55 protein-coding genes (2 of these 55 only partly in view) are annotated in these 56,071 nt (G+C 60.8%); 36 read left to right on the top strand and 19 right to left on the bottom strand.

Annotated features, from left to right (window positions below; all coding sequences use genetic code 11):
• Both ACWNZ1_RS17620 and ACWNZ1_RS17615 read left to right on the top strand, forming a co-directional pair.
• Nucleotides 1-168, top strand: the final stretch of a protein-coding gene (locus ACWNZ1_RS17620) for a sigma-54-dependent transcriptional regulator (RefSeq protein ID WP_265072587.1). It extends 1,224 nt beyond the left edge of the window; the window shows 168 of its 1,392 coding nt (coding positions 1,225-1,392); the start codon falls outside the window, past its left edge; it ends in the stop codon at nt 166-168.
• A gap of 37 nt (nt 169-205) precedes the next feature.
• Nucleotides 206-661: a thioesterase domain-containing protein gene (locus ACWNZ1_RS17615; RefSeq protein ID WP_256454062.1), complete on the top strand. Its 456-nt coding sequence runs from the start codon at nt 206-208 to the stop codon at nt 659-661.
• 168 nt (nt 662-829) lie between these two features.
• Here the strand turns inward: ACWNZ1_RS17615 and cysQ are convergent, their stop codons facing one another.
• Both cysQ and nudE read right to left on the bottom strand, forming a co-directional pair.
• A complete protein-coding gene (cysQ, locus tag ACWNZ1_RS17610) occupies nt 830-1,657 on the bottom strand; it encodes a 3'(2'),5'-bisphosphate nucleotidase CysQ (protein WP_135843195.1) in 828 nt (275 codons plus the stop codon).
• Nucleotides 1,654-2,220 carry an ADP compounds hydrolase NudE gene (nudE, locus tag ACWNZ1_RS17605; protein ID WP_135843194.1) on the bottom strand — a complete coding sequence of 189 codons (567 nt, stop codon included), beginning with the start codon at nt 2,218-2,220 and terminating at the stop codon, nt 1,654-1,656. Before nudE ends, cysQ begins: the two co-directional genes overlap by 4 nt.
• Nucleotides 2,221-2,308: 88 nt before the next feature.
• Between nudE and yrfG the strand changes: the two genes are divergently transcribed.
• On the top strand, nt 2,309-2,971 hold the full coding sequence (gene yrfG, locus ACWNZ1_RS17600) for a GMP/IMP nucleotidase (RefSeq protein WP_135843193.1): 663 nt from the start codon (nt 2,309-2,311) through the stop codon (nt 2,969-2,971).
• A gap of 113 nt (nt 2,972-3,084) precedes the next feature.
• Here the strand turns inward: yrfG and lysM are convergent, their stop codons facing one another.
• Complete coding sequence (gene lysM, locus ACWNZ1_RS17595; RefSeq protein WP_135843192.1) at nt 3,085-3,525, bottom strand: peptidoglycan-binding protein LysM; 441 nt, start codon at nt 3,523-3,525, stop codon at nt 3,085-3,087.
• Between the two features lie 135 nt (nt 3,526-3,660).
• Here lysM and ACWNZ1_RS17590 point away from each other — a divergent pair, with 135 nt between their 5' ends.
• The 4 genes from ACWNZ1_RS17590 to ACWNZ1_RS17575 all read left to right on the top strand — a co-directional run bounded on the left by ACWNZ1_RS17590 (nt 3,661) and on the right by ACWNZ1_RS17575 (nt 8,570).
• A complete protein-coding gene (locus tag ACWNZ1_RS17590; RefSeq protein ID WP_135843191.1) occupies nt 3,661-4,548 on the top strand; it encodes a LysR family transcriptional regulator in 888 nt (295 codons plus the stop codon).
• A gap of 93 nt (nt 4,549-4,641) precedes the next feature.
• Entirely contained in the window at nt 4,642-5,481 is an 840-nt protein-coding gene (fdhD, locus tag ACWNZ1_RS17585; protein ID WP_256454061.1) for a formate dehydrogenase accessory sulfurtransferase FdhD, read from the top strand.
• Nucleotides 5,478-7,826, top strand: a complete 2,349-nt coding sequence (locus ACWNZ1_RS17580; protein WP_135843189.1) for an FdhF/YdeP family oxidoreductase — start codon at nt 5,478-5,480, stop codon at nt 7,824-7,826. Before fdhD ends, ACWNZ1_RS17580 begins: the two co-directional genes overlap by 4 nt.
• 267 nt (nt 7,827-8,093) lie before the next feature.
• A complete protein-coding gene (locus tag ACWNZ1_RS17575) occupies nt 8,094-8,570 on the top strand; it encodes a glycine zipper domain-containing protein (RefSeq protein WP_456027773.1) in 477 nt (158 codons plus the stop codon).
• Between the two features lie 86 nt (nt 8,571-8,656).
• On the opposite strand, the gene ACWNZ1_RS17570 is transcribed toward ACWNZ1_RS17575, so the two are convergent.
• The 3 genes from ACWNZ1_RS17570 to ACWNZ1_RS17560 form a co-directional block, all read right to left on the bottom strand.
• Nucleotides 8,657-9,076 carry an acyl-CoA thioesterase gene (locus ACWNZ1_RS17570; protein ID WP_135843187.1) on the bottom strand — a complete coding sequence of 140 codons (420 nt, stop codon included), beginning with the start codon at nt 9,074-9,076 and terminating at the stop codon, nt 8,657-8,659.
• A 46-nt stretch (nt 9,077-9,122) separates the two neighbouring features.
• Nucleotides 9,123-10,349, bottom strand: a complete 1,227-nt coding sequence (locus ACWNZ1_RS17565; RefSeq protein WP_135843186.1) for a 3-hydroxyacyl-CoA dehydrogenase — start codon at nt 10,347-10,349, stop codon at nt 9,123-9,125.
• A gap of 107 nt (nt 10,350-10,456) precedes the next feature.
• A complete protein-coding gene (locus ACWNZ1_RS17560) occupies nt 10,457-12,385 on the bottom strand; it encodes a RecQ family ATP-dependent DNA helicase (RefSeq protein ID WP_456027772.1) in 1,929 nt (642 codons plus the stop codon).
• Nucleotides 12,386-12,641: 256 nt separating this feature from the next.
• Between ACWNZ1_RS17560 and ACWNZ1_RS17555 the strand changes: the two genes are divergently transcribed.
• A complete protein-coding gene (locus ACWNZ1_RS17555; protein ID WP_135843184.1) occupies nt 12,642-13,712 on the top strand; it encodes a S8 family peptidase in 1,071 nt (356 codons plus the stop codon).
• A gap of 43 nt (nt 13,713-13,755) precedes the next feature.
• Nucleotides 13,756-14,109, top strand: coding sequence for a DUF1493 family protein (locus ACWNZ1_RS17550; RefSeq protein ID WP_135843183.1), 354 nt, complete (start codon nt 13,756-13,758; stop codon nt 14,107-14,109).
• Nucleotides 14,110-14,256: 147 nt separating this feature from the next.
• Here the strand turns inward: ACWNZ1_RS17550 and ACWNZ1_RS17545 are convergent, their stop codons facing one another.
• From ACWNZ1_RS17545 to ACWNZ1_RS17535, 3 genes are all read right to left on the bottom strand, one after another.
• Nucleotides 14,257-15,801, bottom strand: a complete 1,545-nt coding sequence (locus ACWNZ1_RS17545) for a phosphoenolpyruvate carboxykinase (RefSeq protein WP_135843182.1) — start codon at nt 15,799-15,801, stop codon at nt 14,257-14,259.
• A gap of 178 nt (nt 15,802-15,979) precedes the next feature.
• Entirely contained in the window at nt 15,980-16,882 is a 903-nt protein-coding gene (gene hslO, locus ACWNZ1_RS17540; RefSeq protein ID WP_456027771.1) for an Hsp33 family molecular chaperone HslO, read from the bottom strand.
• Between the two features lie 158 nt (nt 16,883-17,040).
• Nucleotides 17,041-17,445 carry an RNA-binding S4 domain-containing protein gene (locus ACWNZ1_RS17535; protein ID WP_135843180.1) on the bottom strand — a complete coding sequence of 135 codons (405 nt, stop codon included), beginning with the start codon at nt 17,443-17,445 and terminating at the stop codon, nt 17,041-17,043.
• 233 nt (nt 17,446-17,678) lie between these two features.
• On the opposite strand from ACWNZ1_RS17535, the gene rimB reads away from it, so the two are divergent.
• Both rimB and rimK read left to right on the top strand, forming a co-directional pair.
• A complete protein-coding gene (rimB, locus tag ACWNZ1_RS17530; protein WP_025211286.1) occupies nt 17,679-18,161 on the top strand; it encodes a retropepsin-like aspartic endopeptidase RimB in 483 nt (160 codons plus the stop codon).
• A complete protein-coding gene (rimK, locus tag ACWNZ1_RS17525) occupies nt 18,158-19,063 on the top strand; it encodes a 30S ribosomal protein S6--L-glutamate ligase (protein ID WP_003196697.1) in 906 nt (301 codons plus the stop codon). The genes rimB and rimK overlap by 4 nt, the downstream gene beginning before the upstream one ends.
• 182 nt (nt 19,064-19,245) lie before the next feature.
• Here rimK and ACWNZ1_RS17520 read toward each other — a convergent pair whose 3' ends face one another.
• Both ACWNZ1_RS17520 and ompR read right to left on the bottom strand, forming a co-directional pair.
• The gene (locus tag ACWNZ1_RS17520) at nt 19,246-20,559 is read right to left on the bottom strand and encodes an ATP-binding protein (protein WP_135843179.1); all 1,314 of its coding nucleotides are present in this window, start codon (nt 20,557-20,559) and stop codon (nt 19,246-19,248) included.
• Between the two features lie 113 nt (nt 20,560-20,672).
• Nucleotides 20,673-21,413, bottom strand: coding sequence for an osmolarity response regulator transcription factor OmpR (gene ompR, locus ACWNZ1_RS17515; RefSeq protein WP_003186825.1), 741 nt, complete (start codon nt 21,411-21,413; stop codon nt 20,673-20,675).
• 357 nt (nt 21,414-21,770) lie between these two features.
• Between ompR and ACWNZ1_RS17510 the strand changes: the two genes are divergently transcribed.
• The 7 genes from ACWNZ1_RS17510 to tauD all read left to right on the top strand — a co-directional run bounded on the left by ACWNZ1_RS17510 (nt 21,771) and on the right by tauD (nt 30,075).
• Nucleotides 21,771-24,095, top strand: a complete 2,325-nt coding sequence (locus ACWNZ1_RS17510; protein WP_135843178.1) for a Tex family protein — start codon at nt 21,771-21,773, stop codon at nt 24,093-24,095.
• Nucleotides 24,095-24,478: a PaaI family thioesterase gene (locus tag ACWNZ1_RS17505; protein ID WP_256454058.1), complete on the top strand. Its 384-nt coding sequence runs from the start codon at nt 24,095-24,097 to the stop codon at nt 24,476-24,478. Before ACWNZ1_RS17510 ends, ACWNZ1_RS17505 begins: the two co-directional genes overlap by 1 nt.
• A gap of 271 nt (nt 24,479-24,749) precedes the next feature.
• A complete protein-coding gene (gshA, locus tag ACWNZ1_RS17500) occupies nt 24,750-26,333 on the top strand; it encodes a glutamate--cysteine ligase (protein ID WP_135843176.1) in 1,584 nt (527 codons plus the stop codon).
• 215 nt (nt 26,334-26,548) lie between these two features.
• On the top strand, nt 26,549-27,526 hold the full coding sequence (tauA, locus tag ACWNZ1_RS17495; protein WP_135843175.1) for a taurine ABC transporter substrate-binding protein: 978 nt from the start codon (nt 26,549-26,551) through the stop codon (nt 27,524-27,526).
• 25 nt (nt 27,527-27,551) lie between these two features.
• The gene (gene tauB, locus ACWNZ1_RS17490; RefSeq protein WP_265072583.1) at nt 27,552-28,346 is read left to right on the top strand and encodes a taurine ABC transporter ATP-binding subunit; all 795 of its coding nucleotides are present in this window, start codon (nt 27,552-27,554) and stop codon (nt 28,344-28,346) included.
• On the top strand, nt 28,343-29,182 hold the full coding sequence (tauC, locus tag ACWNZ1_RS17485) for a taurine ABC transporter permease TauC (RefSeq protein WP_265072582.1): 840 nt from the start codon (nt 28,343-28,345) through the stop codon (nt 29,180-29,182). The genes tauB and tauC overlap by 4 nt, the downstream gene beginning before the upstream one ends.
• A gap of 50 nt (nt 29,183-29,232) precedes the next feature.
• The gene (tauD, locus tag ACWNZ1_RS17480; RefSeq protein ID WP_265072581.1) at nt 29,233-30,075 is read left to right on the top strand and encodes a taurine dioxygenase; all 843 of its coding nucleotides are present in this window, start codon (nt 29,233-29,235) and stop codon (nt 30,073-30,075) included.
• A gap of 56 nt (nt 30,076-30,131) precedes the next feature.
• On the opposite strand, the gene mgrA is transcribed toward tauD, so the two are convergent.
• From mgrA to ACWNZ1_RS17460, 4 genes are all read right to left on the bottom strand, one after another.
• Complete coding sequence (gene mgrA, locus ACWNZ1_RS17475; protein ID WP_135843171.1) at nt 30,132-31,169, bottom strand: L-glyceraldehyde 3-phosphate reductase; 1,038 nt, start codon at nt 31,167-31,169, stop codon at nt 30,132-30,134.
• 65 nt (nt 31,170-31,234) lie between these two features.
• On the bottom strand, nt 31,235-31,636 hold the full coding sequence (locus ACWNZ1_RS17470; RefSeq protein WP_135847931.1) for a type II toxin-antitoxin system HicB family antitoxin: 402 nt from the start codon (nt 31,634-31,636) through the stop codon (nt 31,235-31,237).
• Nucleotides 31,637-31,728: 92 nt separating this feature from the next.
• A complete protein-coding gene (locus ACWNZ1_RS17465) occupies nt 31,729-31,911 on the bottom strand; it encodes a type II toxin-antitoxin system HicA family toxin (RefSeq protein WP_135843170.1) in 183 nt (60 codons plus the stop codon).
• 129 nt (nt 31,912-32,040) lie between these two features.
• The gene (locus tag ACWNZ1_RS17460) at nt 32,041-32,931 is read right to left on the bottom strand and encodes a LysR family transcriptional regulator (protein ID WP_135843169.1); all 891 of its coding nucleotides are present in this window, start codon (nt 32,929-32,931) and stop codon (nt 32,041-32,043) included.
• 117 nt (nt 32,932-33,048) lie between these two features.
• On the opposite strand from ACWNZ1_RS17460, the gene ACWNZ1_RS17455 reads away from it, so the two are divergent.
• On the top strand, nt 33,049-33,789 hold the full coding sequence (locus ACWNZ1_RS17455) for an SDR family oxidoreductase (protein ID WP_135843168.1): 741 nt from the start codon (nt 33,049-33,051) through the stop codon (nt 33,787-33,789).
• Between the two features lie 123 nt (nt 33,790-33,912).
• On the opposite strand, the gene betT is transcribed toward ACWNZ1_RS17455, so the two are convergent.
• Nucleotides 33,913-35,874 (bottom strand): choline transporter BetT, encoded by a 1,962-nt coding sequence (gene betT / locus ACWNZ1_RS17450; RefSeq protein WP_265073083.1) that lies wholly within the window; start codon nt 35,872-35,874, stop codon nt 33,913-33,915.
• A 504-nt stretch (nt 35,875-36,378) separates the two neighbouring features.
• On the opposite strand from betT, the gene ACWNZ1_RS17445 reads away from it, so the two are divergent.
• The 12 genes from ACWNZ1_RS17445 (at nt 36,379) to ACWNZ1_RS17390 (ending at nt 48,615) form a co-directional block, all read left to right on the top strand.
• Nucleotides 36,379-37,377 (top strand): D-cysteine desulfhydrase, encoded by a 999-nt coding sequence (locus ACWNZ1_RS17445; RefSeq protein ID WP_456027770.1) that lies wholly within the window; start codon nt 36,379-36,381, stop codon nt 37,375-37,377.
• Between the two features lie 303 nt (nt 37,378-37,680).
• A complete protein-coding gene (gene tcyJ, locus ACWNZ1_RS17440; protein ID WP_135843165.1) occupies nt 37,681-38,475 on the top strand; it encodes a cystine ABC transporter substrate-binding protein in 795 nt (264 codons plus the stop codon).
• Entirely contained in the window at nt 38,475-39,140 is a 666-nt protein-coding gene (gene tcyL / locus ACWNZ1_RS17435; protein ID WP_135843164.1) for a cystine ABC transporter permease, read from the top strand. Before tcyJ ends, tcyL begins: the two co-directional genes overlap by 1 nt.
• Nucleotides 39,141-39,143: 3 nt before the next feature.
• Nucleotides 39,144-39,905, top strand: a complete 762-nt coding sequence (gene tcyN, locus ACWNZ1_RS17430; RefSeq protein ID WP_135843163.1) for an L-cystine ABC transporter ATP-binding protein TcyN — start codon at nt 39,144-39,146, stop codon at nt 39,903-39,905.
• A 478-nt stretch (nt 39,906-40,383) separates the two neighbouring features.
• Entirely contained in the window at nt 40,384-41,154 is a 771-nt protein-coding gene (locus ACWNZ1_RS17425) for a hypothetical protein (protein ID WP_135843162.1), read from the top strand.
• A gap of 290 nt (nt 41,155-41,444) precedes the next feature.
• The gene (locus ACWNZ1_RS17420) at nt 41,445-42,686 is read left to right on the top strand and encodes an SfnB family sulfur acquisition oxidoreductase (RefSeq protein WP_256454052.1); all 1,242 of its coding nucleotides are present in this window, start codon (nt 41,445-41,447) and stop codon (nt 42,684-42,686) included.
• A 23-nt stretch (nt 42,687-42,709) separates the two neighbouring features.
• Entirely contained in the window at nt 42,710-43,903 is a 1,194-nt protein-coding gene (locus ACWNZ1_RS17415; protein WP_135843160.1) for an SfnB family sulfur acquisition oxidoreductase, read from the top strand.
• The gene (locus ACWNZ1_RS17410) at nt 43,903-45,300 is read left to right on the top strand and encodes an LLM class flavin-dependent oxidoreductase (protein WP_256454051.1); all 1,398 of its coding nucleotides are present in this window, start codon (nt 43,903-43,905) and stop codon (nt 45,298-45,300) included. The genes ACWNZ1_RS17415 and ACWNZ1_RS17410 overlap by 1 nt, the downstream gene beginning before the upstream one ends.
• 14 nt (nt 45,301-45,314) lie before the next feature.
• Nucleotides 45,315-46,124 carry a MetQ/NlpA family ABC transporter substrate-binding protein gene (locus ACWNZ1_RS17405; RefSeq protein ID WP_135843158.1) on the top strand — a complete coding sequence of 270 codons (810 nt, stop codon included), beginning with the start codon at nt 45,315-45,317 and terminating at the stop codon, nt 46,122-46,124.
• A 2-nt stretch (nt 46,125-46,126) separates the two neighbouring features.
• Complete coding sequence (locus tag ACWNZ1_RS17400) at nt 46,127-47,251, top strand: methionine ABC transporter ATP-binding protein (protein ID WP_280944951.1); 1,125 nt, start codon at nt 46,127-46,129, stop codon at nt 47,249-47,251.
• Nucleotides 47,241-47,885: a methionine ABC transporter permease gene (locus ACWNZ1_RS17395; RefSeq protein WP_135843157.1), complete on the top strand. Its 645-nt coding sequence runs from the start codon at nt 47,241-47,243 to the stop codon at nt 47,883-47,885. Before ACWNZ1_RS17400 ends, ACWNZ1_RS17395 begins: the two co-directional genes overlap by 11 nt.
• 103 nt (nt 47,886-47,988) lie before the next feature.
• Nucleotides 47,989-48,615 (top strand): class I SAM-dependent methyltransferase, encoded by a 627-nt coding sequence (locus ACWNZ1_RS17390; protein ID WP_135843156.1) that lies wholly within the window; start codon nt 47,989-47,991, stop codon nt 48,613-48,615.
• Between the two features lie 91 nt (nt 48,616-48,706).
• On the opposite strand, the gene ACWNZ1_RS17385 is transcribed toward ACWNZ1_RS17390, so the two are convergent.
• Nucleotides 48,707-49,285 (bottom strand): transporter substrate-binding domain-containing protein, encoded by a 579-nt coding sequence (locus tag ACWNZ1_RS17385; RefSeq protein ID WP_135843155.1) that lies wholly within the window; start codon nt 49,283-49,285, stop codon nt 48,707-48,709.
• Nucleotides 49,286-49,419: 134 nt separating this feature from the next.
• Between ACWNZ1_RS17385 and ACWNZ1_RS17380 the strand changes: the two genes are divergently transcribed.
• The gene (locus ACWNZ1_RS17380; protein WP_135843154.1) at nt 49,420-49,845 is read left to right on the top strand and encodes a DUF4399 domain-containing protein; all 426 of its coding nucleotides are present in this window, start codon (nt 49,420-49,422) and stop codon (nt 49,843-49,845) included.
• Between the two features lie 91 nt (nt 49,846-49,936).
• On the opposite strand, the gene serA is transcribed toward ACWNZ1_RS17380, so the two are convergent.
• Nucleotides 49,937-51,166: a phosphoglycerate dehydrogenase gene (serA, locus tag ACWNZ1_RS17375; RefSeq protein ID WP_030140520.1), complete on the bottom strand. Its 1,230-nt coding sequence runs from the start codon at nt 51,164-51,166 to the stop codon at nt 49,937-49,939.
• 205 nt (nt 51,167-51,371) lie between these two features.
• On the opposite strand from serA, the gene ACWNZ1_RS17370 reads away from it, so the two are divergent.
• The 4 genes from ACWNZ1_RS17370 (at nt 51,372) to ACWNZ1_RS17355 (ending at nt 55,646) form a co-directional block, all read left to right on the top strand.
• A complete protein-coding gene (locus ACWNZ1_RS17370) occupies nt 51,372-52,766 on the top strand; it encodes an FAD-binding oxidoreductase (protein WP_135843153.1) in 1,395 nt (464 codons plus the stop codon).
• Between the two features lie 36 nt (nt 52,767-52,802).
• Complete coding sequence (locus tag ACWNZ1_RS17365; RefSeq protein WP_135843152.1) at nt 52,803-53,468, top strand: fumarylacetoacetate hydrolase family protein; 666 nt, start codon at nt 52,803-52,805, stop codon at nt 53,466-53,468.
• A 215-nt stretch (nt 53,469-53,683) separates the two neighbouring features.
• The gene (locus ACWNZ1_RS17360; protein ID WP_135843150.1) at nt 53,684-54,613 is read left to right on the top strand and encodes an SdiA-regulated domain-containing protein; all 930 of its coding nucleotides are present in this window, start codon (nt 53,684-53,686) and stop codon (nt 54,611-54,613) included.
• A gap of 118 nt (nt 54,614-54,731) precedes the next feature.
• Nucleotides 54,732-55,646 (top strand): SdiA-regulated domain-containing protein, encoded by a 915-nt coding sequence (locus ACWNZ1_RS17355; protein ID WP_135843149.1) that lies wholly within the window; start codon nt 54,732-54,734, stop codon nt 55,644-55,646.
• 147 nt (nt 55,647-55,793) lie between these two features.
• Here the strand turns inward: ACWNZ1_RS17355 and rpiA are convergent, their stop codons facing one another.
• Nucleotides 55,794-56,071 carry the 3' end of a ribose-5-phosphate isomerase RpiA gene (gene rpiA / locus ACWNZ1_RS17350; RefSeq protein WP_135843148.1) on the bottom strand. Its footprint extends 397 nt past the window's final position, so the window shows 278 of its 675 coding nt (coding positions 398-675); the start codon falls outside the window, past its right edge; it ends in the stop codon at nt 55,794-55,796.

Genomic DNA, 56,071 nt, shown 5'->3' with positions numbered 1-56,071 from the left:
AACTTCGAGAAAACCCTGATCGCCGCCGAACTGGCCCGCCCCCACAGCTCGGTACGCAGCCTCGCCGAGGCCTTGGGCATTCCGCGCAAGACCTTGCACGATAAACTGCGCAAGCATGGGCTGAATTTCGGCGACAGCAGCCAGGGCCCGGCCGATGAATCCGATTGAGTTATCGTCATTTCCCTTGCAAGCAAAAGGCCCCGCAATGAACCGCGACAGTCGTTACCTGGAATCGATCCTGCACCACGACATCCCCCTGACGCGGGACATGGGCCTCAAGGTGCTCGATTGGCAGGCCCGACAGCTGCGCCTGTTCTTGCCGCTTGCGGCCAACGTCAATCACAAGAGCACCATGTTCGGCGGCAGCCTGTACTGCGGCGCGGTATTGGGGGGCTGGGGCTGGCTGCACCTGGCCTTGCGCGAGGAAGGCATTGAAGACGGGCATATCGTGATTCAGGAAGGGCAAATCAGCTACCCGCTGCCGGTCACCCGCGACGCGACAGTCGTCTGCGATGCGCCAGAGGAAAAGGTGTGGAAACGCTTCCTGGCCACCTACCGGCGCTACGGACGGGCACGGCTGGCCTTGCAGACTCGGGTGTTGAATAACGGGAGCGAGGAGCCGGCGGTGGAGTTTGTGGGGCAGTACGTGTTGCACCGCTGACTCTGGAAACGCCACGAAACCTCTGTGGCGAGGGGATTTATCCCCGCTGGGTTGCGAAGCAACCCCAAGATCAGTCACCTCGATGTACCAGACAAAACGCGTCCAGCCACTGGGCTGCTGCGCAGCCAGCGGGGATAAATCCCCTCGCCACAAGGGATCGAGCCGGACTTAAGAGCGGGCAAGCTCCAACAGCTTTGCGCGCCACGCCGCTTTCGCCGGCAACGCCAGGAACGACGTGTTCAACAGAGACTCACGGGCCGGATAACAGAACGGCTCGCCGCTCAAGTCCAACACCTCGCCACCCGCCCCTTCCAGCACACCTTGGGCGGCGGCGGTGTCCCACTGGGACGTCGGCGCCAGCCGTGGATAGCAATCGGCCGCACCTTCGGCCAGCAGGCAGAACTTCAACGAACTGCCGATACTGGTCAGTTGCAACTCGCCCAGGCTCGCGCTCAAACCGCCCAAGAGGCGTTCCTGCTCGGGGCTGGTGTGACGGCGACTGGCGACCACGGTGAAGGTTTCACCCGGTGCCAGTACGTTACGTACCGCGATGGCCGCGGGCTCACCGCCCTGGTCGCCGCGCCAGGCACCCAGCCCCGCGCCGCCAACGTAGAAGCGACCGTTGGTGGGCATCGACACCACGCCAAACACCACCCGGCCCTGTTCCACCAAGGCGATGTTGACCGTGAACTCCTCACTGCCGGAAATGAACTCTTTGGTCCCATCCAGCGGATCCACCAGCCACCAGCGTTGCCAGCCGGCGCGCACGCCCTGGGCGATATTGGCGTCTTCTTCGGAGAGAATCGGAATATCCGGTGCCAGCGCCGTCAACCCCGCCACGATCACATCATGAGCGGCCATGTCCGCGGCGGTCACCGGCGACTCGTCCGCCTTGTGGTTGACCTGCACATTCGCACGCCAGAACGGCAGGATCGCCTCGCCAGCCTTGAGCGCCAGCTCAATCACAGGGGCCATCAGAGGATGGGGGAAATTCATGACAGGAACGCTCCGCGCTGGGTCAGCAGGTCACGGGCCAGGTACAACGCCGCCAAGGCCCGCCCCTCGGTGAACTGAGGGTTTTGCGCCAGGGCAGACAATTCGCGCAGATTGACCTTGTCCACACGCATCGGCTCGGGCTCATCGCCTTCCAGCCGTTCTTCATACAAATCAGTCGCCAGCACCACCTGGATCTTCTGGCTCATGTAGCCGGGGGACAGCGACAGCTCTGTCAGGTGCTCCAATTGTCGCGCGCCGAAACCGGCCTCTTCCTTGAGCTCGCGTTCAGCCGCCGCCAGCACATCTTCACCCGGCTCGATCAAACCCTTGGGCAGGGACAGTTCGTAGGCCTCAGTGCCGCCGCAATACTCTTCCACCAGCACCGCGTGGTCGGCGTCGAGCATCGCCACGATCATCACTGCGCCGTAACCCGCGCCCTTGCTCGCCAGACGTTCATAGGTGCGCTCCACACCGTTGGAAAAACGCAGTTTCAGTTCTTCCACACAAAACAGGCGGCTGGTGGCGACGATCTGGCGATCGAGTATGGTGGGTTTCTGGCGCATAAACGGCTCCCTGGGCGATAGCGGGCTACTATACCCGGCCTATTCTGATTGTTTGTGTCGGATATCCGATTACCGCTGGAGAAGTTTTATGGTTTTGCTGCCCTGGCATGAGATCGATACGGTTCTGCTGGACATGGACGGCACCTTGCTGGACCTGCATTACGACAACCATTTCTGGATGGAACACCTGCCCCAGCGCTACGCCGAACTGCACGGGGTAAGCCGGACGATGGCCGAGATGGAGCTGCAGCCGTTGTTCGAACGCAACGCCGGCCAGTTGCAATGGTATTGCCTGGATTTCTGGAGCACTGAGCTGAAGCTGCCGGTGCGCGAACTGAAGCTGGAGACCGCGCACCTGATTGCCTTGCGCCCCGACGCCGACACCTTCCTGGCGGCGATCCAGCGGGCCGGTAAACGCGTGGTGATGATCACCAACGCCCACCGCGATTCGCTGTCCCTGAAGCTGGAACGTATCGAACTGGCCCCCTATTTCGAGCGTTTGATCAGCTCCCACGACTACGGTTTCCCCAAGGAAAACCGGCAATTCTGGGACGCCCTGCAAGCCGACTTGAACTTCGACCCGGCTCGCAGCCTGTTTATCGACGATACCCTGCCGGTGTTACGCAGCGCCCGGGATTTCGGTGTAGCGCACCTGCTGGCGGTCAGCGAGCCGGACAGCCGCAAAGGGCCGAAGGACACCGGGGAGTTCGAAGCGTTGGGGGATTATCGAACGCTGATCGAAGGGCTCTGACACGACCAATGTGGCGAGGGAGCTTGCTCCCGTTGGGGCGCGAAGCGGCCCCTCTCACAGACCAGTGCTGCGCACTTGAGCGGGAGCAAGCTCCCTCGCCACAGAGGAACGGGTTACTCGGGAATACGCAACACCTGCCCCGGATAGATCTTGTCCGGGTGCGACAGCATCGGTTTGTTGGCCTCGAAGATCTTGTTGTACTTGTTCGCGTCGCCGTACTCGGCCTTGGAAATGGCACTGAGGGTGTCGCCTTTTTTCACAGTTACGAAACGCGCGGCTTGGGCCACCGGCCCGGTCACCGTGATCTGATCGTCAACACTGCCGACACCTGCAATATTGCCCACCGCCAGCAGGATTTTTTCCTTCTCTTCCTGGCTTGCGACTTCACCAGTGACGGTGACTTGATCGCCTTCGATAGTCGCTTGAACATTCGGATTACCCAGGCCCACCTTGCTGATGTGTTCCTTCAACTGCTCACTGGCATTGGCGTTGCCGGGGGTCAGCAGGTCGATCAGTTTTTCGCCTGCTTCCTTCACAAAGCTAAAAAGACTCATGGTGCACGCTCCTTGGGTTAAGTGTCCTGACGCAAAAGACTAGACCAGGCCAGGTGAAGCCGGTTCCCAGCCGACCAATGACCCCACCCCGCGCAAAGCGCTAGAATCCGAACCTTCCCGCGCCCTGGAGCGAAGATGGACATCAAGCAGCTGAAATTTCTCATCGCGCTGGACGAAACCCGCCACTTCGGCCAGGCCGCCGCTCGCTGCCACATCACCCAGCCGACCCTGTCGATGCGCCTGCGCAGCCTGGAAGAAGAACTCGACCTGCCGCTGGTCAACCGCGGCCAGCGTTTTGAGGGCTTCACCGCGCCAGGGGAACGGGTGCTGGCCTGGGCGCGCACGGTGCTGGCGGCCTATGACGGCCTACAGGCCGAAGCGGCGGCCTGTCGTGGCAACCTGGTGGGTACGCTGCGCCTGGGCGTGGTGCCGCTGTCGGACTTCGACCCCTTGTCGATCATGCAGCGCTTGCACATCGAACACCCTAATCTGCGTTTCGAATTGTCCTCCCTGAGTTCCGAACACATCCTCGAACAGTTGGCGAACAACCGCATCGACCTGGGCATTTCCTACCTCGAGCGTCTGGACAACGAGCGCTTCGAAGCCCTGCCTTTCAGCCATACCCGCATGGGCCTGCTGTACGACCAGCGGTTTTTCTTTTTCGGTGAACAACCGTTGAGTTGGGAAGCGCTGATCGAATTACCCCTGGGCATGCTCACCAGCGGCATGCATTTTCGTCAGTCCATTGATCACAGCTTCCACAGTCGGGGCCTGACACCTCGGCCGCTGTTGCAAACCGACGCGGTGCATCAATTGCTACAAGCCGTGCACGGTGGCTTGTGTTGCGCAGTGATGCCCCTGAACAGCGGCCTGGACATCTTGACCGAAGACCTGCGCATGCAACCCATTGAAGACGCACAGACGCTGGTTCCATTGGGCCTGATCATGCGGCGCGGGGCTCCACGCTCGGCGTTGGCCGAGGCTTGCTTCGCCCTCTATCAGAAATCAACAACAGCATCTTGATCGACGTCATCTATTGATAGATCAGTAATAGCGATTAGACGTGGCAGATTGCCGCATTTAGTCTTACTACTATTCCTACTTTCAGTGATGCCCATGAACGACAAGCCCCCTGTCTGTCCAGCGCCTTCGGTGGAAACACCCGCGCCGGCTGCCAGCCAGAGCTATCGCTACTGCAATCTGGACCACTCCCAATCGGACAGCACCGCGCTGGCCGAGGAAGTGGCGCTGGCGATTGCCTATAACGGCATCAGCCAGGCCGTCATGCTGGTCACCCCCTCTGACCTGGAAGACTTCATCGTCGGTTTCAGCCTCGGCAGTGGCATCATCGAAGACTCATCGGACATCTATGACCTGCAACTGAGCGGCGCGGGCTCTGCGCATTACGCCCAGGTGACCATCGCCAACCGCGCCTTCTGGAACCTCAAGCAGCAACGCCGACAGCTGGCCGGCACCAGTGGCTGCGGCCTCTGCGGCGTGGAGGCGGTGGAGCAGGCGCTGCCGGAGCTCAAGGTGCTGCCCGGCGCACCGCTGCCACCGGCGCAATGGCTCGATGGCCTGCGTCAACGCATCGGCCAGTTCCAACCCTTGGGCCAGCACTGCGGCGCGGTACACGCGGCACTGTTCATGAACGCCCAGGGCGAGTTACTGCTGGGTCGCGAAGACATCGGTCGGCACAACGCCCTCGACAAACTGATCGGCGCATTGATCCGACAACAGATCCCGGCGGCCGGTGGTGTGGCGATCGTCACCAGTCGTTGCAGCCTCGAACTGATCCAGAAAGTCTTGCGCGCCGGTATCCAGACCCTGGTCAGCCTGTCGTCGCCCACGGGCCTTGCCGTGCAGTGGGCCCGCCAACACAACCTCAATCTCATCCACCTGCCGCAAAAAAGTGCGCCGCGGGTCTACAGCCCTGCGATGGAGAATCAAGCGTGAGCAATCATCAACAAGCCGACCAGAAACCCGTACCGCGCTACAAGCCCTACAAGGGCCCGGCCGGTGGTTGGGGTGCGCTGATCAGCGTCGCTCAGGCCTGGCTGACCAGCGACAACGCGCTGAAAAACATCCGCATGATGCTCAAGACCAATCAGAACGGTGGTTTCGACTGCCCAGGCTGTGCCTGGGGGGATTCACCGGAAAGCGGCATGGTCAAGTTCTGCGAGAACGGCGCCAAGGCGGTGAACTGGGAAGCGACCAAGCGCCGGGTCGACAGTGCATTTTTCGCCAAGCACAGTGTCACCTCGCTGCTGGAGCAGAGCGACTACTGGCTCGAATACCAGGGTCGCCTGACCGAGCCGATGAGCTACGACGCCGAGAGCGACCGCTACAAACCCATCAGTTGGGAAGCGGCGTTTGCCCTGATCGGCAAGCACTTGCAAGGGCTTTCCAGCCCGAACCAGGCCGAGTTCTACACCTCGGGCCGGGCCAGCAACGAAGCAGCCTACTTGTATCAGCTGTTCGTGCGCACCTACGGCACCAACAACTTCCCCGACTGCTCGAACATGTGCCACGAGGCCAGCGGTGTGGCACTGTCCCAGAGTGTCGGCGTGGGTAAAGGCACGGTGACCTTCGATGATTTCGAGCACTCGGACGCGATTTTCGTCTGGGGCCAGAACCCAGGCACCAACCATCCACGGATGCTCGAGCCGCTGCGCGAGGCGGTGAAGCGTGGCGCCCAGGTGGTGTGCATCAATCCGCTCAAGGAGCGTGGCCTGGAGCGTTTCCAGCATCCGCAGCACCCGCTCGAAATGCTCACCAACGGTGATAAACCGACCAACACCGCGTATTTCCGTCCGGCCCTGGGGGGCGATATGGCGATATTGCGCGGCATGGCGAAGTTCCTGCTGCAATGGGAGCGTGATGCGCAAAACACTGGCGCTCCTGCGGTGTTCGACCATGCGTTCCTCAATGAACACAGCGCTAACGTGCTGGATTACCTGGCCGTGGTCGACGACACCTCTTGGGAGCAGGTCGTCGAGCAATCGGGCCTGACCCTGGTCGAGATCGAACAAGCGGCACGCATGTACGCCAAAAGCAAGAACGTGATCATGTGCTGGGCGATGGGCATCACCCAGCATCGCCACTCGGTGGCGACTATCCAGGAAATCGCCAACCTGATGATGCTGCGTGGCAATATCGGCCGGCCAGGTGCAGGCCTGTGCCCGGTGCGCGGCCACAGCAACGTGCAGGGCGACCGGACCATGGGCATCAACGAGCGACCGCCGGCGGTGTTCCTTGACGCGCTGGAACGGCGTTTCCAGTTCAAGGTACCGCGCGAGAACGGCCACAACGTGGTCGAGGCGATCCACGCCATGGCCGACGGCCGGGCGAAGGTGTTCATCGGTCTGGGCGGCAACTTCGCCCAAGCCACACCGGATAGCCATCGGACCTTCCAGGCCTTGTCCAATTGCGACCTGACCGTGCAGATCAGCACCAAACTCAACCGCAGCCACCTGGCCCACGGCAAAGAAGCGCTGATCCTGCCATGCCTGGGCCGTACCGACATCGACCTGCAAACCGAAGGCGCACAAGCGGTAACGGTTGAAGACTCCTTCAGCATGGTCCACGCCTCCAAAGGCCAGTTGCAACCGCTGTCGAACCAGATGCGCTCCGAGCCGTGGATCATCGCCGGGATCGCCGCCGCCACGCTGGGCAGCCGCCCGGTGGACTGGAACTGGTTGGTCGCCGACTACAGTCGCATCCGCGACCTGATCGCCGACACGGTTCCCGGCTTCAAGGACTTCAACCAAAAGCTCCAGAACCCCGGCGGCTTCTACCTGGGCAACAGTGCCGGTGCGCGTCGCTGGAGTACCGCTTCAGGTCGCGCCAACTTCAAGCCCAACCTGTTGCCGGTTGACCTGGTGCACGAACGCACCCGCGCTACCGGCCAGTTGCCTGACCTGATCATGCAGTCGATGCGCTCCCACGATCAGTACAACACCACCATCTATGGCCTCGATGACCGGTATCGCGGTGTGAAGGGCCAGCGGGATGTATTGTTCGTCAACGAAGCGGACATCATTCGCCTGGGCTTCAAGCCGGGACAGAAGGCCGACATCGTCTCGCTCTGGGATGACGGACGCGAGCGACGGGTCAAGGGCTTTACTCTGTTGGCGTTTGACATTCCAGGCGGGCAGGCTGCCGCCTACTACCCAGAGGTGAACCCGTTGGTGCCGCTGGAAAGCACCGGTGACGGCAGCCACACTCCGACCTCGAAATTCGTCGCGATCCGCCTGGAAGCGGCGAGCGAGAATGGGTTGATCCTGGCCAAGTCGGCCTGATACGACCTTGCTTGGATCATGGTGGACCTGTGGCGAGGGGATTTATCCCCTCACCGCAAAGCACTTTTCAAACGCCCACAAAAAAGGCCGTTTTCTATAAAAAACGGCCTGTCCGAAGTAGCTAGAGACCCGCGAAAACACCTTAAGTTCCGCCCTAAAAACAATAACTTAGAGAATTGTGCACAAGTCGTGTTACTCGTCGGATTTCGATTGTAACCAAGCGAAGCGAGCCTCAGGATCGCGCCGTCATCCCTTTGAGGCTCCTCTATGAAGTTCTCCTCCATTCTCTTGTTGTCCCTTGGCCTGGTCAGTGGTATCGCTTCTGCCGGAGGCACCGCCGAAGCAGGCGTGGGCGGCGCATTGGGCGGGGTTTTGGGTTCAGTCGTCGGCCAATCCCTGGGCGGCAACACCGGCTCCACTATCGGCGCGGCCCTGGGCGGTGCAGGTGGTAGCGCAGTCGGTGCAGACAAACACAGCCGCGGCGAAGCGGCGATCGGCGGCGCACTGGGCGCAGCCGGCGGTAACGTGGTCGGCCGCAGCATGGGCGGCAGCACCGGCAGCCTGATCGGCGCAGCCGCCGGCGGTGGCGCTGGTGGCGCGCTGGGTAACTACATGGGCAAGGACGATGACGACGACCGTCGTTATGAAGGTCGCCGTGGTGACCGCCGCTACTACCGTGACGGCCATCCGGGTCGCGGCCATGCCTATGGGCACCGCAAGCATAAACATCGCTACCGCGACTAATCGCTGGTTTTAAATATCAGCGATTAAAAAATCGCAGCGTGCGGCAGCTCTTCCCAGAGCCTGACCGCAGGCTGCGATTTTTCGTTTCAGACGACCAACCGCTCCAAAGCCCCACGTAAGCGGTCCGGAATCGCCACCGGCCGATTCGACGCCCGGTCCACGAAGACATGGACAAAGCGCCCCGCAGCACAAGCCTCCTCCTCACCCGCCTTGAACACTGCCAGTTCGTATTGCACCGAACTGCTGCCCAACTTCCCGACCCGCAGGCCGATTTCAATCCGATCTGGAAAGGCGATCGACGCAAAGTAGTCGCAAGCCGAACTCACCACGAACCCCACCACCTCCCCACCATGAATATCCAGCCCGCCGACTTCGATCAGGTAGGTATTCACCGCACTATCGAAAAAGCTGTAGTAGGTAACGTTGTTGACGTGACCGTACACATCGTTGTCATGCCAGCGCGTGGTGATGGGTTGCAGGTGTGGGTACTCGATACGTTGGGGCATCAGAAGTCCTTGCGGTCGTTCAATGTTCTTGATATGGCACGGAGGCTCAGGCCTGCGCGAACCCCTTGCCTTGCGCCGCCAACTCCCCGATCAGACGCGCAGGCTTCCATTGGTCCCCTTGCTTGGTTTCGAGCTCCAGCAGGCGAGTATGGATATCCTCAAGCCCCTGCCCGTCGGCCCAGGCCATCGGGCCGCCCTTGTCCGCAGGGAACCCGTAGCCGTTGAGGTAGACCAGGTCGATATCGTGAGCCGACTCGGCAATGCCTTCCTGCAGGATCTTCGCGCCTTCGTTGACCAGCGCCAGCAAGCAACGTTCGAGAATTTCCTCAGGCCCGATCTCCCGGCGCTGAAAGCCCAGCGCTTCGCTGACCTGCTGCACCAGCGCATCGACCTCGACATCATGCTCAGCTTGCCGACTGCCGGGCGCATAGTGGTAGTAGCCGCTGCCACTTTTCTGCCCGAACCGTCCCAGTTCGCACAGCCGGTTATCCACTTGCACCTCTGGCGCATCCTGGCCTTTGCCCGCCAGCTCACGGGCACGCCACTCCAGGTCGATCCCGACCACGTCGTACATGCGAAACGGCCCCATGGCAAAACCGAAGCCTTGCAACGCCGCATCCACCTGATGGGGAAACGCCCCCTCCAGCAGCATCTTGCGAGCCTCCAACACATAAGGGTGGAGCATTCGGTTGCCGATAAAGCCATGGCAATTGCCCGAGACCACGCTGACCTTACCCATGCGCTTGCCCAACACTAGGGCCGCGTCCAGCACCGCTTTGGAAGTTTGTGCACCGCGAACGATCTCCAGCAGCTTCATGATGTGCGCCGGGCTGAAGAAATGCAGGCCCAGCACCTGGGTTGGCCGGCGGGTGGCAGCGGCGATGGCATCGATGTCCAGCGCCGACGTGTTGCTCGCCAGGATGGCCTCGGGCTTGAGCAGGCCGTCCAATTCGCGAAAGATTTTCTGCTTGAGTTCAAGGTTCTCGTAGACCGCTTCGATCACCAGGTCCACATTGCGGATCGCCGCGTAATTATCTGCTCGCGTCACCCGTGCGATCCGAGTATCGGCTTCACGTTGATCGATCCGCCCCTGGCGCACGCTGTGGGCATAGGTCTCGGCCACGGCCGCCAGCGCCTGTTCGAGCATCTGCGGGTTGTTGTCGACCCACTGCACCGTCACTCCGGCATTGGCCAGGCACATCACGATGCCTCGCCCCATGGTGCCTGCACCGACCACGGCGGCGCGCTGAATATCGAAGGGTGTCTGGCTCATGTTTGCTCTCTTGTTGGCGATCCAAAGACAGCCTTCACCTTAGTCAGCACCCGGCTATTTTTGAAATTTATTCGTGTGATGCCGGGCATTCAGCGGATGGATGCAACTCACAAATGCGCCTGGGTCCACTGGCGAACTTCAGCGTACGGATACTCCTCCAAAGCGGCGTATCCCCGGATCGTCCGCGCCTTCAGTTTGGTAAACAGCGGCACACTGATCCCGCACAGAAACCGGGTCAGCCGCTCTGCAGACGGCACGCTGCCGGTATGCTGCTCATGCCTGTGGATAAAATCGCCACACAGCGCCTCGAAGCCTTTATCCACAAGTGCCGGCAACGAAGGTGGCTCCGGCAGGCGTGTGACATGTCCATGGCACACCGAACAATGGCCACACTGCCGAGGCGCATTCTCGTCGCCGAAATACTGCGCCAAGCGATAGCCGAGACAACGATCGCTGGCGAACAACTCGAGCATGGCGTGGATCCGCGCGATCTCACCGTGCTCGTGACGGCTGAAATAAGCGTACAGCTCGGCACCCAGGACCTGTGGATCAAGGTCCGTCTCCAGCACGTTGTACACCTCGGTCATCTGTTTGCTTTCCAGCTCGATCCAGCCCTTTTCCTGGAAATAATCCAGCGCCTTGACCACCCGATTTCGCTCGGCGCGATACTGCTGGTACATCCCGTCGAAATTCACCGTGGCCCAGCTCCGGGCACGACTGGAGGTCTGGATGATGGCCGAGACGAAATCCCGGCGCTCACCTTCGAAGCGTTCCAGCAGCGCTTGTGGCTCGACCAGGAACTTGAAGCGGTACTCGGCGAAATAGGCATAACGCGGCGCGATCAGCCGGCGCAGTTCCAGCTGAACCAGCAGCGTCTTGAGCGGCAGTTGCCGGATGTTGCTCTGATCCGCCAGCGGCCCCAGCAAGAACTCCCATTGCCCATCGGGGGCGGCGGCCTTCAGCTCATCGAGCACACACCGGATGCCTTCCAGTTCGGGCGTATCGCCATACACAAAGTTTTCCAGCACATTAAGGCTGTCGCGGTTGGCCAGTACCAGGCAATCGGACGGCTGCCCGTCCCGCCCGGCCCGGCCGATTTCCTGACTGTAGTTTTCGATGGATTTGGGCAGGTCGAAATGCACGACGTTGCGGATATCGCTCTTGTCGATGCCCATGCCAAAAGCGATGGTCGCGACGATGCAGTTGGACTCCCCGCCCATGAACCGCCGCTGGATCGCTTCACGTTGCTCATGGGGCAAACCGGCGTGATAGGCCTCGGCCCCTATACCATGCTGGTTCAGGTGTTCGGCAATCTGCTCGGCGGTTTTCTGCAGGGTGACGTAGACGATGCTCGGTTGCCCGGCGCGCTCGCCCAGCCATTGCACCAATCGCCCGCGCTTGTCTGCACCGCGCACCGGCTCGACCAGCAAATTGAGGTTGGGCCGGTAGAAACCCGTCGTCACCACGTCCTCGGCGGCGATGGCGAACTTCGCCTGCATGTCGGCGATGACCTTGGGTGTGGCGGTGGCCGTCAGCAGCAACACCTGGGGGATGTTGAACTGATGCTGATAATCGGGAAGCTTGAGGTAGTCAGGTCGGAAGTTATGCCCCCATTCGGAGATGCAGTGAGCCTCGTCCACCACCAGCAGCGAGATCTGCACCTGCTGCAGGAAATTGCGGAAGCGCTCGTTCTTCAGCCGCTCCACCGAAATCATCAGAATCTTCAATTCGCCCGAACGTGCCCGGGCCATGGCATCGCTGGCTTCGTCACGGCTCTGGGCCGAATCGATGCTGGCCGATGCGATGCCGTGGCGTTGCAAGAACGCCAACTGATCCTGCATCAGCGCCAGCAGTGGCGAGACCACCAGGGTCAGGTGCGGTAACAGCAGGGCCGGCAATTGATAGCACAGGGACTTGCCGGACCCGGTGGGGAAAATGGCCGCCGCCGACCGACCGGCCAGTACGGCGCTGATGGCCACTTCCTGACCGGGGCGAAACTGTGGATAACCGAAAACCTGTTCCAGGGTGCTGTGCATACGCGGTCGCTCCTTTGACTGCTGCGATGCCCAAAGCCTAGCGGGACAACGCAGCGAGTCGAGAAAAGGTCGGGGTTAAAAACGCTACCGGATGATACAGCCTCAGCGCCCTTTGGCTTTGCCACGAGCGGATACAAATCCAGGCATTTTGATGCCTCGTTCCCACTCCGTTTGCGGGTTAAGGTGCGCCGTCGATTCATGCGCTACACCGAGGCTCGGAAGCCTGTTGCCCAAGACTTTGTTCAAGGAATGAACCATGCCACCTCCATTTTCTACACTACGCGCTCTGACGTTAACGTCAGCCTCTCTACTGGCCGGCTGTTTGAGCGTCCCTGAACAATCCGGCATCGAACCGAGCCTGTTCGAAACCCCGGAATACCACGCGCAACAAGGCTTGGCCGTCGTCAAGGCTTCGGCTTTATATGCCCGTGGCGGCACCGGTCAGGACGTGACCGTGGCGCTGATCGATTCGGGGCTCAACGCCAGCTTGAAAGAGTTCGAAGGCAGGCTGGGTGATCCCGGATTCGACTACGTCGAAAACCGGCCGGGAACGGTGGACCGTGTCGGCCATGGCACGCAAATGGCCGGCATACTCGCCGCCAACAAGGACGATCAGGGCATGCATGGCATCGCGTTCAACGCCCGGTTGCTCCCTTTTCGTTTTGGTGACGACAACGAGCCGTTTTTCTTCGACAGCGAAATCGCCCACTCCTGGCAAAGCGCTTTCGACAAGGGCGCTCGCCTGCTCAACAACTCCTGGGCCAATGCCATCCCCGCTACCGAAATCAATGAAGCACGTTACAACCAAGTCATGCCCGATTCCCTGGCCACTGCTCGAAAACTGGTGTCAGATGGCGCCGTATTTGTCTTCCCCACAGGCAATGAGCTCAGGCGCGAGCCCTTGGCCGAACCTGGATTGCCGGTGGCAGTACCCGAACTTGAAAAAGGTTGGATCGCGGTGGTGGCATTGAAAAACGACGGCAGCGCCATCAATGGAAAATCCAACTATTGCGGCATTGCAGCAGCCTGGTGCATTGCCGTTCCCGGCGGTGATGGCGGTGCCCAGGCAGGCCTGCTCACGGTGGGCAAGGATGGCCGCTACGTGCAAACCGCCGGCACCTCCCCCGCCGCAGCCTTGGTCAGTGGTGCACTGGCGGCGCTGCAAAGCCTTTACCCGCAATTCAGCCCGCAGCAAGTGCGCGAACACCTGCTGGCGACAACCAACCGCACGGGTATCTACGCCAACAGCCATGCCTATGGCAGAGGGTTGATGGACCTTGAGGCAGCTTCACGACACACTCCTGGGTGGCCAACGATTTCACCCTGAACGCTCACCCACAGACCCGCCCCATCAGTCCGGACATTTCACCATGCACCTCGCCCCAGACTTCCCCGACGACCCTGCCATGCGCCAACTCATGGAACTGCTCCACGAAGAAATCGGCCTGCCTGAGCGAAAGACGATCCGTTTGGACACGGCGATCAATCTCGATCTGGGATGCGATGGCGCGGATGCCCGGCATCTGATGGAGGCATTGGAGGAGCGGTTCGCCCTCGACCTCATCGATTACGACGCGTATCGCTACTTTCAACCGGAAGGATTTGATGTGTTTCAAAAGCGCAGGGCCAAGGGCCGTGGGAACAAGATGCCGCTGACCATCGGCATGCTCTACAAGGCGATCAAGGCACAACGATGGGATACGCGGGAAGTGGAAGAGACCTAGTTGATCGGGATACCTTAAGTGGGATTATTCTGGCTGTTTGGCTCGATTTCAGCTGGAAGAATGGCAGTTTCCAAACCATGTTCGTACAAATAGCCGCCCATAAAAAAACCGCCCACAAAGGGCGGTTTTTTATTCGCTAGCCGAGCCTTACAGCTGTGGCCCTGCGGCCTTGATCGCGTCGCTCACGTCGAACTTCTTGAAGTTCTCGGTGAACAAGCCGGCCAAGGCCTTGGCAGCTTCGTCGTACGCAGCCTTGTCGGCCCAGGTGTTGCGTGGGTTCAACAGGCCAGTCTCAACGCCCGGAACAGCCAACGGCACGTCCAGGTTGATGATGTCCAGGTGTTCGGTTTGCGCACCGATCAGCGCGCCGCTTTGGATCGCCGCGATCACCGCACGGGTGGTCGGGATGTTGAAGCGCTTGCCGACGCCATAGCCGCCGCCGGTCCAGCCGGTGTTGACCAGGTAGACCTTGGAGCCGAAACCACGGATACGCTTGATCAGCAGTTCCGCGTACTCACCGGCAGGGCGCGGGAAGAACGGGGCGCCGAAGCAGGTGGAGAACGTCGACTTGATGCCGCTGCCCGAACCCATTTCGGTCGAGCCCACCAGCGCGGTGTAGCCGGACAGGAAGTGGTAGGCGGCTTGTTCTTCGCTGAGGATCGACACCGGCGGCAATACGCCGGTCAGGTCGCAGGTCAGGAAGATCACGGCGTTTGGCTCGCCACCGAGGTTTTTCGGTGCGCGCTTCTCGATCAGCTCACGCGGGTAAGCGGCGCGGCTGTTCTGGGTCAGGCTGTCGTCGGCGTAGTCGGCTTTCTTGGTGACCGGGTCCAGGACAACGTTTTCCAGTACGGCACCATGCTGGATGGCTTTCCAGATCACCGGCTCGTTCTTCTCGGACAGGTCGATGCACTTGGCGTAGCAACCGCCTTCGATGTTGAAGACCACGCCCACACCCCAGCCGTGCTCGTCGTCGCCGATCAGGTAGCGGCTTTCGTCGGCGGACAGGGTGGTCTTGCCGGTGCCCGACAGACCGAAGAACAGGGTCACGTCGCCCTCTTCGCCCATGTTGGCAGCGCAGTGCATCGGCAGCACGTCAACGGCTGGCAGCAGGAAGTTCTGCACGGAGAACAGGGCTTTCTTCATTTCACCGGCGTAACGCATGCCGGCGATCAGCACTTTCTTGGCCGCGAAGTTGATGATCACGGTGCCGTCGGAGTTGGTGCCGTCGCGCTCAGGCTCGCAGACGAAATTCGGCGCGTTGAGGATCTGCCATTCATCCTTGCCGCCAGCGTTGTACTGCTCGGGGTTGATGAACAGGCAACGGCCGAAGAGGTTGTGCCAGGCAGTCTCGGTGGTCATCTTGACCGGCAGGTAGTGCGCAGGATCGGAACCTACATGCACGTGGGAGACGAAACGCTCGCGCTCACCCAGGTAGGCTTCCACGCGGCTCCACAGGGCATCGAACTTGTCGGCCGGGAACTTGCGGTTGATCGGGCCCCAGGCGATGGCGGCCTGGGTGGTCGGCTCTTCTACGATGAAACGGTCAACTGGCGAGCGACCGGTACGATGACCGGTACGGACAACCAGCGCGCCAGTATCGGCAAGCTCGCCTTCACCGCGACTCAGGGCTTCTTTAACCAGATCATCGACACTCAGATCGATGTACACGGCGTTATTGGCTTGCGTCATGAGGTTCCCCGTCGGCCCGTGGCCGAGTGCTCCAAACGTTTTGTAGTAGGAAGTCGCGCACTACTACCCGAAAAAAGTGGGCCGGATTATGCCAGAAAAGCCCAAAAAAAGTAGGGCCCTCCCGTCAGTACGGCGTAAATCCGGCGTTTGCCAGGAGATTTACCTGCGCTGAAACGTTTTAGTGACGAGTATCTGACGGTGTGTCGACACCCGCACCGGCGAACAATTGAGCAATGTCGGCCGCGTCGAACAGGTAGCGTTCATTGCAAAACTGGCAATCGACCTCAATGGCACCGCCATGTTCGATCACCAACTGCTGCGCATCTTCCAGACCCAGACTGACAAGCGCATTGCCGGAACGTTCACGGGAGCAACTGCATTGGAAGCGCAATGGCTGACCATCGAACAGGCGCACGGCCTCTTCGTGGTAGAGGCGATGCAGCACGGTTTCGTTGTCCAGGCTCAACAACTCATCGGCGCTCAAGGTGCTGGCCAGAGCGGTGACGTGCTGCCAGCTGGCGTCCCGCTCTTCCGGGTCGCGAAGGCGATCGGCGGGCAATTGTTGCAGCAGCAGGCCGCGAGCACGCCGCCCGTCGGCATAGAGCCAGAAGCGGGTGTTGGTCTGCTGGGACATGACGAAGTAGTTGGTGAAGCAATCGGCCAGGGTTGCGCCGTCGAGATCGACAATGCCCTGGTAGCGTTGGCCTTGGGTCGGATCGACCGTCAGGGCCAGCACGCCGTTGGGCATCATGTCGGCCAGCGTCGCGTCGGGCGCGATCTGCTGTGCATCGTAGCGGGCCAGGCCACGGATCTCGCGCTCACTGGAACACTCGATCATCAGCAATGGCACCGAGCCTTCGGAGCGGGCCTGGAGAATCAGCAAGCCATCGAACTTCAAGGTGCCGACCAACAGTGCCGCTGCCGCCATCAGCTCACCGAGCATTTGCGCGACCGGTTCCGGATAGGGGTGTTTGGCGAGGACTTCGGCGTAGCTACGCTCCAACGCCACCAGCTCGCCGCGGGCGTCGCTGTCATCGAAGATGAAACGCTGGGTGTAGTCGGTATCCGGTAAATCAGTCATAGGATCTGGTATCTGAGGTGATGACAATTGATGGCGGGCATTTTATGGGCATTCCGGGTGGGTTCCAAGCAAGGCTTGGGCTTGCCTGACAGGAAGGGGCTGACAACTCAGCTCCACTTGTAAGCCTCGCCACGGATGACCTCAAAATTACCGACGCTTTATTCGCTATTGCTGCCATGAAACCTGAACAGATCCCGACGTTGCTTCTTGCTCGGCTTGCCATCGGTGCTGACACCCAGGGCGCCGGCCTTGCGTTGGGCGGCTGCGGTTTCGCGCTTGGCGATGCTGGCTTCGGTTTCGCGATACAGTGCCTGCGCTTCAGGCGCGCCACGCCGCACGATCGAAAGGGCTTCAACAACCACGGTTTTTTCATCGAACCCGGTGCGAATGACAAATTCGTCGCCGATGCGCGGCTCCTTGCCCGGTTTGCAGCGATCGCCCCGATGATGGACCTTGCCGCTTTCGATGGCAGCCTTGGCGAGGGCCCGCGTCTTATAGAATCGCGCCGCCCATAACCATTTATCGAGACGGACCTTGTCGTCCTCTTCCTGTTTTTGTGCCACTGCAATTCCTCTTTCTGCCAATAGTCAGAACTGTACTACCGTTTTTGTCGGACACACGAATTCGGCCCGACAGATAGAATGCCCGCCAGGCCGGCCTCACCGGCCAGGGTTGTGTAGAAAGTTACGCGCGGAAACAGCTGAGTAGATAACTGTCGCCATTTTGTGATTATTCTGCGTGAATACCGCGATTCGCGGGCTCAACGATCCGATGTACTGATCGCAGGTTGTTTTTATTGAAGACTTTTGACCATTTGACCGTTGTCGGTCTGCGCGAGTGGGTGGCGCTTCCAGATCTGGGAGTTGCGGGCCTACGGGCAAAAATCGATACCGGTGCCAGCACCTCCAGCCTGCACGCCACCGATATCGAGCCGTTCGAGCGCGACGGTGAAAAGTGGGTGCGCTTCACCGCGCACCTGGGCACGGTGGTGCAGTTGCGCCATCGCCGCTGCGAAGCCCCGCTGGTGGCGCGCAAGACGATAAAAAGCTCCAACGGCCACGCGCAGGTCCGCTACGTGATCAGCACCACGCTGGCGCTGGGTGATCGGATCTGGCGAGTCGAGTTCACGCTGGCCTGCCGCAAATCCATGCGCTATCGCCTCTTATTGGGTTCCAAAGCCTTGATCGACGGCCAGTTGGTGGTCAATCCAGGTATCAAATACGTTCAAGACAAGCCGGTATTCCCGGTGTCCACTACCTCTGCCACAGGTGTTGCATGAAGATCGCTGTGCTGTCGCGTAATCCGCGTCTGTATTCCACTCGTCGCCTGGTTGAAGCCGGCACCGAACGTGGCCATGAAATGGTGGTGATCGACACCCTGCGCGCCTACATGAACATTGCCAGTCACAAGCCCCAGATCCATTACCGTGGCAAACCGCTGGAAGGGTTCGACGCAGTGATTCCGCGCATCGGCGCGTCAGTGACGTTCTATGGCTGCGCGGTGTTGCGTCAGTTCGAAATGATGGGGGTGTTTCCCCTCAACGAGTCCGTGGCCATTGCCCGCTCCCGGGACAAGCTGCGCTCGCTGCAACTGCTGTCGCGACGCGGGATCGGCTTGCCGGTGACCGGCTTTGCCCACTCCCCCGACGACATTCCCGACCTGATCGCAATGGTCAATGGTGCGCCGCTGGTGATCAAGGTGCTGGAAGGCACCCAGGGCATCGGCGTGGTGCTGTGTGAAACCGCGACAGCAGCGGAGTCGGTGATCGAAGCGTTCATGGGCCTGAAGCAGAACATCATGGTCCAGGAATACATCAAGGAAGCCGGTGGCGCGGACATTCGCTGCTTCGTGGTCGGCGACAAGGTCATCGCCTCGATGAAGCGACAGGCCAAGCCCGGCGAGTTTCGCTCCAACCTGCATCGCGGCGGCAGTGCCAGCCTGATCAAGATCACCCCGGAAGAGCGCATGACTGCCCTGCGCGCCGCAAAAGTCATGGGCCTGGCCGTGGCCGGCGTGGACATCCTGCGCTCCAATCACGGGCCGCTGGTGATGGAGGTCAACTCCTCGCCGGGCCTGGAAGGGATTGAAACCACCACAAGCAAGAACGTGGCAGGGATCATCATCGAGCACTTGGAAAAGAATGGCGGGCCGAACATGACCCGGACCAAGGGCAAGGGTTAACTCCGATACAAGACCTGTTGGGGGCGGGCTTTTGTGGGAGCCGAGCTTGCTCGCGATGCAGGCACCTCGGTTTACAGTAAGACCGCGTTATCGTTCATCGCGAGCAAGCTTGGCTCCCACAAAAGCTCAGTTCCCACAAGGTGAACTGGGCTGGCTCCCACAAGTTCTCGGTTAGCCAGTTATCACACCGCATCCCGTGGCAGCAGCAACCCCAACGGCAAGCGCACCCGCGCTTCCAGCCCGCCGCCGACGCGGTTGCGCAGTTCGACGTTGCCGCCGTGCATCGAGGCGATGCGTTTGACGATGGCCAAGCCCAGGCCCGTGCCCTTTCCGCCCCGGGCACGGTCGCCCCGGGTGAAGGGGTTGAAGATGGCTTCCAGCTCCGACGGATCGATGCCAGCGCCACGGTCCATGACACTCAGCACCACATACGGCGCGCTGGTGTCGCCAGAGACATAGGCCGCCACCTCGACGCCGGTGCCGGCGTGATTCAAGGCGTTACCGATCAGGTTGTTCAACAAACGCTTCATCGACACCCGACGCAGCGGGAACGGTTGGATCGGCTCCAGGCGCAGGTGCACCTTTTCGTCGTTCTGGTTATAGGGCGCGACCACTTCGCGCACCAGTTCGCTGAGGTCGACTTCTTCCACGGACTCGTCACGGCCGTCGCGAATGAACGCCAGGAATTGATCAAGAATCGCATCCATGTCTTCGATGTCGCGGACCATTTCGTCGGTCAGGTCGGTGTGCTCGCCCATCAACTCCAGCGACAGCCGCAGCCGGGTCAGCGGTGTGCGCAGATCGTGGGAGACACCAGCGAGCATCAGTTCACGCTCGCGCCCGGCCTGTTCGACGTCTTCGGCCATCTGGTTGAAGGCACGGTAGACCTCGGTCATCTCGCTCGGCGTGTCGCTGATGGGCAGCCGCACGCTGCGACCCTGGCCCAGCTGGCGCGCAGCGTAGACCAGGCGTTTGAGCGGTTGGTTGAGCTGGCTGACGAAGATCCACGCCGAAGCCGTCGACAGCAGGCCGATGGCCAGGAACCAGCCGAGCACGTTCCAGATTTTCTGGCCACGCAGCGGATGAGGGTACAACGGCACTTTCAGCCAGCCGTCCCCCAGACTCGGGGCACGTACCCACAGCGCCGGCGGCGAGTGCATGCGCAGTCGTACCTCGGTATCGGCACCGAGTTCGGCCTGCATCTGTCGTTGATAAATCTCGCTGTAAGGCCAGTGTTGCTCGCCTTCCGGCACACCGGCGCCGACCACCCGGATCAAGGTCGCCGCTTCCGCGATTTTCGCTCGATTGGTTTCATCGGCGGCCCAATAGGCCCGCAGGGTCAAGGCAACGCCGTGGCTGTACTGCCGATCCACCAGCACGTCTTCGTTCATCAGCAGGTAGACCAGCGTCAGTGCCTTGGAAAAGAGCACGACGATCAGCACCAACCAGAGGGTGCGAGAGAAGAAACTCTGGGGGAACCACACGGGGGTTTTCATGAATAACCGCTACACACTTGCAGGAGCGAGCGATGCTCGCACAATGACGGACCGCGAGTCGCCTGGAAGAGGACATTCAACCCACCAGGCCACCCGCTCCTACAAATCGCCGATCACTTGCTGGCGGCGCCATCCGGCACGAATACATAACCCACACCCCAGACGGTCTGGATATACCGCGGCTTGGAAGGATCGGGCTCGATCATCCGGCGCAGACGGGAAATCTGTACGTCGATGGAACGCTCCAGCGCATCCCACTCACGCCCACGGGCCAGGTTCATCAGCTTGTCGCGGGTCAACGGCTGGCGAGCGTTCATCACCAGGGCCTTGAGCACGGCGAATTCACCGGTGGTGAGCATGTGGATCTCATTGCCGCGCTTGAGCTCGCGAGTGGCCAGGGACAGTTCATAGTCGCCGAAGGTCACGCTTTCATCTTCGCTGCCGGGCGCGCCAGGTACCGGAGCCGATTGGCGACGCAGTACCGCCTTGACCCGGGCCATCAGCTCGTCGGGGTTGAACGGCTTGGCCAGGTAGTCGTCGGCGCCCAGTTCGAGACCCTTGATACGGCTCAGCTCGTCGCCCTTGGCGGTCAGCATGATGATCGGAATCTGGTTATTCGCGCCGCGCAGGCGACGGCAAGCGGTCAGGCCGTCTTCGCCAGGCAGCATCAGGTCAAGCACCACGAGGTTGAACACCTCACGGGCCAACAGCCGATCCATTTGCTCGGTATTCGGTACAGTACGGGCACGGTAGCCCTTGCTGACGAAGAAACGCTCCAGCAGGCTGCTCAGCCCCGGGTCATCGTCAACGATAAGAATTTTTTCGCCTTCAGCAGTTTGTGCTGTGCTGCTCATAGGAAGCTCCTTTGATCTCGGCGCGCATTATGGCCTAGCTGCCGTTATACGTACGGTGTGCATTGTTAGCAGATTTTTCTTCTATCTGAACAAATCCGGGTATCGAGCCTACAGACCACGACGCCCCCGGAAGGACGGAACGCTGGTTATAATGCGCGGCCTTTTGTGCCAGGGAATGTCGGATCGTTATCCCGGCATATCGTTTTTTCCCTTGGCCCGGCAGCATTTTTTGAATTTCGCGGGTCAACAGGCAGCCTTTTGACCCAGGCAGCGGCGCACGCCAGGCCGCTCAACCAGTCTCGCCGAGCCCCGTTTGCGCGGTGGCGAGCCTGATTTCACAATTTGTCAGGTGGTTTTATGGACAGCATCAACAGCCGCATTGCCGAGGAACTCGGCGTACGCCCACAACAGGTCGAAGCGGCCGTCGCGCTACTCGATGAAGGCTCCACGGTGCCTTTTATCGCCCGTTACCGGAAAGAAGTCACCGGTAGCCTCGATGACACCCAATTGCGTCATCTGGAAGAGCGCCTGCGCTACCTGCGAGAACTCGACGAACGGCGTATCAGCATCCTGGCCAGCATCCAGGAGCAAGGCAAGCTGACCCCGCAACTTGAGCGCGACATCAAACTGGCCGACACCAAGACCCGCCTTGAAGACTTGTACCTGCCCTACAAGCAAAAGCGTCGCACCAAGGGCCAGATTGCCCTGGAAGCCGGCCTTGGCGAGCTGGCCGACGGCCTGTTCAACGACCCGACCCTGGCCCCGGAAACCGAAGCCGCACGCTTCGTCGACACCGAAAAAGGCGTGGCCGACGTGAAAGCCGCGCTGGAAGGCGCCAAGTACATCCTCATGGAGCGCTTCGCCGAAGACGCCAATCTGCTGGAAAAACTGCGCAGTTACCTCAAGCAGGAAGCCACCCTCAGCGCCCGGGTGATCGCCGGCAAAGAGGAGGAAGGCGCCAAGTTCCGTGATTATTTCGAACACGACGAACCGCTCAAGAGCATGCCGTCCCACCGTGCCCTGGCGATTTTCCGTGGCCGCAACGAAGGCATTCTCAGTTCCGCGCTGAAGGTCGGCGATGAACTGCCAGGCACCATGCACCCGTGCGAAGGCATGATCGGCCAGCAATTCGGCATCCAGAACCAGAACCGCGCCGCCGACAAATGGCTGGCCGAAGTGGTGCGTTGGACTTGGAAAGTCAAGCTCTACACTCACCTGGAAACCGACCTGCTGGGCGAGTTGCGCGACAACGCCGAGACCGAGGCGATCAATGTCTTCGCCCACAACCTGCACGACCTGCTGCTGGCCGCACCGGCCGGCCCGCGTGCCACCCTCGGCCTGGACCCGGGCCTGCGCACCGGTTGCAAGGTGGCGGTGGTGGACTCCACCGGCAAGCTGCTGGACCACGCCACGGTCTACCCGCACGTGCCACACAACAAGTGGGACCAGACCCTCGCCGTGCTCGCCGCCCTGTGTGCCAAGCATTCGGTGGACCTGATCGCCATCGGCAACGGCACCGCCAGCCGCGAGACCGACAAGCTGGCCGCCGAGCTGATCAAGAAATACCCGGCCATGAAAATGACTAAGGTCATGGTCTCCGAAGCCGGCGCTTCGGTTTATTCGGCGTCGGAACTGGCCTCCAAGGAGTTCCCGGACCTGGACGTGTCGATCCGTGGCGCGGTGTCCATCGCCCGTCGCCTGCAGGATCCGCTGGCGGAACTGGTGAAGATCGACCCGAAATCCATCGGTGTCGGCCAGTACCAGCACGACGTTTCCCAGTTGAAACTGGCCCGTGGCCTGGACGCCGTGGTGGAGGACTGCGTGAACGCCGTGGGCGTGGACGTGAATACCGCTTCGGTGGCGCTGTTGGCGCGTATCTCCGGCCTCAACGCCACGCTGGCGCAGAACATCGTCACCCACCGCGACGAGCACGGTGCATTCAAGACCCGCGCCGCGTTGAAGAAAGTCCCGCGCCTGGGCGAGAAAACCTTCGAACAGGCCGCCGGTTTCCTACGCGTCATGAACGGTGACAATCCACTGGACTCGTCGGCTGTCCACCCGGAAGCCTATCCGCTGGTGCAACGCATCGCCGCCCAGACCGACCGCGACATCCGTTCGCTGATCGGCGACGCCGCGTTCCTCAAGCGCCTGGATCCGAAAAAATTCACCGACGAAACCTTCGGCCTGCCGACCGTGACCGACATCCTCCAGGAACTGGAGAAGCCGGGCCGAGACCCGCGTCCCGAGTTCAAGACCGCCGAGTTCCAGGACGGCGTCGAAGACCTCAAGGACCTGCAACCGGGCATGATCCTCGAAGGTGTGGTGACCAACGTCACCAACTTCGGCGCCTTCGTCGACATCGGCGTGCATCAGGACGGCCTGGTGCACATCTCAGCGCTGTCGGAGAAGTTCATCAAGGACCCGCGCGAAGCCGTGAAGGCCGGTGATGTGGTGAAAGTGAAGGTCATGGAAGTCGACATCCCGCGCAAACGCGTTGGCCTGTCGATGCGCATGAGCGACACGCCGGGCGAAAAAGTCGACGGTGCCCGTGGGGCTCGTCCGGGCTCGACGCCGCGTCAGTCGCAGAACACCGCGCCGCGCAAGGAAACCGCCACCGCGGCTCCGACGAACAACGCCATGGCCTCGCTGTTCGCCAACGCCAAGCAGCTGAAGAAACGCTGATGGACGCGCCAGCCGGGTTGGTGGAAAGCGCGTTTTTCAAGCTGCTCGGCTGCCGTCTGCAAAGCCTGGGGGACGGGGTGGCGCAAGTCGCCCTGAGCCTTGTGCCGCCGTTGCGCAATCGCGGCGGCAAGCTGCACGGCGGCGCGCTGTTCAGCCTGGTGGACATCGCCATGGGCCTGGCCTGTTCCAGTGTCCACGGCTTTGACCAGCAGAGCGCGACCATCGAATGCAAGATCAACTACATTCGCGCCGTGGCCGACGGCGAAGTGTTGTGCACGGCTCGGGTCATCCACCCGGGCCGACGCACGCTGGTGGTCGAGGCCGAGGTGATGCAAGGCGACAAACTGGTCGCAAAAGCGCAAGGCACGTTCGCTGTCCTATAGCTCCCCGTCATCGATTTGGGGTAATTTCGACCCCACGAATGCGGTGTCGAGACTCCTTGTAGGAGCGGGCTTGCTCGCGAAGGCGGTGTGTCAGGCAACTCCAATGCCGACTGACACACCGCTTTCGCGAGCAAGCCCGCTTCCACAGGGATCAAGGCGATCAGTCCTTGGCCGCACAAAAACCAGGCGAAAACGCCAGTTTTAACTTCACCCTTGTAGACCGTCTTGCCCACCCCCATATTGGGGCGACTGACGCGTGAAGGAATTCAACTTGAGCGACCTTTTAAACCGCCGCCTGGCCCTGCTCGGCGAGCGCGCCAACCTCTCCCTGCTCGAACAGTGCCTGCATGGCATCGAGCGTGAATGCCTGCGCGTCACGGACAATGGGCGCCTGGCCCAGACCCCGCATCCCGAGGCCTTGGGTTCAGCGCTGACCAACGAACAGATCACCACGGACTATTCCGAGTCGCTGCTGGAGTTCATCACCCCGGCCCTGGCCGACCCGGCCGATACCCTGCGCAGCCTCGACAAGATCCACCGGTTTGCCTACAGCAAACTCGGCGACGAGTACCTGTGGAGTCCTTCGATGCCGTGCCCGTTGCCGGAAGAAGAAGACATCCCGATCGCCTACTACGGCACCTCGAACATCGGTCGACTCAAGTACGTCTACCGTAAGGGCCTGGCCCTGCGCTACGGCAAAACCATGCAATGCATCGCCGGCATCCACTACAACTTTTCATTGCCGGAAAAGCTTTGGCCCCTGCTCCGGCAGAACGAAGCTGCCGACGTGAGCGATCGTGACTTCCAGTCGTCGGCCTACATCGCACTGATCCGCAATTTCCGTCGCTACAGCTGGCTGCTGATGTACCTGTTCGGCGCCTCGCCGGCCCTGGACGCCGGTTTCCTGCGGGGCCGCCCGCACCAGTTGGAACAACTGGACCCGGACACCTTGTACCTGCCCTACGCCACCAGCCTGCGCATGAGCGACCTGGGTTACCAGAGCAACGCCCAAGCCGGCCTGACACCGTGCTACAACGACCTGGCGAGCTACACCGACAGCCTGCGCAAAGCGGTGGCAACGCCCTACGCGCCGTACGTCGAAGTCGGCACTCATCAGAACGGTGAGTGGGTGCAGCTCAACACCAACATTCTGCAGATCGAAAACGAGTACTACTCCAACATTCGCCCCAAACGCGTGACCTACACCGGCGAGCGGCCGATCCAGGCCTTGATCGCCCGGGGCATCCAGTACGTCGAAGTGCGTTGCCTGGACATCAACCCGTTCCTGCCGATGGGCATCGACCTCACCGAATCGCGATTCCTCGATGCGTTCCTGCTGTATTGCGGCCTCAACGACAGTCCGCCGCTGGAAAACAATGAATGCAGCAACGCCACGAGCAACTTCCTGACGGTGGTCAAGGAAGGTCGCAAGCCTGGCCTGCAATTGCAGCGACAAGGCCAAGCGGTGGACATGCAGGCCTGGGCCATCGAATTACTGGAAAAAATCGCGCCGCTGGCCTCGCTACTCGACCAGAGCCACGGTGGCGACGCCCACCGCCAGGCATTGGACGCGCAACTGGCGAAAGTCCGCGATCCGTCCCTGACGCCGTCCGCCCAAGTGCTCGCCGCCATGGCCGAGCATCAGGAAAGCTTCGCCCAGTTCTCCCTGCGCCAAAGCAAGGCCCACGCCGAATTCTTCCGCGCCGAGCCGTTGCCAGCCCAGGAGCAGACAGCGTTCGAAGACGCCGCCCGGGAATCCCTGGTTCAGCAAACTGAGCTGGAGCAGAACGAGGTGGGGGATTTCGATGTGTTCGTGGGTTCGTATCAGGCGAGCATTCTGGCGATCAGTAACTGACCAAACATTTCCATGGCTCCTGCGTGAAAGTGCAGCTTTTGTGGCGAGGGGATTTATCCCCTCGCCACAAAAGCTGCAGGCAAGCCCTACTTCTGCCCGATGCATAGAATTTTTCGCAAATAAGCTCATTCGAAAAAGTTATTTATTTTTGAATTCTTAGATCATTTAGTCTCCTCGAACGCCGAATCTCCGGCGACCTGTCGAGGAGCTTTCCCATGACGTTGCGTTCCCCCCTTCGCCTTCTCGCGGTCGCCTCCCTGGCCGCCGCGAGCCTTTTTGCCCAGGCGGCCGACCTGACCGTCGCTTACCAGACCACCGTCGACCCGGCCAAAGTCGCCCAGGCCGACGGCGCCTATGAAAAAGCCACCCAAGCCAAAATCGACTGGCGCAAATTCGACAACGGCGCCGACGTCATCACCGCCATCGCCTCGGGCGATGTGCAGATCGGCTACCTCGGTTCCAGTCCGTTGACCGCGGCCATCACCCGCAAGGTCCCGGTGGAAACCTTCCTCATCGCCACCCAGATCGGCGCCGCCGAAGCCCTGGTGGCCCGCGACGGTTCCGGGATCAACTCCCCACAAGACCTGATCGGCAAAAAAATCGCCGTACCTTTCGTGTCCACCGGGCACTACAGCCTGCTCGCCGCGCTGAAGCACTGGAACATCGACCCGTCGAAAGTCACCGTACTCAACCTCGCGCCACCGGCCATCATTGCGGCCTGGAAGCGCGGCGACATCGACGCCACCTACGTCTGGGACCCGGCCCTGGGCGTGGCCAAGGAAAACGGCAAGGTACTGATCAGTTCCGCAGAACTGGCCCAGTTCGGCGCACCGACCTTCGACGCCTGGATCGTGCGCAAGGACTTCGCTCAGAAGCATCCGGAAATTGTCACAGCCTTCGCCAAAGTCACCCTGGATGCCTATGCCCGGTATCGCAAGGACCCACAAGCCTGGCTGGCCGATGCGTCCAATATCGACAAACTGGTGAAACTCTCCGGCGCCAAGGCCAGCGACATCCCGCTGTTGCTGCAAGGCAACGTGTTTCCCCTGGCAGCCGATCAGGTCGTGAGCCTCGGTGCTCCGACCACCAAAGCCATCACCGACACCGCAGCCTTCCTCAAAGAGCAGGGTAAGGTCGAAGCCGTGCTGCCGGACTACGCGCCTTTTGTCAGCGCCAAATACATCACCCAGTGATCGAACAATAGAAGGAGTCACGGCGATGGCTTTGCTACAGCTGGAGCGCATCAGCGCACAGTACCCCGGCGCAGCGGAACCTGTGCTGGCGGATATTTCCCTGACCCTGGGGCCCCGGCAATTGCTGGTTGCCCTCGGCCCGTCCGGCAGTGGCAAGACTTCGCTGTTGAACCTGATCGCCGGGTTCGTCGAGCCCAGCGCCGGGCAGATCACCCTCGACGGTGTGCCGATCAAGGGGCCGAGTGCCGAACGCGGCGTGGTGTTCCAGGACGATGCGCTGCTGCCCTGGCAGGACGTGTTGGCCAACGTTGGGTTCGGCCTGGAACTGGCCGGAGTCTCCAAGGAAAAACGTGAGGCTCGCGCCCGGGAAATGCTCGCCCTGGTGGACCTGGCCGGTTTCGACCAACGCCGCGTCTGGCAGCTCTCCGGCGGCCAGAAGCAGCGTGTGGGCCTGGCCCGGGCGTTGGCAGCCAACCCGCGCGTGCTGCTGATGGACGAGCCCTTCGGCGCGCTGGACGCCTTCACCCGCGAGCAGATGCAGGAACTGTTGCTGCAAGTCTGGCAGCGCACCGCCAAACCGGTGTTTCTCATTACCCATGACATCGAAGAAGCCGTGTTCCTGGCCACCGACCTGATTCTGCTGGCGCCCAACCCGGGGCAAATAGTCGAGCGCCTGAGCCTGGACTTCGGCCAACGCTACGGCGCCGGGGAGTCGGCGCGGTCGATCAAGTCCGACCCGCGCTTTATCGAAACCCGCGAGCACGTACTCGCCAAGGTCTTCTCCCAACGCAGCGCCACTCGACCACAGGAGCGCGCATGAGCAGCTACGAAATTCCAGCGTTGGTCAGTAAGCCCGCGAACAAGCGCCCGGCCATCGGTTCGAGACTGAGCCTGAGTACGCGGTGGATCAGCGGCCTGACCCTGATCGCATTGCTAGCGGTTTGGTGGGCGGTGACCGCCAGCGGGCTGATCGAACCGCTGTTCCTGCCCTCGCCCTCCGCCGTCCTGCAAAAGGGCTGGCTGCTGGCGACCAGCGGCTACATGGACTCCACCCTCTGGCAGCATTTGGCCGCCAGCCTTCAGCGAATCGGCGTGGGCCTGTTGTTCGCCGTGCTAACGGCGGTGCCGGTGGGTATCGCCATCGGCGCCAGCCGTGTCGCTCGCGGCGTGCTCGATCCGTTGATCGAGTTCTACCGGCCGATTCCACCGTTGGCGTATCTGCCGTTGATCGTGATCTGGTGCGGCATCGGTGAGCTGTCGAAAGTGCTGCTGATTTACCTGGCGATCTTCGCGCCGATTGCCATCGCCACCGCCACGGGTGTGCGCACCGTCGACCCGGCCAAGTTGCGGGCCGCGCAATCGTTGGGCGCTACGCGGGCCCAGTTGATTCGCCATGTGATCGTGCCCAGTGCCCTGCCGGACATCCTCACCGGCATTCGCATTGGCCTGGGCGTCGGTTGGTCGACCCTGGTGGCCGCCGAGCTGATTGCTGCCACCAGTGGCCTGGGGTTCATGGTGCAGTCAGCCGCGCAGTTCCTGGTCACAGACGTGGTGGTGCTGGGAATCCTGGTGATCGCACTGATCGCCTTCGCCATGGAGATGGGCTTGCGCGCCCTGCAACGCAAACTGGTGCCGTGGCACGGCCAGGCCCATTGAGAGCGAATGACCACGCCGACCATTCGGCGCCCCACTGCGAGAACACGACGATGAGCCGCCCGACCATTACCCCTTTGAGCATCGCCCTTGGTGCGCAGATCAGCGGAATCGACATCAGCCAGCCCCTGTGCCAGGAACATCGCGATGTCATCGAGCAGGCCCTGCTTGAGCATCAGGTGCTGTTCTTTCGCGACCAGCCGATCGACCCCGCGCAGCAAGCGCGTTTCGCCGGGTACTTTGGCGACCTGCACATTCACCCGATCTACCCCAACGTGCCGGAGCAGCCCGAAGTGCTGGTGCTCGATACCGCCGTTACCGATGTTCGCGACAACGCCGTGTGGCACACCGACGTGACCTTTCTCCCGACGCCCGCCCTGGGCGCGGTGCTCAGCGCCAAACTGCTACCGGCGTTCGGTGGCGATACCTTGTGGGCCAGCGGCATCGCGGCCTACGAAGCCTTGTCGGCACCCTTGAAGCGCTTACTGGAAGGCCTGACGGCAACCCACGATTTCACCCGCTCGTTTCCCTTGGAACGCTTTGGCAACACCGCCGGGGACCTGGCGCGCTGGGAACAAGCACGGCGGAAAAACCCACCGCTGTCCCATCCGGTGATCCGCACCCACCCGGTGAGCGGACGTCGCTCGCTGTTCGTCAATGAAGGCTTCACCACGCGCATCAACGAACTGTCGGAAAGCGAAAGCGAGGCGATCCTGAAACTGCTCTTCGCCCACGCCACCCGCCCGGAATTCACCCTGCGCTGGCGCTGGCAGGTCAACGACGTGGCGTTCTGGGACAACCGCGTCACCCAGCATTTCGCCGTGGACGACTATCGCCCGGCCCGGCGCGTGATGCACCGGGCGACGGTATTGGGGGATGTGCCGTTTTTCAGGTAAACAGCTAAGAAATCCCCTCGCCACAAGGTTTTGTGTTCGCCGTATTTGCAGAGGCGTTATTCGGCCGACGAAGGCTTCTCCCAAAGATTGATGCCACCCTCCTGGGCAAACCGATCGATCTGCGCCAGTTCTTCCGCGCTGAAGCTCAGGTTCTGCAACGCCCCGACGTTCTCGATAATCTGCTCAGGCCGGCTGGCGCCGATCAGCGCGCTGGTCACGCGTGGATCGCGCAGGGTCCAGGCCAGGGCCATTTGCGCCAGGCTCTGCCCGCGACGCTGGGCGATTTCATTGAGGGCGCGCACGTGGGCGATGTTCGCCTCCGACAGGTGCGAAGCCTGCAACGAGCCGCCACCGGGGCGGTTGACCCGTGCATCGGCCGGAATGCCCTTGAGGTACTTGTCGGTCAGCAGGCCCTGGGCCAGCGGGGTGAAGGCAATCACACCGGTACCCAGTTCGTCAGTGGCGTCCAGCAGGTCTTTCTCCACCCAGCGGTTGAGCAGGTTGTAGGCCGGCTGGTGGATCAGCAGCGGGACTTTCCACTCTTTGAGCAGCGCGGCCATTTCCCGGGTCTTCACGCCGGAATACGAAGAGATGCCGATGTACAACGCCTTCCCCTGCTGCACGGCGGTGGCCAGCGCACTGGCGGTCTCTTCCAGTGGGGTGTCGGGGTCGAAGCGGTGGGAATAGAAGATATCCACATAGTCCAACCCCAGGCGTTGCAGGCTCTGGTCAAGGCTGGCCAGCACGTATTTGCGCGAGCCACCGCCCTGGCCGTAAGGCCCCGGCCACATGTCCCAACCGGCCTTGCTGGAGATGATCAACTCATCGCGGTACTGCTTGAAGTCTTCGCGCAGCAACCGACCAAAATTGATCTCGGCGCTGCCGTAGGGCGGGCCGTAGTTGTTCGCCAGGTCGAAGTGGTTGATACCCAGGTCAAACGCCGTACGCAGCAAGGCACGCTGCGTGTCGATCGGCGTGCTGTCGCCAAAGTTGTGCCACAACCCCAGCGACAGCGCCGGCAGCACCAACCCGCTGCGACCCACGCGGCGGTAAGGAATGGACTCGTAGCGGTTTTCGGCAGCGGTATAGGTCATCGAAAGACTCTCTGTTCGAGCGACGGATGCGGATGGCAGAAGCTAACACTTCACAGACGCATGGGTCAGGCCGAAAGTTCGCGCAAGGCAGCCGCCGCCAAAAAACCCGAGCGGGAGCTGTAGCGCTGATCACGTCGCACGGTTTGATCAATGCGTTCAAGCAATTGCTCAGGCAGCGTGGCGTTGAACCGCACTGACTTGCCGAAATAGGGCGTGACATCGAACTCAACCACCCCCCATATCCCTCCGGCGTAATCCGGATTGTCGAGATGATCGTCAATTTCATGGATCTGCGGCAGCGGCTCGCCGTCGGCTACCAGCCCTTCATAGTGCAACGAGAGCGCTTCCTTCACATTTTCGAATGCCTGGCCCACGGTACTGCCCGCGGAGAAACAACCCGGCACATCCGGGACCGTCACTCCGTATTCGGAATCGGCATCCTTGTGCAGAACGACCGGAAATTTCATTTGGATGAATCCTTCCTTCAGATCCGGCAACCGTAGCAACCGGTCTGATAACAATGCATCCCCATCGGGGATTTCGTCATCGGTCATGAGCCTCATTTCAGGCCCGCCTGTTTCAATATGCTATTAATCGTACCTTTCGGCAGGTCGGCGTCAGGGTGTTTGATCGTCACCCTCCCAGCCTTGAAGGAATGCTTGTACTGATGATGGCTACCCTTGACTGCCACCAGATACCAACCGTCCTCTTCGATCTTCCTGATCATTTCCCGACTTCGCATCACCTGTGCCTTATTCGACAGCTCTGCCGGAAAACTCTAGCTGCGAATGGCGATCCTTATACACACAATACACACCATGAAAAATATTAGCTCAACTTCCCAGCAAATACACCGTCGCAACCCACCGGGTCATCGTGCCTGCGCAAACACCTCAGCCAACCAATCCACAAACACCCGCACCCGTGGCGACAGGTGGCGGTTGTGGGGGTAGAGCACCGAGATCGGCATGGACGGTGGTGGAGTGGCGGTGAGGATTTCCTGGATCAGGCCTTGCTGGATCTGCGTTTCCATCCGGTAATACGGACATTGGATCAGGCCCAGGCCAGCGATGGCCGAGGCGGAGTAGATTTCAGCGCCGAACACTGAGAGCGCGCCGTCGATTGCGACCTCCTTGAGCTCGCCGTCAACCATGAATTCGAACGGATACAGTTTGGCGGTGGTGCGCGAGACGTAGTTCACCGCCCGGTGCCGGCTCAGGTCATCGAGGCTTTTCGGTTCGCCATATTGGCGCAGGTAGGCTGGACTGGCGCAGGTGATCTGCCGCAGGTTGGCGACACGGCGGCCAATCAGCGACGAATCCCCCAGCGTGCCAGCGCGCAACACACAATCGACCCCTTCGGCGATCAGGTCGACAAACCGATCGGCCTCGCTGATGGACAGTTCAATGTCCGGGTAACGCGCCATGAACTGCGGCAGGGCCGGAATCACGAAGTGCCGGGCCAGCGTGCCATGCATGTCTACCCGCAACCGTCCCTTGGGTGCCACGCTGCGAAATGCCAGTTCGGCTTCTTCAAGTTCCGCCAGCAACTGCACGCAACGCGGGTAATACGCCTCGCCATCGAGGGTCGGTCGTACTTTGCGGGTGCTGCGCTCCAGCAAACGTACGCCTAGCCAGGCTTCGAATTGATTAAGGGTATAAGTCAGCGTCGCACGGGGCAGGTTCAGGTCCTCGGCGGCCAGGGTGAAGCTGCTGCGCTCGTAGATGCGCACAAACACCTTCATAGCTTTGACTTGATCCATCTGAGTCCAACGCCCTTATTGTTGGCAATTATTGAACAGTCAAGCCAACTGTCGGGTATTTATCGCCAAGAGTAAACATGTGAATCTGGCTTCACCCACTTCCAAAGGACCTCCCTCATGACGACTCAAACAGCCAAAGTTGCCATCGTAACCGGCGCCTCTCGCGGCATCGGTGCCGAAATCGCCAAGCAACTGGCCAGCGAAGGTTTTGCCGTCGTAATCAACTACGCCAACAGCGCCAGCGAAGCCTCGAAACTGGTGGTGCAATTGCGCCAGGCCGGTCACCAAGCCATAGCGATCAAGGCGGATGTGTCCTCTGCCGTCGATGTCCGGCGGATGTTCGATGAAACCGAAGCGCTACTGGGCAAGGTCGATGTGTTGATCAACAACGCCGGCATCCTCCAGGTCATGCCCCTGGCGCAGCACAGCGACGAGCTGTTCGACCAGACGTTCGCCATTAACACCCGTGGCACCTTCAACACCCTGCGCGAAGCCGCAACGCGCCTGAACGACGGTGGCCGGATCGTGAATTTTTCCAGCAGCACCGTGGGCCTGAACCTGCCCGGCTACTCGGTGTACATCGCCAGTAAAGCCGCGGTGGAATCCCTGACCCAGGTATTCGCCAAGGAACTGCGTGGCCGCCAGATCACTGTCAATGCCGTGGCCCCCGGCCCGGTCGCGACCGAACTGTTCATGCATGGCAAAAGTGAAGAGCAGATCCAGAACTACGCCAAAATGCCGCCCCTGGAACGCCTCGGCCAGCCCCAAGACATCGCCAGCATCATCGCTTTCCTGGTGAGCCCCGCCGCCGGCTGGGTGAACGGGCAGATCCTGCGGGCCAACGGCGGGCTGGTCTGAGGTTTTTTTCCGCGTCGCCAGCCATACCGCCATCGCGAGCAAGCTCGCCACAGGATTAAGTGATGCCTTGCTCGCGATGAGGCCGGCGCAGATGAAAAACGGTGGGCTCTGTTCGGGCCTCGATCAGCGCACCAGATGCAGGAACTGCATGTGCCGCTCGTACTGGTCGAGGATGTCGTTGATGACCTGCTCCTTGGTATAGCCCACCAGGTCGTAATCCTGGCTGCCTTCGCTCAGGTGCACTTCGGCACGGTAGTAACGTCGGTTGTTGAGTTCCTTGGAACCCATGCCACCTCGGGCGAAGGACGGCGTGAAGTAGCCACGCATCTGCACCTGATAGATGAACGGATACTGCTCGCCGTGGCCGATCTCCAGGCTGACGCTGTCGTTGGCCGGGTCTGGCTGGGTCATCACCGTCAGGCCCTTCTCGGCGAACACCGCCTTCACTTCTTCGATGGCCGGGCGCACCGTGGCGTCGAGGAAACGGTACACCTCGTCGCGGGACGGAAAATGCACCGCCTGGCTCAAGCGCTGGCGCCAGCCGCCCGTGCCCCGGCGTGCACCCGACACCGGTGCCAGGGAGTGCAGTTGCGCGATCTGCTTCTGGGATTCCAGGTAGAACGCCTTGTGCAGGCCCCACATCATCAGCAACAGAATCAGCGAGAACGGCAACGACGTCAGCACCACCGCCGACTTCAAGGCATCGATGCTGCCGGAGAACAGCAACGCGCTGGTCACCAGGGCGGTCATCGCGCCCCAGAACACCCGCAGCCATTTCGGCCCGTCTTCATCGGGGTTGCCGCCCTTGGCCGACAGCGTCGAAAGCACCACGGTGCCGGAGTCGGCGGACGTAACGAAGAACACGAAGCTGATGAACACCGTGACCGCGATGACGGTCTTGCTCCACGGGTAGGTTTCCAGCAACAAGTACAGGCTCATCGATGGGTTTTCCAGGGCCGACATGCCCAGGGCGCTCATGCCGTGGTTCAGCACCTGGTCGATGGCGCTGTTGCCGAAGATCGACATCCACGCCAGGGTGAACCCCAGGGGAATCAGCAACACGCCAAACACGAATTCGCGGATGGTGCGGCCACGGGAAATCCGAGCGATGAACAACCCCACGAACGGCGACCACGCGATCCACCAAGCCCAGTAGAACACCGTCCAACCGCCGAGCCAGTCACTGGGTTTGTTGTAGGCGTACAGATCGAAACTCTTCATCGGCAAGGCGCCAAGGTAATCGCCGATGTTCTGGATCAAGGTGTTGAGCAAATGCTGGGTGGGCCCGGCGAACAACACAAACAGCAGCAGCGCGCAGGCCAGCAACATGTTGATGTCGGACATGACCCGCACGCCCTTGTCGACGCCGGCCACCGCCACGAGAATCGCCGCGCCCATCATCAACACGATCAGGCCGACTTGAATCCATTGGGTGTGGGCGATGCCAAACAGGTAATCGAGCCCGGAGTTGAGGTGCAATACCCCAAAGCCCATGTCCGCGCCGAGGCCGAACACGGTGGCGATGATGCCGAAGCCGTCCACCGCATAGCCGATGGGACCGTTGATGCGTTTGCCGATCAGTGGGTACAGCGCCGAACGCAGAGCCAGCGGCAGATTGTGCCGATAGGCAAAATACGCCAGGGCCATGCCGACAAAAGCAAATACCCCCCAGCCGTGCAGGCCCCAGTGCAGAAACAGAATCTGCATGGCCTGGCGCGCCGCGTCCGCGGTACCGGCCTCGCCCTGAGGCGGCTGCACCATGTGGGTCAGCGGCTCGGAGACGCAAAAGAAAAACAGCGTGATGCTGATCCCGGCGGCGAAGAGCATGCCGGCCCAGGACAGGTAACTGAATTCGGGTTCGTCGTGGTCGGCACCGAGCTTGATCTTGCCGTAGCCGGACAAGGCGGTGACCACCACGAAGACCAGATACAGGGTCATCGCCAACATGTAATACCAGCCGACCGTATTGGCCGCCCAGTTCTGCGCCGCCAACAGCCAGGCGCCGGCCTGCTCCGGCACAGCAATAACCACCAGGCCGAATAGCAGAATGAAGGTCGCGGCGAAGTAAAACACCGGCGGATTCATGCGGACCAGGCCGCTGGGTGGAAGAGACGAGGCACTCATGAGCGATGCACCCCGGGAAGCGAAAGAGGGACGGTCGAAAACGGACTCGGCAAAGGCAAGCCTCCTGTTGTGAGCGGGCAGCAAACCGACGGTTTAACTTGAATGAACGTTCAAGTTAAACATGAATAGGCAGCTAAGGACTAATCGCTGGGCTCGACGGCACGTTTCCTACGCGAGCCCGTGGGAGGGTAGACGCTGCTTGGTGTGTATTCGTTCAGTGGCTCAACCGTATGCCCTGGCAAACGCAAACCCTGTGGGAGCGGGCTTGCTCGCGAAGGCGGGCTTCCAATCTGCATTGATGTTGAATGTGACGGCCCCTTCGCGAGCAAGCCCGCTCCCACAGGATTTCTAGGGCTCAACAAATCGGAGTCCCTCTCCGGTTTAAGCCCCGATAAACGATTGCCGGTTGCCCATGAATATCCGCGTGCCTATAGTCCAGGCATCTCCTGCAATCAGTACGGCCCCATGATCAATCAACAGTTGGCGCGTTTTAATCGTCTCGACCTGCTCGGCCACCCGACCCCCCTGGAAAAGCTCGACCGCCTCTCCACCTGGCTCGGGCGCGACATCTATATCAAGCGCGACGACCTGACGCCCCTGGCGCTGGGCGGCAACAAACTGCGCAAACTCGAATACCTGGCTGCCGACGCCCTGGCCCAGGGCGCCGACACCCTCATCACCGCCGGCGCGATCCAGTCCAATCATGTACGCCAGACCGCTGCCCTGGCGGCAAAGCTGGGCCTGGGTTGCGTGGCTTTGCTGGAAAACCCCATCGGCACCGAGGACAGCAATTACCTGGGTAACGGCAACCGGCTGCTGCTGGAACTGTTCGACGCCAAGGTCGAACTGGTCGAAAACCTGGACAACGCCGACGACCAACTGCAAGCCCTCGCCGGTCGCCTGCGCAGCAACGGGAAAAAGCCCTACCTGGTGCCGATTGGCGGTTCGAACGCCTTGGGCGCGCTGGGCTATGTACGTGCCGGCCTGGAATTGGCCGAGCAGATCAAGGACACCGGTCTCGATTTCGCCGCTGTGGTGCTGGCCTCGGGCAGTGCCGGCACCCACAGCGGCCTGGCGCTGGCCCTGAGTGAAACGCTGCCGGAGCTTCCCGTCATCGGCGTTACGGTTTCGCGCAGCGAGGAAGACCAGTTTCCGAAGGTCCAGGGCTTGGCCGAACGTACCGCGCAACTGTTGGATGTTGCCCTTCCAGCCGCCTTCAAGGTGAACCTGTGGGACGAATATTTCGCCCCCCGGTATGGCGAACCGAACGCCGGGACACTGGCGGCGGTCAAGCTGCTGGCGAGCCAGGAAGGCCTGCTGCTGGATCCGGTCTACACCGGCAAGGCCATGGCCGGCCTGCTCGACGGCATTGGCCGCGACCGCTTCGACGAAGGCCCGATCATCTTCCTGCACACCGGTGGCGCGCCGGCGTTGTTCGCCTATGACGCGGCGCTCCAGGCTTAGTTAAGTGCTTTTGTGGGAGCGGGCTTGCTCGCGAAGGCGTCGGCACATTCAGCATCACAGGGACTGACAAATAGCTTTCGCGAGCAATCTCGCTCCCACAGAATCAACATTCCATATTGGAATATGTGACTTATTTAATATTATTTTCCAATCTATAAAGGCCTCCCTATAGTCTCGCCACCGGCGCATTTGCCGCGAGACGCCCGGGTTGCTTTAAGGCAGGATGTGGCAATCTTTTCGGATCGCGGCTTCGCCTTTTCTCATCCAAAATAACGTCTTCATAAGAAAACACAGGGGCTTGTCATGAATTTCTCCGCATTACGTCGCAACCTGTTGGTGGGTTCGCTGGGCCTGGCTTTGAGCGCCGGCCTGTTGGGGCAGGCAGTTGCCGGTGAGCAGCTGCAAAAAATCAAGGACGCAGGCGTGATCAACGTCGGCCTGGAAGGCACTTACCCACCGTTCAGCTTCGTCGACGCCGACGGCAAGCTGGCCGGTTTCGAAGTGGAGTTTTCCGAAGCCCTGGCCAAAGAGCTGGGCGTGAAGGTCAAGCTGCAGCCGACCAAATGGGACGGCATTCTCGCGGCGCTGGAGTCCAAGCGTCTCGACGCGGTGGTCAACCAGGTGACCATCTCCGAAGAGCGCAAGAAAAAATATGACTTCTCCACGCCGTATACCGTTTCCGGGATCCAGGCACTGACCCTGACCAAGAATAAAGACACCATCAAGACCGCCGCTGACCTGGCTGGCAAGAAAGTCGGCGTAGGCCTGGGCACCAACTACGAACAATGGGTAAAAGCCAACGTACCCGGCGCTGACGTGCGTACCTACGAAGATGATCCGACCAAGTTCCAGGACCTGCGCGTTGGCCGTATCGACGCCATTCTGATCGACCGCCTCGCCGCGCTCGAATATGCCAAAAAAGCCAAGGACACTTCCGCCGCAGGCGAAGCGTTCTCCCGCCAGGAAGCCGGCATTGCCCTGCGCAAAGGCGAGCCTGAACTGCTGGACGCGGTGAACAAGGCCATCGACAAACTTCGCGCCGACGGCACGCTGAAAAAGCTATCGGAAAAATACTTCAGCGCTGACGTCACCCAATAATGGAAGAGGCTTTCCAACTCGCACTGGACTCCGCGCCCTTCCTGCTCAAGGGCGCGTACTACACGGTCATCCTCAGCCTGGGCGGCATGTTCTTCGGCTTGCTGCTGGGGTTCGGCCTGGCGCTGATGCGCCTGTCGCGCTTCAAACTGGTGAGCTGGATCGCCCGCATCTACGTGTCGTTCTTTCGCGGCACGCCGTTGCTGGTGCAGTTGTTCGTGATCTACTACGGGTTGCCGCAACTAGGTGTCGAACTGGATCCGCTGCCGGCGGCCCTGATCGGTTTCTCGCTGAACATGGCCGCCTATGCGTGTGAAATCCTGCGGGCCGCCATCAGTTCCATCGAGCGCGGCCAGTGGGAAGCGGCGGCGAGCATCGGCATGACCCGCGCCCAGACCCTGCGTCGGGCCATCCTGCCACAAGCCGCCCGCACCGCCCTGCCACCGCTGGGCAACAGCTTCATTTCCCTGGTCAAGGACACCGCGTTGGCGGCGACCATCCAGGTACCGGAGCTGTTCCGCCAGGCGCAGTTGATCACCGCGCGAACCTTCGAAATCTTCACCATGTACCTTGCCGCCGCGCTGATCTATTGGATTCTGGCAAGCGTGCTCTCACACCTGCAGAACGTCCTGGAAGCCCGGGTCAATCGGCATGACCAGGAGTCCTGACCCATGATTGTCGTGGAAAAACTGACAAAGCAGTTCAAGGGTCAGGTAGTGCTCAACGGCATCGACCTGAAGATCGAAGAAGGCGAAGTGGTCGCGATCATCGGTCCCAGTGGCTCGGGCAAGACCACCTTCCTGCGCTGCCTGAACTTCCTCGAAGAACCCAGCAGCGGCCGGATCAAGGTCGGCGACATCGAGATCGATGGCAGCCGCCCATTGAACCAGCAGCAGAACCTGGTGCGGCGTTTGCGCCAGCAGGTGGGTTTTGTGTTCCAGAACTTCAATCTGTTCCCCCATCGCACCGCGCTGGAGAACGTGATCGAAGGTCCGCTGGTGGTGAAAAAGACGCCGCGCGCCGAAGCCGAAGCCCTGGGCCGCAAGCTGTTGACCAAGGTCGGCCTGTCGGGCAAGGAGGACGCCTACCCGCGACGCCTCTCCGGCGGCCAGCAACAGCGTGTGGCGATTGCCCGGGCGTTGGCGATGGAGCCGGCGGTGATCCTGTTCGACGAGCCGACCTCGGCCCTGGACCCGGAACTGGTGGGCGAAGTACTGGCAACCATTCGCGGCCTGGCCGAAGAAAAACGCACCATGGTCATCGTCACCCACGAAATGGGCTTCGCCCGGGACGTGGCAAACCGCGTGGTGTTTTTCGACAAAGGCGTGATCGTCGAACAAGGTGAAGCCAAGGCTTTGTTTGCAGCCCCTAAGGAAGAACGCACTCGGCAGTTTCTCAGCAAGTTCCTCTCAGCCGGACACAGCACCCAGTAAGTTATTCGTAGTGTCGTCACTTCCAGGGATGGGAGTGAGGCAACTACGACAAGGCCAACACTGCACCGTCAACTTACCCATAACGAAACAACCTGCACGGCACCTGACATCCTCGACATACTCTATGTGCGGTATATGCATACCTCTCGTAACACTTCACTTCGGGCTATGCTCTAACCCGCTCTGGCCAGCGGGTGCCCCTCACGTTTTTTTTCGCGAACAGATAAGCCTAGGAAAAGGGCGTTTGGCCCCGAGTATTACTAACATCCATGCGTAGGATGTTTCTGAAGCCTTACCCAATTAATTATTAACCAAGTGCCTCTATTGACACTGCAACTAGCGACCCCTTATCTAGAGAGCAACGGGCGAAGCACATCATTTTAATTCTGCGCAACGGCGCAAATAAAATATGCCGCTATTACTAACCGCCGTGATACACCCGAAACGGACTTCGTTTTCAAGCATCAAGGAGAACACCATGACATGTACGTCAACCATCCCTGAACTGGCCGCGCCCTCCCTGGCCAATGCCCACCGCACCGGCATCAACATCACCAGCGCAGCCCACCTGGAGGTCGCTATCGCGCCCTACCCTGGCATGGACGCGGGCGATCTGATCGAACTGTTCTGGGACAACTGCTACGTTGGCTCCCGCCTGCTGTCGGAGTCAGATACACAAGAGATCGTGACGTTGCGGGTGCCGGAGAGTTTCATCGTCAACGGGACGTCGCGCATCCATTATCGCGTGATGCAGGTCGGGCGCGGGCCGGCGCTATCAGCCACGCAGCAGGTGCAGGTCAAGCTCGATTGCCCCGGCGGCCAGCCGCCCGCTCTGAGTGGCGAGGAAAACCAGGGGCTGGCACCGGTGCGTATTCCTGCGGCCATTCGGCGCCAGGGCGTGAACCCGAACCAGATCAAGCGCGGCGTACCGCTGACGATCGAACCCTACCTGAACATGACTGCCGACGATGCGATCACCCTGCGCTGGGGCGACGTGCGCATGGACCTGCCCCGGATCAAACCTGGCGAAGTAGGCCAGCCGATCAACATCTGGGTGCCGCCAGAGATCATTCTCGAAGCGGGGGAAGACCTGCGCCTGGAGGTGACCTACTGCATCCTCGACCGCGTGGGCAACAACTCCCTGTGGGCACCACCGCTGACGCTGAAGATCGGTTGTGCCAACCCCTACCTGAAAAACCCGCCCAAAGAAGCCCTCATGGCGGCCGAGCCGCGACGCAAAAAAACCTGATACGGAAAACGCTTTTGCGAGGACCGCTTTTTGTGGCGAGGGAGCTTGCCCCCTCGCCCCAGTGCGCGTATAGCCCCAATTTAAATCCAACCTATACATATTCCTAAAAGTTAGTTCATAAATAATTTACACGCGTTTAGGGTATATACACCGGACCACCGGACATTCTTGATTTTCGTTCGCCGCATTCATCGCGGCGTTTTCTTGAGATGTGAGGTGGGTATGGTACGGAACACAATCGTCCCGGAGCAGGACGTCAAGGCACTGCCTGCAGCCACGGAGTGGCGGTGATGTCTGATCTGGCGCAAGCAAAGGTCCAGAGCGACCTGGACGTCGCACCCCTGTTGCTACCCGCGCAGGTGCTGCGCAACGATACCGAGGCCATCAAGGCCGCCCATGACCTGGCACAGGTCGCCCGTCAACAGGCGGCGCGGCGCGATCAACAGCGCAAGCTGCCTTGGTCAGAGATTGAGCAATTTACCCGCAGCGGACTGGGCAGCATCGCCATCCCCCGCCAATACGGCGGCCCCCAGGTTTCGTTCGTCACTATCGCCGACGTGTTCGCGATCATTTCCGCCGCCGACCCGGCCCTGGGGCAAATTCCGCAGAACCAGTTCGGCGTGCTCCAGCTGATTCTTGGCACGGGCACCGAACGGCAGAAAAAAATCCTTTTCCAGAGCGTGCTCGAAGGCTGGCGCATCGGCAATGCCGGGCCGGAACGCGGCGTTCGAAATACCCTTGAACTCAAGGCGCGGATCAGCGCTGACGGTGACGGTTTTGTCGTCAGCGGTCAGAAGTTCTATTCCACCGGCGCGCTGTTTGCCCACTGGGTGGCCGTCAAGGCGCTGAATGACCAAGGCCGGCAAGTGTTGGCATTCGTTCGGCGCGGCACGCCGGGCCTGCGGATCGTTGACGATTGGTCGGGTTTCGGCCAGCGCACCACGGCCAGCGGCACCGTGCTGCTGAACAACGTCCGGGTCGACGCCGAACTGGTGCTGGACAACTGGCGCATCAACGAAACGCCGAACGTGCAGGGCGCGATTTCACAACTGATCCAGGCCGCCATTGATGCGGGTATTGCCCGTGGCGCCATCGACGATGCGATCACCTTCGTTCGCGAACGGGCCCGGCCCTGGATCGATGCCAAGGTCGAGCGGGCCAGCGACGACCTCTATGTGATCGCCGACATCGGCAAGCTGAAAATAGAACTGCATGCCGCCGAGGCGCTGCTGCGCAAAGCAGGGCAGGTATTGGATCAGGTCAGTGCCGCGCCCATCACCGCGCAATCCGCCGCCCGCGCCTCGATTGCCGTGGCCGAGGCCAAGGTGCTCACCACCGAGATCGCCCTGCAAGCCAGTGAAAAGCTGTTCGAGCTGGCCGGCAGCCGCGCCACCCTCGCCGAATTCAATCTCGATCGCCACTGGCGCAACGCACGGGTCCACACCCTGCACGACCCGGTGCGCTGGAAATATCACGCGGTAGGCGCCTACCACCTGAACGGCACCTTGCCGGCCCGGCATTCCTGGATCTGACGACCCGACCTCTGGAGCAGCACATGACGTTTTCCCAACATGTCGCGGTGATCACCAGCGATGAACAAGCCCTGATCGTGGCCAGCGACCTGGCCGAAGATTTCAAGCGCGATAGCGCCCTGCGCGACCGCGAACGCCGCCTGCCGCACCCGGAGCTGGAGGCTTTTTCCCGTTCCGGCCTGTGGGGCATCAGCGTACCCAAGGCCTGCGGCGGCGCGGGCGTTTCCAACATCACCCTGGCCAAGGTCATTGCGCTGATTGCTCAGGCCGACGGCTCTCTGGGGCAAATTCCGCAAAATCACTTCTACGCCCTGGAAGTGCTGCGGGTAAACGGCACTGAAGCGCAAAAACAACGCCTGTACACCGAAGTGCTCGCCGGCCAGCGTTTTGGTAACGCCCTGGCCGAGCTTGGCACCAAGACCGCCCATGACCGCATCACCCAACTGCGCCGCGACGGCGAGGGTTATCGCATCAACGGCCGCAAGTTCTACGCCACCGGCGCGATCTACGCCCAGCGCATTCCCACGTCGGTGGTGGATGAAAACGGTGTACAGCAACTGGCGTTCGTCCCTCGCCACAGTAAGGGCCTGACAGTGATCGACGACTGGAGCGGTTTCGGCCAGCGCACCACCGGCAGCGGTTCGGTGGTGTTCGAAGATGTCTATGTCGACGCCGAAGACATCGTGCCCTTCCAGAGCGCCTTCGAGCGACCGACGCCGGTGGGGCCACTGGCGCAGATTCTCCACGCCGCGATCGACACCGGCATCGCTCGCGCCGCCTATGAAGACGCCCTGCACTTTGTTCGTAGCAAAACCCGGCCATGGATCGACGCCACCAGCGATGTCGCCACCGAAGACCCGCACACCCTCAAGAGTTTCGGCCAGTTGAGCATCCGCCTGCACGCCGCCGAAGCCCTGCTGGAGCGTGCCGGTGAGTTCCTTGACCGGGCCCAGGCCGACACCGATGCCGACACGGTCGCCGCTGCCTCGATTGCCGTGGCCGAAGCCCGCGCCATCAGCACCGAAATTTCCCTGGCCGCCGGCAGCACGCTGTTCGAATTGGCCGGCAGCCAGGCGACCCTGGCCGAACATGGCCTGGATCGCCACTGGCGCAACGCCCGGGTGCACACCCTGCACGACCCGGTGCGCTGGAAGTACCACGCCGTCGGCAACTTCTACCTCAACGACGAAAAGCCGCCGCTGCGGGGGACCATTTGATGGCCCAGGGCAAGAAAAAAATCCTGCTCAACGCGTTCAACATGAACTGCATCGGGCACATCAATCACGGCTTGTGGACCCATCCCCAGGACACCTCGACCCAGTACAACACCATTGAATACTGGACCGGGCTGGCGCAGCTGCTTGAGCGCGGACTGTTCGACGGGCTGTTCATCGCCGATATCGTCGGGGTCTACGACGTGTACCAGCAGTCGGTGGACGTCACACTGAAGGAGTCGATCCAACTGCCGGTCAACGACCCGTTGCTGCTGGTCTCGGCCATGGCCGCCGTGACGAAAAACCTCGGCTTCGGCCTCACCGCCAACCTGACCTACGAACCGCCGTACCTGTTCGCCCGACGCATGAGCACCCTCGACCACCTGAGTCGCGGCCGGGTCGGCTGGAACATCGTCACCGGCTACCTGGACAGCGCCGCCAAAGCCATGGGCCTGACCGCGCAAGTCGAACATGACCGCCGCTATGACCAGGCCGACGAGTACCTGCAAGTGCTCTACAAACTCTGGGAAGGCAGCTGGGAAAACGACGCGGTGCTCAACGACCGCCAGCGGCGGATTTATGCCCAGCCGCAGAAGGTGCACAAGGTCCGGCACCAGGGCGAGTTCTATCAGGTCGAGGGCTATCACCTGTGTGAACCGTCGCCCCAACGCACGCCAGTGTTGTTCCAGGCCGGCAGTTCGGAGCGTGGCTTGCTGTTTGCCGGACGGCATGCCGAGTGCGTATTCATCAGCGGTCAGAACAAACCGGCGACCAAGGTCCAGGTGGACAAGGTTCGCGCCAGCGCCGTCGAGGCCGGGCGCAACCCCGAGGACATCAAGGTGTTCATGGGCCTGAACGTGATCGTCGGCGAGACCGAAGCGGCCGCCTGGGCCAAGCATGCCGAGTACCTGGGCTACGCCAGTGCCGAGGCCGGGGTGGCACATTTTTCCGCGTCGACGGGCATCGATTTTTCCCAGTACGAACTGGACGAGCCGATCCAATACGTGAAGAGCAACGCCATCCAGTCAGCCACCAAAACCCTGCAGAACAACGATTGGACCCGGCGCAAATTATTGGAGCAACACGCCCTCGGTGGTCGCTACATCACCGTGGTGGGTTCGCCCGAGCAGGTGGCCGATGAGCTGGAGTCGTGGATCGCCGAAACCGGCCTGGATGGCTTCAACCTGACCCGCATCGTCACGCCACAAAGCTATGTGGACTTCATCGAGCTGGTGATTCCCGAGTTACAGCGACGCGGTTCGTACAAGACCGAATACGACAACGGCAGTCTGCGTGAAAAGCTGTTTCAGGCAGGGGCCCATCTACCTGGACAACACACCGGCTCAACCTACCGACACTGCTCCCTCGCCACAAAGGCATGCGATTCACTTAATCAATGACTGGAATGACCGACATGACCAAGCAACTCCTGACCCTGCCAGTCAAAGCACTGGCCCTGACCCTCGGTCTATTCAGCTCGGCGCTGTTCGCCGCCGATGCACCGTTGAAAATCGGCACCACCGCCGCGTTCGCCATTCCCCTGGAGGCCGCCGTGGAAGAAGCCGGCAAGCAAGGCCTGAAAGTCGAGCTGGTGGAGTTCAGTGACTGGATCGCCCCGAACGTCAGCCTCGCCTCCGGGGATATCGACGTGAATTATTTCCAGCACATCCCTTTCCTGGAAAACGCCAAGGCCGCCGCCGGGTTCGACCTGGTGCCCTTTGCGCCGGGAATCATCAACAACGTCGGCCTCTATTCGAAGAAATACAAAAGCTTCGACGAACTGCCCGAGGGCGCGAGCGTGGCCATTGCCAACGATCCGATCAACAGCGGTCGCGGCCTGCAACTGCTGGCCAAGGCTGGGCTGATCACGCTCAAACCAGGCGTGGGCTACAAGGCCACTGAAGACGACATTGTTGCCAACCCGAAGAAGCTCAAGATCCTCCAGGTCGAAGCCGTGCAACTGGTGCGGGCCTATGAAGATGCCGATCTGGTGCAGGGCTACCCAGCCTACATCCGCCTGGCCAAGACCTTCGATGCCACGTCGGCCTTGCTGTTCGACGGCCTGGATCACAAGGAATACGTGATTCAGTTCGTGATCCAGCCCAAGAGCAAGAACGACCCGCGGCTGGCCAAGTTCGTCGACATCTACCAGCACTCGCCAGCGGTGCGCGCAGCCCTGGACAAGGCCCACGGCAAGCTCTACCAGGCCGGTTGGGAAGGCTGATGATGAACGCCCTCAACGCTCGACTCCGACACGAAGCCCCCACGCCCCGGAGCGCCGAACAGACCGAACTGCACCCGGAGCTGAATCGCGCCCATGTGCGCTTCATCGGCCTGGGCAAGACCTACAACGGCCGCCAAGGGCCGGTGGCCGCACTGCACGGCATCGACCTGGCGATCCAACGCGGCGAGGTGTTCGGCATCATCGGCCGCAGCGGCGCCGGCAAATCGTCGCTGATCCGCACCATCAACCGTCTGGAACAACCCAGCAGCGGGCGGGTGCTGATCGATCAGGTGGACATCGGCGAGTTCGATGAAGACCGCCTGGTGGCTCTGCGCCGGCGCGTCGGCATGATCTTCCAGCACTTCAACCTGATGTCGGCCAAGACCGTTTGGCAGAACGTCGAGCTGCCGCTGAAAGTCGCTGGCGTGCCCAAAGACCAGCGCCAGCGCAAAGTCCGCGAGCTGCTGGAATTGGTGGGTTTGCAAGGCAAGCACAAGGCCTACCCGGCGCAGCTCTCCGGCGGGCAAAAGCAGCGGGTCGGCATCGCCCGGGCGCTGGTGCATGACCCGCAGATCCTGCTGTGCGACGAGGCCACCTCGGCCCTGGACCCGGAGACCACCCAATCGATCCTCGGCCTGCTGCGCGAGATCAACCAGCGCTTGGGCCTGACCATCGTGTTGATCACCCACGAGATGGCGGTGATCCGCGAAGTCTGCGACCGGGTGGTGGTGCTCGAACAAGGGAGAATCGTCGAGCAGGGCCCTGTTTGGGAAGTGTTCGGCAACCCGCAACATGAGGTCAGCCGGACGCTGTTGGCGCCGTTGCAACACGCCGTGCCGGACGAGCTGCAAAGCCGCTTGCAAGCGCAGCCGGCCTCGACGGATGCAGCGACCGTGCTGCGTGTGCAATTCACCGGGGTTGGCCATGATGAGCCGGACCTCGCCGCGTTGTTCAGCGCCCTCGGTGGTCGAGTACGGCTGCTGCACGGCGGCATCGAACGGATTCAGGGCCACGGGCTGGGGCAATTGCTGCTCGCAGTAAGTGGCTCGTCATGGGACGCCGAGGAACTGCGTCAACGTGCCGGCAATTGGGCGCAACGGGTGGAGGTGCTGGGTTATGTGGTTTGATCGGTTATTGCAGGGCTTCATCGACACATTCCTGATGGTCGGCGTGTCGTCGCTGATCGCGTTGCTGGCAGGCATCCCGCTGGCGGTGGTCCTGGTCACCAGCGGCAAGGGCGGGATCTATCAAGCGCCAGTCTTGAATCGCGCCTTGGGTGCGTTCGTGAACCTGTTTCGCTCGATACCCTTTCTGATTCTGATGGTGGCGCTGATTCCGTTCACCCGGCTGATCGTCGGCACCACTTACGGCGTCTGGGCTGCGGTAGTGCCACTGACCATCGCCGCCACACCATTCTTCGCCCGCATTGCCGAAGTCAGCCTGCGGGAGGTCGACCATGGCCTGATCGAAGCCGCCCAAGCCATGGGCTGCCGGCGCTGGCACATCGTCTGGCATGTGCTGCTGCCCGAAGCCCTGCCCGGGATCGTCGGCGGTTTTACCATCACGCTGGTAACCATGATCAACTCCTCGGCCATGGCCGGAGCGATTGGCGCTGGCGGCCTGGGTGACATCGCCTACCGTTATGGCTACCAACGTTTCGACAGCCAGATCATGCTCACGGTGATCGTGTTGCTGGTGGCGTTGGTGGCGGTGATTCAATTGGGCGGAGATCGGTTGGCGCGGGGGCTGAACAAACGCTGACGCGGGGCTTTTCATGTGGGAGCGAGTTTGCTCGCGATTGGCTGCGAAGCCGTCAGTGTCCTTGCGGTATAGTCGGCTGACGCTCCCAACCCAGTCATGACTCATGAAACATACCGCCGAAGACCTGCAAGCCATCACCGCTACAACCCTGGGCAATTACAACGCGGTCGCCGAGAGCTTTCGCGAAGGCACCCGTGACCACGACGTCAGCCAGAACATCGACGCGTTGCTGCAGCATATCCAGGCCAAGGCACCGTTGCACATCCTGGACTTCGGCTGTGGCCCCGGGCGAGACCTGCGAACGTTCACCGACATGGGCCATGTCGCGGTCGGCCTCGACGGCTCAGCGGAGTTTGCCCGGATGGCGCGCCAGGACAGCGGCTGTGAAGTGTGGCAACAGGACTTCTTGAAACTCGACCTGCCGGCCGAACGTTTCGACGGGATCTTCGCCAACGCCGTGCTGTTCCACATTCCGCTCCAGGAATTGCCTCGAGTGCTCAAACAATTGCATGCCACGCTCAAGCCCGGTGGCGTGCTGTTCAGCTCCAACCCTCGCGGCGAGAACCAGGAAGGCTGGAATGGCCAGCGCTTTGGCGCCTATCACGACCTGGCGGCGTGGCGCACGCTGCTCACTGACGCAGGGTTTGTGGAACTGGAGCATTACTATCGGCCAGCGGGGCTGCCGCGGGAGCAGCAGCCTTGGTTGGCGAGTGTCTGGCGTAAAACTTGAGGACAGGTCCGTTTGGATCGAGCGAATGGTGAACCCTGTGGCGAGGGAGCTTGCTCCCTCGCCACAATGAACCGTGCTTGAGTCCTGTTTTTCAGTTGCCTGTCACGCCCTGCTTACCCAACCACTTCTGCGACAACTGCTCCAGCCGCCCATCATCCTTGATACGCGCCAGGGCATTGTCCAGGCTGGCCTTGAACGCCGGGTTGCCCTTCTGGAACGGAATCACCAGGTTCGGCGCCGGCTCGTTCTTTTCTTCCGGCTGGAACGACTGCGCCATGACCAGCGGACGTGGTGCCTCGTCTTTGCTCGCCAACAATTGCGCATCCGGATGGCTGTATACGGCGCTGGTGTCGAAACGTTCAGCCAGTTCCGGGGTCATTGCTATGTGGTTGATCGCGACGTCGTACTTACCGCTTTCCACACCCGTGAGCAGATCCCCGGCATCGGTGACCACGAAATCGGCCTGTACATCGAGCTCACCGGCCAGCATCTGGCCCAGTTCCACTTCAAAGCCAGTGAGCTTGCCGTCTTCCTTGAAGTTGAAAGGAGCGGTATTGGCCTCGAGGGCAATGCGCAGTTCGCCACGGTCATTGATGTCGTCAATCAATTCGGCATGGGCCAGAGGGCTCAAAAGGGGTAGCAGGCAGATCAGGCCAGGCAGAAAACGCATGGTCACTCCTTTGTAATTTATACAAGCGACGCTCGTTTCAGGTTCGCTTTGCTATGGTTGTTGCAGGCTTCGACAACGAATGGTCATGAAGTTGTCATGGCCACGCAGATTTCATGGAAAAACTGGAGAAAAAAATGAAAAGCTTTATGTCACGTGCCGCGTTGGCCGGTCTGTTATTGGGCGCTTCGATGCTGGCAAGCGCCGCGACGCCGGCGCCCAAAGGCGCTGAAGTGTTCATCGTTTCCCCGGCAGACGGCGCCACCGTTACCCAGGAATTCAAGGTCAAGTTCGGCGTCAAGAACATTGCCCTGGCTCCGGCGGGCGATGTGACCAAGAACACTGGCCATCACCATTTGCTGATCGATGTCGACAAACTACCTGCCGCAGGCGCGCCGATTCCGACCGATGCCAACCACATGCACTTTGGCAAGGCACAAACCGAGGCCACCATCAAACTGGCCCCGGGCAAGCACACCTTGCAATTGATCCTGGGCGACAGCGGCCACATGCCATTCGACCCATCGATCGTGTCCGAGAAAATCACAGTCAACGTGAAATAACGCAATACTGGCTGACACAGGTTATGTGTTCGACAGAAAAAAACGGGAGCCCCCTGCGAGGCTCCCGTTTTTTATTGCATGCCAGGCCTGTTTAGAACAACACGCGGCAACGAATCGTGCCATTGATGTGCTGCAGTTTCTCTTGCGCCAGGTCCGAGTATTCGGCGTCGACGTCGATCACGACGTAGCCGACTTTCTCGTTGGTCTGCAGGAACTGACCGGAAATGTTGATGCCGTTTTCGGCGAAGACCTTGTTGATCTCGCTCATCACACCCGGGATGTTCTCGTGGATGTGCAACAGGCGGTGCTTGCCAGGGTGCGCCGGCAGGGCCACTTCCGGGAAGTTCACCGACGATACCGAAGTACCGTTGTCGCTGTACTTGACCAGTTTTTCCGCCACTTCCAGACCGATGTTGGCCTGGGCTTCAGCGGTAGAACCGCCGATGTGCGGGGTCAGGATCACGTTGTCCAGGCCACGCAGCGGGCTTTCGAAGATATCGTCGTTGGAGCGAGGCTCCACCGGGAATACGTCGATAGCGGCGCCGATCAGGTGCTTGTCCTTGATCGCTTCGGCCAGGGCGTCGAGCTTGACCACGGTGCCGCGAGCGGCGTTGATCAGGATCCCGCCCTTCTTGATGGCGCGGATTTCCTTCTCGCCGATCATCCACTGGGTGGCAGCGGTTTCCGGCACGTGCAGGGTCACGATATCGGACATGCCCAGCAACTCGTGCAGGTTGTTGACCTGAGTGGCATTGCCCAGCGGCAGCTTGGTCACGGTATCGTAGAAGAACACCTGCATGCCCAGGCCTTCGGCCAGTACCGACAACTGGGTGCCAATCGAGCCGTAGCCGACGATACCCAGCTTCTTGCCGCGGATTTCGAAGGAGTTGGCCGCACTCTTGATCCAACCGCCACGGTGGCAGGAAGCGTTTTTCTCAGGGATGCCGCGCAACAGCAGGATCGCTTCGGCCAGCACCAGTTCGGCAACGGAACGAGTGTTGGAGTACGGCGCGTTGAACACCGCGATACCGCGCTCGCGCGCCGCGTTGAGGTCAACCTGGTTGGTGCCGATGCAGAAGCAGCCGACCGCGACCAGTTTCTTGGCGTGGTCGAAGATCTCTTCGGTCAATTGCGTACGGGAGCGAATGCCGATGAAGTGAGCATCAGCGATCTTTTCCTTGAGCTGGGCTTCCGGCAGAGAACTGGTGATGTACTCGATGCTGGTGTAGCCCGCCGACTTGAGGACGTCGACAGCCGATTGGTGGACGCCTTCGAGAAGAAGGAACTTGATCTTGCTCTTATCGAGAGAAGTCTTGCTCATCTGCGTAAACCTGTGTCCCGGAGAAAAATGGCAGGGAATCGGACAGCGCATGCTGGCCCGACCGGCGTGACAGCCGTCGCCGCAGAACAGCCGTTGGGCACTACGCTGCGGGGTCGGTATGCTAGCATATGCACCCCGCTAAACACTCATTCCTGCGACGTGAAGCGTTCTCAGGATGACCATGAATTGTTCGAGAGTTCTGTCGATGACCAATCCTGCCCTGATAGATGAGCTGAAGACCCTGGTTGAGCCTGGCAAGGTCCTGACCGATGCCGACTCCCTGAACGCTTACGGTAAGGATTGGACCAAGCACTTCGCCCCGGCGCCGAGCGCCATTGTCTTCCCCAAGACCACCGAGCAGGTCCAGGCCATCGTGCGCTGGGCCAATGAACACAAAGTCGCGCTGGTGCCCTCGGGCGGGCGCACCGGGCTTTCCGCCGCCGCCGTAGCGGCCAACGGCGAAGTGGTCGTGTCATTCGACTACATGAACCAGATTCTCGACGTGAACCTCACCGACCGCACCGCCGTCTGCCAGCCAGGCGTGGTCACCGAACAATTGCAGAACAAGGCTGAAGAACACGGCCTGTACTATCCGGTGGACTTCGCCTCGGCCGGCTCCAGCCAAATTGGTGGCAATATCGGCACCAATGCCGGCGGGATCAAGGTCATTCGCTACGGCATGACCCGCAACTGGGTCGCTGGCATGAAAGTCGTCACCGGCAAGGGTGACCTGCTGGAGCTGAACAAGGACCTGATCAAGAACGCCACCGGCTACGACTTGCGGCAGTTGTTCATCGGCGCCGAGGGCACCCTCGGTTTCGTGGTCGAGGCCACCATGCGCCTGGATCGCACCCCGAAAAACCTCACGGCGATGGTGCTCGGCACCTCGGACTTCGACTCGATCATGCCGGTACTGCACGCCTTCCAGGGCAAGCTCGACCTGACCGCCTTCGAATTCTTCTCCGACAAGGCGTTGGCCAAGGTCCTGGACCGTGGCGACGTGCCAGCACCGTTCGAAACCGAGTGCCCGTTCTACGCCCTGCTGGAATTCGAAGCCACCACCGAAGAAGTCGCCAACCACGCCCTGGAAACCTTCGAACACTGCGTGGAACAAGGCTGGGTGCTGGACGGCGTGATGAGCCAGAGCGAAACCCAACTGCAAAACCTGTGGAAGCTGCGCGAGTACATCTCGGAAACCATTTCCCACTGGACGCCGTACAAGAACGACATCTCGGTCACCGTTTCGAAGGTCCCGGCGTTTTTGCAGGAAATCGATGCGATCGTTGGCGAACACTATCCGGATTTCGAAATCGTCTGGTTCGGCCACATCGGCGACGGCAACCTGCACTTGAACATCCTCAAGCCGGAAAACCTGAGCAAGGATGAATTCTTCGCCAAGTGCGCAACCGTAAACAAATGGGTCTTTGAAACCGTCGAGAAGTACAACGGCTCGATCTCCGCGGAACACGGCGTCGGCATGACCAAGCGGGACTACCTGACCTATAGTCGTTCGCCAGTGGAAATCGAATACATGAAAGCGGTGAAGGCCGTATTCGACCCGAACGGCATCATGAACCCCGGCAAGATTTTCGCGGTTTAAAAAACACCTGATGAATCCCAGAAGCAGGAGTCGGTAATGAGCTATCAGCACCAGTATGTCGACGGTACCCGTATTCATTTCCCGGTAGGGAAAGTGGTGTGCATTGGCCGTAACTACGCCGAACATGCCAAGGAACTGGATAACCCGGTGCCCACCGAACCGTTGCTGTTCATCAAGCCCGGCAGTTGCGTGGTACCCCTGGAAGGCGGTTTCAGCATTCCGACCGAGCGCGGGTCGGTGCATTACGAGGCGGAAATCGCCGTGCTGATCGGCAAGCCATTGTCGACCCGTCCGAGCGTCGAAGAAGTGCTGGACGCCATCTCCGGCTTCGCCCCGGCCCTGGACCTGACCCTGCGGGACAAGCAGGCCGAACTCAAGGCCAAGGGCCTGCCCTGGGAAGTGGCCAAGTCCTTCGACGGCGCGGCGGTAATCGCACCGTTCGTGTCCAACGGCACCTTTGCCGACCTGGCGGACATCCCCGTTCGCCTGACCATCAACGGCGAAGTGCGCCAGGACGGTAACAGCAGCCTGATGCTCAACCCTATCGTGCCGATGATCCAGTACATGGCGGGCTGCTTCTCGCTGCAGGCCGGCGACGTGATCCTCACCGGCACCCCGGCGGGCGTCGGGCCGCTGAATGTGGGCGATGAGCTGGTACTGGAGTTGCCAGGGGCGAGCCGCTTCGAAAGCAGCGTTCGTTAACCGCCCTGTGGGAGCGAGCTTGCTCGCGATAGCGGTGTGCCAGCCAACATCGATGTCGAATGTGATGGCCTCATCGCGAGCAAGCTCGCTCCCACAGGATATGGATCCTGCCTCGCCATTTACCGTTTTTTTCACATGCCATCCGGATAATTCCGGGGAATGCGGCATCTGAGCCAGCCATTCCCCTAGCCGAATTCTCTGGAACGCATTCCCCGATGGCCAAGCCCCAAGCACTGCCCCCCGCCAACCCCGCCCGCTCTCGCTTCGCCCTGCCCTGGTACGCCTGGACGCTGCTAGCGGTGGCTGCTGCCTATGGCCTGGCGTTTGCGATGCATTGGGATGATCGCGGCCTGCTCTGGCTGTCGGAACGCTTCCAGAGCCCGGCCCAGCGCCAAGAGAGCGTCTGGCTGCCGAACTACCGCGCCGTCATCGACGCCAAGCCGCTGCCAGGCCTGGAGAAGGATGAAGCGTCCGATGTGACCTACAACCCGCAGACCAAAACCCTGTTCGCCGTCATGGGCAAAAACCCGTTTCTGGCGGAGCTGAGCTTGCAGGGCGACGTACTGCGCAAGATGCCTTTGGTGGGCTGGAGCAATCCCGAAGGCGTTTCCTACATGGAAAACGGCCTGTTGGCCATAACCGATGAGCGAAAGCACACGCTGTCGATCGTCCAGATAGATGCCCATACCCGCGAACTGAACAAAGCCGATTTCCCTCACTACGATCTCGGACCTTCAAAAAACCAGAACAAGGGCTTCGAAGGCATCGCCTGGGACCCGAGCAACCAGCAACTGGTACTTGGCGAAGAACGCCCGCCGGCGCTGTTCACCTGGAAAAGCGACGGCAGCCAGTTGCTTAACGGCGACAAGCAGATCCATATCAGCAATAAACTGGACCTGCGCAATCTCTCGGCACTGGCCATCGACCCGCGCACCGATCATCTTCTGGTGCTGTCGGCCGACTCCCATCTGCTGCTGGAGCTGGATGAAAAAGGCGAGCAGGTCAGCTTCATGACGTTGCTCGGAGGCTTCAACGGCCTGAAAGACACGATCCCCCGTGCCGAAGGCGTTACCGTTGATGAGGCTGGCAATATCTATATGGTCAGTGAACCAAACCTGTTCTACCGCTTCGAAAAACAACGCTGATAACACCAGTTTTGTAGGACAACTCCTCCTTCGTTGTAGGGTGTGGCACACAGCCATTAAGCTTCAGTTCAGGCAGCCGTGGTATTCCAACCACCTGTTCTTATCCGAGCTTACCCAGATGCGTCGACTCGCCCGCCCTAAGCCTTTGATCTTATTGCTACTTACGATCTCGCTAATCGCTTTGATCGCTGCTGGGCAGTACCTGCGCCTGTTCGAGCGCGCCTGGTTCAACCTCAATACCCTCTGGAAACCTACCAGCGAGCAGGTCATTGCCTTGGACCAATACCGGGTCACGGTGGAGGCGCAGACAATCGATGGCCTGAATGACGACGTTTCGGCGTTGACGTTCGATCCGATACGCAAGAGCCTGTTTACCGTCACCAACCAGAATGCCGAGCTGATCGAGTTGTCACTCGACGGCAAGATCCTGCGGCGCATCGCCTTGATCGGCTTCGGTGATCCGGAGGCGGTGGAATTCATCAGCGAAGACACCTACGTCATTACCGATGAACGCCAGCAACGGCTGATCAAGGTTCATCTCGCCGACGACACCCAATTCCTCGATGCAGCCGACGCTGAACAAATGACCCTCGGCGTGCATATGAGCAGCAACAAAGGGTTTGAAGGATTGGCCTACGATTCGGTGGGCAAGCGGCTGTTCGTGGCCAAGGAACGCGACCCGATGCTGATTTATGAAGTGCATGGGTTTCCCCACCACAATCCGGAAAAGTCCTACGCAGTTCATGTGATCAACAACCCCAAGCGCGACGCCGGGCTGTTCGTGCGCGATCTATCGAGTCTGCAATACGACGAACGCAGCGGCCATTTGCTGGCGCTGTCCGATGAGTCGAGGTTGATTATCGAGCTGGATATCGACGGCCGACCGTTGAGCACGCTGTCATTGAGCAAGGGCCGCCAAGGCTTGCAGAAAACCGTGCCCCAGGCCGAAGGACTCGCCATGGACGACGACGGCAACCTGTATGTGGTGAGCGAGCCGAATCTGTTCTACGTATTCAAGAAACCGCAGCCTTGATCTGCTGATCCTGGCCTGACGCAGGCCCCCTGTGGGAGCGGGCTTGCTCGCGAAAGCGGTGCCGCAGCCAACATCGATGTTGAATGTGATGGCCTCTTCGCGAGCAAGCCCGCTCCCACAGGGTTCGAGTGCAGCTCAATAATTTGGTTAGCTTCGGCTCAGGGTCTTCACCCCTTCAGAAGTCCCCAACAACAGCACATCCGCCGGCCGGGCCGCGAACAGACCGTTGGTGACCACGCCAACGATGGCGTTGATCTGGGTTTCCAGTTCCACCGGGTTGGTGATCTGCAGGTTGTACACATCCAGGATGATATTGCCGTTATCGGTCAGCACGCCTTCGCGATACACCGGGTCGCCGCCCAGCTTCACCAATTGACGGGCCACATGGCTGCGGGCCATCGGGATGACTTCCACCGGTAACGGAA

Source organism: Pseudomonas sp. CFBP 5748 (genome assembly GCF_053850495.1).
This window is presented reverse-complemented; position numbering and strand designations above follow the sequence as displayed.

Excerpts from the sequence above, each read along its gene's own strand:
- ompR (WP_003186825.1), bottom strand. The coding sequence starts at position 21,413 with ATGAGCAGCACAGCACAAACTGCTGAAGGCGAAAAAATTCTTATCGTT.
- ACWNZ1_RS17590 (WP_135843191.1), top strand. The coding sequence starts at position 3,661 with ATGGACATCAAGCAGCTGAAATTTCTCATCGCGCTGGACGAAACCCGC.
- ACWNZ1_RS17570 (WP_135843187.1), bottom strand. The coding sequence starts at position 9,076 with ATGCCCCAACGTATCGAGTACCCACACCTGCAACCCATCACCACGCGC.
- tauA (WP_135843175.1), top strand. The coding sequence starts at position 26,549 with ATGACGTTGCGTTCCCCCCTTCGCCTTCTCGCGGTCGCCTCCCTGGCC.
- ACWNZ1_RS17505 (WP_256454058.1), top strand. The coding sequence starts at position 24,095 with ATGGACGCGCCAGCCGGGTTGGTGGAAAGCGCGTTTTTCAAGCTGCTC.
- ACWNZ1_RS17355 (WP_135843149.1), top strand. The coding sequence starts at position 54,732 with ATGCGTCGACTCGCCCGCCCTAAGCCTTTGATCTTATTGCTACTTACG.
- ACWNZ1_RS17560 (WP_456027772.1), bottom strand. The coding sequence starts at position 12,385 with ATGCACAGCACCCTGGAACAGGTTTTCGGTTATCCACAGTTTCGCCCC.
- ACWNZ1_RS17510 (WP_135843178.1), top strand. The coding sequence starts at position 21,771 with ATGGACAGCATCAACAGCCGCATTGCCGAGGAACTCGGCGTACGCCCA.
- ACWNZ1_RS17565 (WP_135843186.1), bottom strand. The coding sequence starts at position 10,349 with ATGAGCCAGACACCCTTCGATATTCAGCGCGCCGCCGTGGTCGGTGCA.
- nudE (WP_135843194.1), bottom strand. The coding sequence starts at position 2,220 with ATGCGCCAGAAACCCACCATACTCGATCGCCAGATCGTCGCCACCAGC.
- ACWNZ1_RS17555 (WP_135843184.1), top strand. The coding sequence starts at position 12,642 with ATGCCACCTCCATTTTCTACACTACGCGCTCTGACGTTAACGTCAGCC.
- ACWNZ1_RS17520 (WP_135843179.1), bottom strand. The coding sequence starts at position 20,559 with ATGAAAACCCCCGTGTGGTTCCCCCAGAGTTTCTTCTCTCGCACCCTC.
- tauD (WP_265072581.1), top strand. The coding sequence starts at position 29,233 with ATGAGCCGCCCGACCATTACCCCTTTGAGCATCGCCCTTGGTGCGCAG.
- tcyJ (WP_135843165.1), top strand. The coding sequence starts at position 37,681 with ATGAATTTCTCCGCATTACGTCGCAACCTGTTGGTGGGTTCGCTGGGC.
- ACWNZ1_RS17455 (WP_135843168.1), top strand. The coding sequence starts at position 33,049 with ATGACGACTCAAACAGCCAAAGTTGCCATCGTAACCGGCGCCTCTCGC.
- lysM (WP_135843192.1), bottom strand. The coding sequence starts at position 3,525 with ATGAGTCTTTTTAGCTTTGTGAAGGAAGCAGGCGAAAAACTGATCGAC.
- tcyN (WP_135843163.1), top strand. The coding sequence starts at position 39,144 with ATGATTGTCGTGGAAAAACTGACAAAGCAGTTCAAGGGTCAGGTAGTG.
- ACWNZ1_RS17575 (WP_456027773.1), top strand. The coding sequence starts at position 8,094 with ATGAAGTTCTCCTCCATTCTCTTGTTGTCCCTTGGCCTGGTCAGTGGT.
- ACWNZ1_RS17545 (WP_135843182.1), bottom strand. The coding sequence starts at position 15,801 with ATGACGCAAGCCAATAACGCCGTGTACATCGATCTGAGTGTCGATGAT.
- tauC (WP_265072582.1), top strand. The coding sequence starts at position 28,343 with ATGAGCAGCTACGAAATTCCAGCGTTGGTCAGTAAGCCCGCGAACAAG.
- ACWNZ1_RS17360 (WP_135843150.1), top strand. The coding sequence starts at position 53,684 with ATGGCCAAGCCCCAAGCACTGCCCCCCGCCAACCCCGCCCGCTCTCGC.
- ACWNZ1_RS17460 (WP_135843169.1), bottom strand. The coding sequence starts at position 32,931 with ATGGATCAAGTCAAAGCTATGAAGGTGTTTGTGCGCATCTACGAGCGC.
- ACWNZ1_RS17615 (WP_256454062.1), top strand. The coding sequence starts at position 206 with ATGAACCGCGACAGTCGTTACCTGGAATCGATCCTGCACCACGACATC.
- ACWNZ1_RS17425 (WP_135843162.1), top strand. The coding sequence starts at position 40,384 with ATGACATGTACGTCAACCATCCCTGAACTGGCCGCGCCCTCCCTGGCC.
- serA (WP_030140520.1), bottom strand. The coding sequence starts at position 51,166 with ATGAGCAAGACTTCTCTCGATAAGAGCAAGATCAAGTTCCTTCTTCTC.
- ACWNZ1_RS17465 (WP_135843170.1), bottom strand. The coding sequence starts at position 31,911 with ATGCGAAGTCGGGAAATGATCAGGAAGATCGAAGAGGACGGTTGGTAT.
- ACWNZ1_RS17390 (WP_135843156.1), top strand. The coding sequence starts at position 47,989 with ATGAAACATACCGCCGAAGACCTGCAAGCCATCACCGCTACAACCCTG.
- fdhD (WP_256454061.1), top strand. The coding sequence starts at position 4,642 with ATGAACGACAAGCCCCCTGTCTGTCCAGCGCCTTCGGTGGAAACACCC.
- ACWNZ1_RS17400 (WP_280944951.1), top strand. The coding sequence starts at position 46,127 with ATGAACGCCCTCAACGCTCGACTCCGACACGAAGCCCCCACGCCCCGG.
- ACWNZ1_RS17380 (WP_135843154.1), top strand. The coding sequence starts at position 49,420 with ATGAAAAGCTTTATGTCACGTGCCGCGTTGGCCGGTCTGTTATTGGGC.
- ACWNZ1_RS17405 (WP_135843158.1), top strand. The coding sequence starts at position 45,315 with ATGACCAAGCAACTCCTGACCCTGCCAGTCAAAGCACTGGCCCTGACC.
- ACWNZ1_RS17415 (WP_135843160.1), top strand. The coding sequence starts at position 42,710 with ATGACGTTTTCCCAACATGTCGCGGTGATCACCAGCGATGAACAAGCC.
- ACWNZ1_RS17395 (WP_135843157.1), top strand. The coding sequence starts at position 47,241 with ATGTGGTTTGATCGGTTATTGCAGGGCTTCATCGACACATTCCTGATG.
- ACWNZ1_RS17550 (WP_135843183.1), top strand. The coding sequence starts at position 13,756 with ATGCACCTCGCCCCAGACTTCCCCGACGACCCTGCCATGCGCCAACTC.
- mgrA (WP_135843171.1), bottom strand. The coding sequence starts at position 31,169 with ATGACCTATACCGCTGCCGAAAACCGCTACGAGTCCATTCCTTACCGC.
- ACWNZ1_RS17420 (WP_256454052.1), top strand. The coding sequence starts at position 41,445 with ATGTCTGATCTGGCGCAAGCAAAGGTCCAGAGCGACCTGGACGTCGCA.
- ACWNZ1_RS17445 (WP_456027770.1), top strand. The coding sequence starts at position 36,379 with ATGATCAATCAACAGTTGGCGCGTTTTAATCGTCTCGACCTGCTCGGC.
- yrfG (WP_135843193.1), top strand. The coding sequence starts at position 2,309 with ATGGTTTTGCTGCCCTGGCATGAGATCGATACGGTTCTGCTGGACATG.
- betT (WP_265073083.1), bottom strand. The coding sequence starts at position 35,874 with ATGAATCCGCCGGTGTTTTACTTCGCCGCGACCTTCATTCTGCTATTC.
- hslO (WP_456027771.1), bottom strand. The coding sequence starts at position 16,882 with ATGACTGATTTACCGGATACCGACTACACCCAGCGTTTCATCTTCGAT.
- ACWNZ1_RS17370 (WP_135843153.1), top strand. The coding sequence starts at position 51,372 with ATGACCAATCCTGCCCTGATAGATGAGCTGAAGACCCTGGTTGAGCCT.
- ACWNZ1_RS17385 (WP_135843155.1), bottom strand. The coding sequence starts at position 49,285 with ATGCGTTTTCTGCCTGGCCTGATCTGCCTGCTACCCCTTTTGAGCCCT.
- ACWNZ1_RS17410 (WP_256454051.1), top strand. The coding sequence starts at position 43,903 with ATGGCCCAGGGCAAGAAAAAAATCCTGCTCAACGCGTTCAACATGAAC.
- cysQ (WP_135843195.1), bottom strand. The coding sequence starts at position 1,657 with ATGAATTTCCCCCATCCTCTGATGGCCCCTGTGATTGAGCTGGCGCTC.
- rimK (WP_003196697.1), top strand. The coding sequence starts at position 18,158 with ATGAAGATCGCTGTGCTGTCGCGTAATCCGCGTCTGTATTCCACTCGT.
- tauB (WP_265072583.1), top strand. The coding sequence starts at position 27,552 with ATGGCTTTGCTACAGCTGGAGCGCATCAGCGCACAGTACCCCGGCGCA.
- tcyL (WP_135843164.1), top strand. The coding sequence starts at position 38,475 with ATGGAAGAGGCTTTCCAACTCGCACTGGACTCCGCGCCCTTCCTGCTC.
- ACWNZ1_RS17470 (WP_135847931.1), bottom strand. The coding sequence starts at position 31,636 with ATGAAATTTCCGGTCGTTCTGCACAAGGATGCCGATTCCGAATACGGA.
- ACWNZ1_RS17365 (WP_135843152.1), top strand. The coding sequence starts at position 52,803 with ATGAGCTATCAGCACCAGTATGTCGACGGTACCCGTATTCATTTCCCG.